The organism is Kitasatospora sp. NPDC093679 (assembly GCF_040683455.1).
In the GTDB taxonomy this organism is placed as follows: domain Bacteria; phylum Actinomycetota; class Actinomycetes; order Streptomycetales; family Streptomycetaceae; genus Kitasatospora; species Kitasatospora arboriphila.
Genome location: NZ_JBFBDW010000037.1, coordinates 1 through 57,671, shown reverse-complemented (window position 1 = coordinate 57,671; position 57,671 = coordinate 1). Strand labels below are relative to the sequence as shown.

39 protein-coding genes, 1 tRNA gene, 1 other RNA gene, 2 pseudogenes and 1 riboswitch (1 of these 44 running past the window's edge) are annotated in these 57,671 nt (G+C 73.9%); of the genes and pseudogenes, 36 read left to right on the top strand and 7 right to left on the bottom strand.

The annotated features are described in order from the left end of the window. Nucleotides 1-2,431, top strand: the 3' portion of a protein-coding gene (secA, locus tag AB0O09_RS26460) for a preprotein translocase subunit SecA (protein WP_363545241.1). Its footprint begins 323 nt before the window's first position; the window shows 2,431 of its 2,754 coding nt (coding positions 324-2,754); the start codon falls outside the window, past its left edge; it ends in the stop codon at nt 2,429-2,431. Nucleotides 2,432-2,509: 78 nt separating this feature from the next. On the opposite strand, the gene AB0O09_RS26455 is transcribed toward secA, so the two are convergent. Then, entirely contained in the window at nt 2,510-3,091 is a 582-nt protein-coding gene (locus AB0O09_RS26455) for an Rv3235 family protein (RefSeq protein WP_363545238.1), read from the bottom strand. 314 nt (nt 3,092-3,405) lie between these two features. On the opposite strand from AB0O09_RS26455, the gene AB0O09_RS26450 reads away from it, so the two are divergent. The 5 genes from AB0O09_RS26450 (at nt 3,406) to AB0O09_RS26430 (ending at nt 12,797) form a co-directional block, all read left to right on the top strand. Continuing rightward, nucleotides 3,406-4,467 (top strand): patatin-like phospholipase family protein, encoded by a 1,062-nt coding sequence (locus AB0O09_RS26450; RefSeq protein WP_363545235.1) that lies wholly within the window; start codon nt 3,406-3,408, stop codon nt 4,465-4,467. A 131-nt stretch (nt 4,468-4,598) separates the two neighbouring features. After that, entirely contained in the window at nt 4,599-5,108 is a 510-nt protein-coding gene (locus AB0O09_RS26445) for a hypothetical protein (RefSeq protein ID WP_363545232.1), read from the top strand. A gap of 30 nt (nt 5,109-5,138) precedes the next feature. Then, nucleotides 5,139-5,798: an HAD family hydrolase gene (locus AB0O09_RS26440; RefSeq protein WP_363545229.1), complete on the top strand. Its 660-nt coding sequence runs from the start codon at nt 5,139-5,141 to the stop codon at nt 5,796-5,798. Between the two features lie 161 nt (nt 5,799-5,959). Then, complete coding sequence (locus tag AB0O09_RS26435) at nt 5,960-7,540, top strand: aldehyde dehydrogenase family protein (RefSeq protein WP_363545262.1); 1,581 nt, start codon at nt 5,960-5,962, stop codon at nt 7,538-7,540. A 316-nt stretch (nt 7,541-7,856) separates the two neighbouring features. Next, nucleotides 7,857-12,797 carry an NAD-glutamate dehydrogenase gene (locus tag AB0O09_RS26430; protein WP_363545226.1) on the top strand — a complete coding sequence of 1,647 codons (4,941 nt, stop codon included), beginning with the start codon at nt 7,857-7,859 and terminating at the stop codon, nt 12,795-12,797. Between the two features lie 75 nt (nt 12,798-12,872). Here AB0O09_RS26430 and AB0O09_RS26425 read toward each other — a convergent pair whose 3' ends face one another. Continuing rightward, complete coding sequence (locus AB0O09_RS26425) at nt 12,873-13,424, bottom strand: Pycsar system effector family protein (protein WP_363545223.1); 552 nt, start codon at nt 13,422-13,424, stop codon at nt 12,873-12,875. 278 nt (nt 13,425-13,702) lie between these two features. Here AB0O09_RS26425 and AB0O09_RS26420 point away from each other — a divergent pair, with 278 nt between their 5' ends. From AB0O09_RS26420 to AB0O09_RS26400, 5 genes are all read left to right on the top strand, one after another. Continuing rightward, nucleotides 13,703-14,386: a Crp/Fnr family transcriptional regulator gene (locus tag AB0O09_RS26420; RefSeq protein WP_363545220.1), complete on the top strand. Its 684-nt coding sequence runs from the start codon at nt 13,703-13,705 to the stop codon at nt 14,384-14,386. A gap of 100 nt (nt 14,387-14,486) precedes the next feature. Next, complete coding sequence (locus tag AB0O09_RS26415; RefSeq protein WP_363545217.1) at nt 14,487-15,242, top strand: hypothetical protein; 756 nt, start codon at nt 14,487-14,489, stop codon at nt 15,240-15,242. Continuing rightward, on the top strand, nt 15,239-17,350 hold the full coding sequence (locus AB0O09_RS26410; protein ID WP_363545214.1) for a hypothetical protein: 2,112 nt from the start codon (nt 15,239-15,241) through the stop codon (nt 17,348-17,350). Before AB0O09_RS26415 ends, AB0O09_RS26410 begins: the two co-directional genes overlap by 4 nt. A gap of 21 nt (nt 17,351-17,371) precedes the next feature. After that, nucleotides 17,372-18,370, top strand: a complete 999-nt coding sequence (locus AB0O09_RS26405; RefSeq protein WP_359983882.1) for a hypothetical protein — start codon at nt 17,372-17,374, stop codon at nt 18,368-18,370. Beyond that, nucleotides 18,333-19,982: a DUF4407 domain-containing protein gene (locus AB0O09_RS26400; protein ID WP_363545211.1), complete on the top strand. Its 1,650-nt coding sequence runs from the start codon at nt 18,333-18,335 to the stop codon at nt 19,980-19,982. The genes AB0O09_RS26405 and AB0O09_RS26400 overlap by 38 nt, the downstream gene beginning before the upstream one ends. Before the next feature lie 52 nt (nt 19,983-20,034). Here the strand turns inward: AB0O09_RS26400 and AB0O09_RS26395 are convergent, their stop codons facing one another. Beyond that, a complete protein-coding gene (locus AB0O09_RS26395; RefSeq protein ID WP_363545208.1) occupies nt 20,035-22,779 on the bottom strand; it encodes an FHA domain-containing protein in 2,745 nt (914 codons plus the stop codon). 289 nt (nt 22,780-23,068) lie between these two features. Between AB0O09_RS26395 and AB0O09_RS26390 the strand changes: the two genes are divergently transcribed. The 3 genes from AB0O09_RS26390 (at nt 23,069) to prfB (ending at nt 27,455) form a co-directional block, all read left to right on the top strand. Continuing rightward, nucleotides 23,069-24,889, top strand: coding sequence for a serine/threonine-protein kinase (locus AB0O09_RS26390; protein WP_363545205.1), 1,821 nt, complete (start codon nt 23,069-23,071; stop codon nt 24,887-24,889). 162 nt (nt 24,890-25,051) lie between these two features. Next, nucleotides 25,052-26,311, top strand: a complete 1,260-nt coding sequence (locus AB0O09_RS26385) for a serine/threonine-protein kinase (protein WP_363545202.1) — start codon at nt 25,052-25,054, stop codon at nt 26,309-26,311. 34 nt (nt 26,312-26,345) lie between these two features. Beyond that, on the top strand, nt 26,346-27,455 hold the full coding sequence (prfB, locus tag AB0O09_RS26380) for a peptide chain release factor 2 (RefSeq protein ID WP_363545199.1): 1,110 nt from the start codon (nt 26,346-26,348) through the stop codon (nt 27,453-27,455). A gap of 150 nt (nt 27,456-27,605) precedes the next feature. Here prfB and AB0O09_RS26375 read toward each other — a convergent pair whose 3' ends face one another. Continuing rightward, complete coding sequence (locus AB0O09_RS26375; protein WP_263105151.1) at nt 27,606-27,800, bottom strand: hypothetical protein; 195 nt, start codon at nt 27,798-27,800, stop codon at nt 27,606-27,608. Between the two features lie 337 nt (nt 27,801-28,137). Here AB0O09_RS26375 and ftsE point away from each other — a divergent pair, with 337 nt between their 5' ends. The 10 genes from ftsE (at nt 28,138) to AB0O09_RS26325 (ending at nt 40,301) form a co-directional block, all read left to right on the top strand. Beyond that, nucleotides 28,138-28,827 (top strand): cell division ATP-binding protein FtsE, encoded by a 690-nt coding sequence (gene ftsE / locus AB0O09_RS26370; protein WP_344623412.1) that lies wholly within the window; start codon nt 28,138-28,140, stop codon nt 28,825-28,827. A 59-nt stretch (nt 28,828-28,886) separates the two neighbouring features. Then, nucleotides 28,887-29,798 (top strand): permease-like cell division protein FtsX, encoded by a 912-nt coding sequence (gene ftsX / locus AB0O09_RS26365; RefSeq protein ID WP_344623413.1) that lies wholly within the window; start codon nt 28,887-28,889, stop codon nt 29,796-29,798. Nucleotides 29,799-29,908: 110 nt separating this feature from the next. Further along, nucleotides 29,909-31,024, top strand: a complete 1,116-nt coding sequence (locus AB0O09_RS26360) for a S41 family peptidase (RefSeq protein WP_363545195.1) — start codon at nt 29,909-29,911, stop codon at nt 31,022-31,024. Nucleotides 31,025-31,143: 119 nt separating this feature from the next. Beyond that, the gene (gene smpB / locus AB0O09_RS26355) at nt 31,144-31,626 is read left to right on the top strand and encodes an SsrA-binding protein SmpB (RefSeq protein ID WP_363545192.1); all 483 of its coding nucleotides are present in this window, start codon (nt 31,144-31,146) and stop codon (nt 31,624-31,626) included. 146 nt (nt 31,627-31,772) lie between these two features. Further along, nucleotides 31,773-32,150, top strand: a transfer-messenger RNA (tmRNA) gene (ssrA, locus tag AB0O09_RS26350). A gap of 198 nt (nt 32,151-32,348) precedes the next feature. Next, on the top strand, nt 32,349-33,716 hold the full coding sequence (locus tag AB0O09_RS26345) for a nitrate/nitrite transporter (protein ID WP_363545189.1): 1,368 nt from the start codon (nt 32,349-32,351) through the stop codon (nt 33,714-33,716). 211 nt (nt 33,717-33,927) lie between these two features. After that, a complete protein-coding gene (locus AB0O09_RS26340; RefSeq protein ID WP_363545186.1) occupies nt 33,928-35,115 on the top strand; it encodes a uroporphyrinogen-III synthase in 1,188 nt (395 codons plus the stop codon). A gap of 259 nt (nt 35,116-35,374) precedes the next feature. Continuing rightward, nucleotides 35,375-37,663 carry a UvrD-helicase domain-containing protein gene (locus AB0O09_RS26335; protein WP_363545183.1) on the top strand — a complete coding sequence of 763 codons (2,289 nt, stop codon included), beginning with the start codon at nt 35,375-35,377 and terminating at the stop codon, nt 37,661-37,663. Between the two features lie 399 nt (nt 37,664-38,062). Further along, on the top strand, nt 38,063-39,538 hold the full coding sequence (locus tag AB0O09_RS26330) for an NAD-dependent malic enzyme (protein WP_363545180.1): 1,476 nt from the start codon (nt 38,063-38,065) through the stop codon (nt 39,536-39,538). A gap of 481 nt (nt 39,539-40,019) precedes the next feature. After that, a complete protein-coding gene (locus AB0O09_RS26325; RefSeq protein WP_030271959.1) occupies nt 40,020-40,301 on the top strand; it encodes an HU family DNA-binding protein in 282 nt (93 codons plus the stop codon). Nucleotides 40,302-40,387: 86 nt separating this feature from the next. Here the strand turns inward: AB0O09_RS26325 and murA are convergent, their stop codons facing one another. Then, nucleotides 40,388-41,728 (bottom strand): UDP-N-acetylglucosamine 1-carboxyvinyltransferase, encoded by a 1,341-nt coding sequence (gene murA, locus AB0O09_RS26320; protein ID WP_263105159.1) that lies wholly within the window; start codon nt 41,726-41,728, stop codon nt 40,388-40,390. Between the two features lie 305 nt (nt 41,729-42,033). On the opposite strand from murA, the gene AB0O09_RS26315 reads away from it, so the two are divergent. From AB0O09_RS26315 to AB0O09_RS26275, 9 genes and pseudogenes are all read left to right on the top strand, one after another. Further along, nucleotides 42,034-42,603 (top strand): YqgE/AlgH family protein, encoded by a 570-nt coding sequence (locus AB0O09_RS26315; RefSeq protein ID WP_363545177.1) that lies wholly within the window; start codon nt 42,034-42,036, stop codon nt 42,601-42,603. Nucleotides 42,604-42,676: 73 nt separating this feature from the next. Continuing rightward, nucleotides 42,677-42,952, top strand: a complete 276-nt coding sequence (locus AB0O09_RS26310) for a DUF3039 domain-containing protein (protein ID WP_363545174.1) — start codon at nt 42,677-42,679, stop codon at nt 42,950-42,952. A 60-nt stretch (nt 42,953-43,012) separates the two neighbouring features. Then, nucleotides 43,013-44,656 (top strand): beta-N-acetylhexosaminidase, encoded by a 1,644-nt coding sequence (locus AB0O09_RS26305; protein WP_363545172.1) that lies wholly within the window; start codon nt 43,013-43,015, stop codon nt 44,654-44,656. 327 nt (nt 44,657-44,983) lie between these two features. Further along, nucleotides 44,984-45,850 carry an FAD binding domain-containing protein gene (locus AB0O09_RS26300; RefSeq protein WP_344623461.1) on the top strand — a complete coding sequence of 289 codons (867 nt, stop codon included), beginning with the start codon at nt 44,984-44,986 and terminating at the stop codon, nt 45,848-45,850. Nucleotides 45,851-45,888: 38 nt separating this feature from the next. Continuing rightward, nucleotides 45,889-46,365, top strand: a pseudogene (locus AB0O09_RS26295) ((2Fe-2S)-binding protein); the annotation flags it as partial. A gap of 707 nt (nt 46,366-47,072) precedes the next feature. After that, nucleotides 47,073-49,343: a xanthine dehydrogenase family protein molybdopterin-binding subunit gene (locus AB0O09_RS26290; RefSeq protein ID WP_363545170.1), complete on the top strand. Its 2,271-nt coding sequence runs from the start codon at nt 47,073-47,075 to the stop codon at nt 49,341-49,343. 146 nt (nt 49,344-49,489) lie between these two features. Continuing rightward, on the top strand, nt 49,490-50,791 hold the full coding sequence (locus AB0O09_RS26285; protein ID WP_363545167.1) for a S8 family serine peptidase: 1,302 nt from the start codon (nt 49,490-49,492) through the stop codon (nt 50,789-50,791). Between the two features lie 119 nt (nt 50,792-50,910). Further along, a complete protein-coding gene (locus tag AB0O09_RS26280) occupies nt 50,911-51,240 on the top strand; it encodes a hypothetical protein (RefSeq protein WP_363545165.1) in 330 nt (109 codons plus the stop codon). Between the two features lies 1 nt (nt 51,241). Beyond that, entirely contained in the window at nt 51,242-52,699 is a 1,458-nt protein-coding gene (locus AB0O09_RS26275) for a WXG100 family type VII secretion target (RefSeq protein WP_363545162.1), read from the top strand. A 153-nt stretch (nt 52,700-52,852) separates the two neighbouring features. On the opposite strand, the gene AB0O09_RS26270 is transcribed toward AB0O09_RS26275, so the two are convergent. Continuing rightward, a tRNA-Cys gene (locus tag AB0O09_RS26270) sits at nt 52,853-52,927 on the bottom strand. 285 nt (nt 52,928-53,212) lie between these two features. Next, nucleotides 53,213-53,275, top strand: a riboswitch (guanidine-III (ykkC-III) riboswitch). A 50-nt stretch (nt 53,276-53,325) separates the two neighbouring features. Between AB0O09_RS26270 and AB0O09_RS26265 the strand changes: the two genes are divergently transcribed. Together AB0O09_RS26265 and AB0O09_RS26260 are read left to right on the top strand one after the other, a co-directional pair. Next, entirely contained in the window at nt 53,326-53,640 is a 315-nt protein-coding gene (locus tag AB0O09_RS26265) for an SMR family transporter (protein WP_363545159.1), read from the top strand. A 95-nt stretch (nt 53,641-53,735) separates the two neighbouring features. Then, on the top strand, nt 53,736-55,214 hold the full coding sequence (locus AB0O09_RS26260; RefSeq protein ID WP_363545157.1) for an MFS transporter: 1,479 nt from the start codon (nt 53,736-53,738) through the stop codon (nt 55,212-55,214). Nucleotides 55,215-55,272: 58 nt separating this feature from the next. Here AB0O09_RS26260 and AB0O09_RS26255 read toward each other — a convergent pair whose 3' ends face one another. Beyond that, on the bottom strand, nt 55,273-56,538 hold the full coding sequence (locus tag AB0O09_RS26255) for a hypothetical protein (RefSeq protein ID WP_363545154.1): 1,266 nt from the start codon (nt 56,536-56,538) through the stop codon (nt 55,273-55,275). Nucleotides 56,539-56,808: 270 nt separating this feature from the next. Between AB0O09_RS26255 and AB0O09_RS26250 the strand changes: the two are divergent. Continuing rightward, nucleotides 56,809-57,671, top strand: a pseudogene (locus AB0O09_RS26250) (hypothetical protein); the annotation flags it as partial.

Genomic DNA, 57,671 nt, shown 5'->3' with positions numbered 1-57,671 from the left:
CGTCGGCACCCTGCCCGCGTACCTCAACGCGCTCACCGGCAAGGGCGTCCACCTGATCACCGTCAACGACTACCTCGCCGAGCGCGACTCGGAGTGGATGGGCCGGGTGCACCGCTTCCTCGGCCTCGAGGTCGGCGTGATCCTGGCGAACATGTCGCCGGCCGAGCGCAAGCGCCAGTACGGGATGGACATCACGTACGGCACCAACAACGAGTTCGGCTTCGACTACCTCCGCGACAACATGGCCTGGGCGCAGGACGAGCTCGTCCAGCGCGGCCACAACTTCGCGATCGTCGACGAGGTCGACTCGATCCTGATCGACGAGGCCCGCACCCCGCTGATCATCTCCGGCCCGGCCGACCAGGCCACCAAGTGGTACAACGACTTCGCCAAGCTGGTGCAGCGCCTCAAGCGCGAGCGCGACTACGAGGTCGACGAGAAGAAGCGCACCGTCGGCATCCTGGAGGAGGGCGTCGGCCGGGTCGAGGACTACCTCGGCATCGACAACCTCTACGAGTCGGTGAACACCCCGCTGGTCGGCTTCCTCAACAACGCCATCAAGGCCAAGGAGCTCTACAAGGTCGACAAGGACTACGTCGTCATCAACGGCGAGGTCATGATCGTCGACGAGCACACCGGCCGCATCCTGGCCGGCCGCCGCTACAACGAGGGCATGCACCAGGCGATCGAGGCCAAGGAGGGGGTGGAGGTCCAGAACGAGAACCAGACGCTGGCCACCATCACCCTGCAGAACTTCTTCCGCCTCTACGACAAGCTCTCCGGCATGACCGGTACCGGCACCACCGAGGCCGCCGAGTTCCACCAGATCTACAAGCTCGGCGTGGTGCCGATCCCCACCAACAAGACGCCGCGCCGCATCGACCAGCCCGACCTGATCTACAAGTCGGAGCCGGCGAAGTTCGCCGCGGTGGTCGAGGACATCGCCGAGAAGCACGAGAAGGGCCAGCCCGTCCTGGTCGGCACCGTCTCGGTCGAGAAGTCCGAGTACCTCTCCCAGGAGCTGCGCAAGCGCGGCATCCCGCACGAGGTGCTGAACGCCAAGCACCACGAGCGCGAGGCGCAGATCGTCGCGCAGGCCGGCCGCAAGGGTGCCGTCACCGTCGCCACCAACATGGCCGGCCGCGGCACCGACATCATGCTCGGCGGCAACGCCGAGCACCTCGCCGCCGCCGAGCTCGCCCAGCGCGGCATCACCCCGGAGGACACCCCGGAGGAGTACGAGGCCGCCTTCCCGAGCGCCCTGGACAAGGCCAAGGAGGCCGTCAAGGCCGAGCAGGAGGAGGTCCAGGAACTCGGCGGCCTGTACGTGCTGGGCACCGAGCGCCACGAGTCCCGCCGGATCGACAACCAGCTGCGCGGCCGCTCCGGCCGCCAGGGCGACCCGGGCGAGTCCCGCTTCTACCTGTCGCTCGGCGACGACCTGATGCGCCTGTTCAAGGCCGGCATGGTCGAGCGCGTCCTGTCGATGGCGAATGTGCCCGAGGACGTGCCGATCGAGTCGAAGATGGTCACCCGCGCCATCGCCTCCGCGCAGACCCAGGTCGAGCAGCAGAACTTCGAGATCCGCAAGAACGTCCTCAAGTACGACGAGGTCCTCAACCGCCAGCGCGAGGTCATCTACGGCGAGCGCCGCCGCGTCCTGGAGGGCGAGGACCTGCAGGAGCAGGTCGGCCACTTCATGGACGACACCGTGGAGGCGTACGTCACCGCCGCCACCGGCGAGGGCTTCGAGGACGACTGGGACCTCGAGAAGCTCTGGACAGCCCTCAAGCAGCTGTACCCGGTCGGCCTCGACCTGGAGGAGCTGGAGGAGGAGGCCGGCGGCACCGCCGGGCTGACCCCCGAGTTCCTCACCCAGGCGATCCAGGAGGACATCCAGGGCGCCTACGGCCGCCGCGAGGACCAGCTCGGCGAGCAGATCATGCGCGAGCTGGAGCGCCGCGTGGTGCTGTCCGTGCTGGACCGCCGCTGGCGCGAGCACCTCTACGAGATGGACTACCTCCAGGAGGGCATCGCGCTGCGCGCCTACGCCCAGCGCGACCCGCTGGTCGAGTACCAGCGCGAGGGCTACGACATGTTCTCCGCCATGATGGAGGGCATCAAGGAGGAGTCCGTCGGCTACCTGTTCAACCTGGAGGTCCAGGTCGAGCAGCAGGTCGAGGAGGTCCCGGTCGCCGAGGACGCCGTCGTCCTGGAGAAGACCGACGCCCGCCCGGAGATCAAGGCCAAGGGCCTGGAGGCCCCGGCCCGCCAGCGGCTGCACTACACCGCGCCGACCGTCGACGGCGACGAGACCGTCATCGAGGGCGACTTCGACGACGCCGGCGCCGACGAGGGCGACGGGATGACCCGCGCCGAGCGCCGCCGGGCCGCCAAGGCCGCCGGCCGCGGCCGGCGCCGCAAGGGCTGACCCGCAGCGAGACCGCCCGCAGGGCGCCGCACCCCGAGCCGGGGGCGGCGCCCTGCGGCGTCCCCGGGCCGGCCGCGCTCAGCGGGCCTCCACCGCCGCGCACTGCCACTGCTCGGTCCGCCGGTGCCGCTCCAGCCGGAAGGCCACCACGTGGTGGCGCGGCCCGAACTCCACCCGGACGCAGACCTCCAGGGCGTCCGGCGCGGGCGCCGAGTCATGCACCCGGCCCAGCCGGGGCTGCGGGGCGCGCCCGCGCGGGCGCAGCGGTCCCGTCCGGACGAGCACGGCGAGCTGCTGGTAGCCCTGCAGCGTGGTGTGCCGCTGCAGCTGGCCCACCGGGCGGACCCCGGTCAGCACTTCGACCAGCCGGTGCGCGAAGCGGACCGCCAGATCGCCCTGCCCGGCACCGCGGGAGGGGGCGCACTGCGACCGCGGACGGCGCGGCGGGCGCGGTTCCCCGGCACCCGGGCGCGGGGCGGCGGCGTCCGGGGTGCCGGTGTGCCCGGCGGCCGCGTGCCGGCCCGGATGCGGGTGGCGGACGGGCCGGCGCGGCTGCACCCGTCCCGACCCGTGCACCAGCGGCCGGACCAGCGGCGGCGCCGCAGGGTCCGCGGCGTGCCGTGCGGCGTGGACGGGGGCGGTGGCGCGGTGCTCGGCCATCGGCCGGCCTCCTGTCGGTCTGGTTCCGGCGGGGTCTGCTGCTGTTGCTATCGACCGCCCGCGGCGCCGCTGAAGGACCCGCCGCCGGCGGCCGGGGGACCGCCGCGATGTCACCTATCCGGGTGAGGCGGCCCGTGCTGCCGGGCCGGTCGGAGCGGTCCGGCGTGCGGCCGGTTGACGTGCGGGAAGGCCCGGAGGTGCACGAAGGAGTACGGACGGGGCAGGTGAAAACCTCGGTGCACGGCGGCCGGGCGGCCGGACCTACCGGCCGGTAGGGCGGAGGATCGGCAGGCGGACGATCCCAGGGAGGCGGCATGGCGACCGAGGTGACCACCGGCGGCGGACCGGCCGCGGCGCAGCGGGCGGGCGGACCCCGGCGCGGGCTGGTGCTCGGCGGCGGCGGCATGCTCGGCGCCGCCTGGACGGTCGGGGCGCTGTGCGCGGTCGAGGAGGCCACCGGCTGGCGGCCCGGCTCGGCGGACGTCGTCCTCGGGACCTCGGCCGGGGCCATCCTCGGCGCCCTGCTCGCGGCCGGCGTCCAGCCGGGAGAGCTCCGCGACCACCAGCACGGGCTGCCGATCACCACCGGCCCGCTGGCCGGCGTCGCGTTCGACTACGACACGGCGGCCGGCGGCGCGCTGCCGCCGCGGCCCGCACCCGGCATCGGCTCGCCCGGCCTGCTCCGGGACGCCGTCCGGCACCCGCGCGAGTACCCCTTCCTCACCATGGTCTCCGCCGTCGTCCCGCCCGGACGCGGCTCGGTGGCACCGGTCGGCGAGCTGGTGCGCGCGCTGCCCGGCGGGGACGGCTGGCCGGACGGCTCCCCGCTGCGGGTGGTCGCGGTGGACTACCGCAGCGGCCGCCGGGTGGTCTTCGGCGACGCCGGGGCGCCGCCCGCACCGATGGCCGACGCGGTGATGGCGTCCTGTGCGATCCCCGGCTGGTTCGCGCCGGTCGAGGTGGCCGGCGGCCCCTACGTCGACGGCGGCTGCTGGTCGGCGACCAACGCGGACCTGATGGTCGGACGCGGCCTGGACGAGATCTACGTGCTCGCGCCGATGGCCCTGCGGCTGCACCCGGAGGGGCGTGCCGAGCCCGGCCGGGGCGCGGTCGCCGCACTGCGCGAGTGGCGGGCCCGGGACCGGCCGCGCGGCATGCTCGCCCAGCTGGTCAGCCGCTACCGACGCACCGTCACCCGGCAGATGATGCGCGAGGCGCGGCTGCTGCGCTCCTCCGGCACCCGGGTGCAGCTGCTCGCCCCGACCCTGGCCGACCTGGCCGTGATGGGCCCCAACATGATGGACCCGGCCCGCCGGCCCGAGGTGCTGGACTCGGCGCTGCGCACCACCCTGGGGGCGCTCGGCGCGCCGCGCTGACCCACCGGTGCGCACGGTCTCCGCCGTCCGGGCCGTGCGGTGATCACCGGGCCCGTATCCTTGGGGGCGCGGCGGTCGCGGCCCGACGGTCCGCACGACCCAGGACACCACCCAGGAGCGGAGTGCCAGCGATGCGCGTGTACGTGCCCACCACGTTGACCGGCCTGGCGGCCGCGTACCCCGGCGGCGTCCTGGAGCAGGTCGCGGCCTACGCCGTCACCCCCGCGCTGCGCGAGTGGTACGTCAGCGACGACATCGAGGAGCTGGAGTACGCGGCGCTGAACCGTGCCGCGCACGCCTCCGTGCGGCTGCTGGCGGCCGACCCGGCGGCGCCGCGCCGGCGGGTCGTCGTCGCGGTGGAGGTCGCGGACTCCGCGGTCGGCGCGTTCGCCGGCGACGAGTACCAGGACCAGGCCTCGCTCGGCCGGGTGGTGCTGCACGGTCCGGTGCCGCTGGCCAAGGCCGCCGCGGTCCACGCGGACGTCGCCGACGCGGACGTGGTCGCCGACGTGGCGGCCGCGGCCGGCGCGGTCGAGGCGGCCGACAAGGGCGACGAGGACGCCCAGTTCACCGTCGACGGCGCCGAGGACCACGAGCTGCTCTGGTTCGCCACCCAGGAGATCCCGGGCCTGCTGGCCTGACCGTCGGTGCCGGCAGGTAGCGTTCCTGGGATGCGCACGCACATCGTCTGGGACTGGAACGGCACGCTCTTCCACGACATGGAGGCCGTGCTGGGCGCCAGCAACGCCGCCTTCGCGACCGTCGGGCTGGACCCGCTCAGCCTGCAGGAGTACCGCGAGCTCTACGAGATCCCGATCCCGCGCTTCTACCAGCGGCTGCTCGGCCGGGTGCCCAGCCAGGCCGAGTGGGAGGCGCTGGACGACGCGTTCCACGACCGCTACCGCGAGCTCAGCCCGGACTGCGGCCTCACCACGGGCGTCCCGGACCTGCTGAACGGCTGGCTGGCCCGGCCCGGCCGCAGCCAGTCGCTGCTGTCGATGTACGAGCACGAGCGGCTGGTGCCCGTGGTGGACGCCTTCGGGCTGACCGACCGGTTCCTGCGGGTGGACGGCCGCACCGGCGCCTCCGGCGGCCGCAAGGCCGGCTTCCTGGCCGCCCACCTCACGGCGCTCGGCCCGGACCTGGAGCCCGCCCGTACGGTGCTGATCGGCGACGCCGTGGACGACGCGCAGGCCGCCCTGGAGTCGGGGATCCACGCCGTGCTGTACACCGGCGGCTCGCACACCCGGGAGAAGCTGGAGGTCGTCGGCGTGCCGGTGGTGGACTCCCTCGCCGAGGCCGTCGCGGTGGCCGAGGAACTGACCGGCTGACCGGTCGACCCGGCCGGCCCGGGTCGGCCGGGTCGGTGATCGCGGTCGGCCGGCTCGGCGGGTGCGGCCGGGGGCAGGCGTGTCGGCGGGCCCGGATCCGGGCGGTGACGGTCAACCTGGTGGGGCAGCCGTCACCGGAACGAGCGGAGCCCCGCATGCCCCTGGACGCCGTCACCCGGGTCCCCGTCCCCCTCGGCGAGCCGGTACGCGGCCACGCCCCCGGCAGCGCCGAGCGGGAGCGGCTGGAACGCCGGCTGGACGAGCTCGCTGCCGAACCCGTGCCGCTGCCGATGACGATCGCCGGCGAGCAGCGGTTCGGCGGCGGCGAGCGGATCGACGTCGTCCAGCCGCACCACCGCGCCGCCCGGCTCGGCGTGCTCGGCAGCGCCACCCACGAGGACGCCCGGCTCGCCGTGGACGCCGCGCTCGCCGCGGCCCCGGACTGGCGGGCCCTGCCCTTCGACGAGCGGGCCGCCGTCCTCCTGCGCGCCGCCGACCTGCTGGCCGGCCCCTGGCGGGAGACCCTCGCCGCGGCCACCGTGCTCGGCCAGTCCAAGACCGCCCTGCAGGCCGAACTCGACGCCGTCTGCGCCCTCGCCGACCTCTGGCGGTCCGGGGTGCACACCGCCCGGCGGATCCTCGCCGAACAGCCCGCCTCGCCGCCCGGGACGTGGCGGCGCGCCGACCACCGGCCGCTGGACGGCTTCGCCTACGTGCTCACCAGGTTCGACTCCACGGCCGCCGCCGGGTACGCGGCCACCGCCCCCGCACTGATGGGCAACACCGTGGTCTGGAAGCCCGCGCCCGCCCAGACCTTCGCCGCCCACCACCTCATGCGGCTGCTGGAGGCGGCCGGACTGCCGCCCGGCGTGGTCAACCTGGTCACCGGCGACGGCCGGGCGGCCTCGCAGGTCGCCCTCGCCAGCCCCGCCCTCGCCGGACTGCACTTCACCGGCACCGCCGCGGCCTTCCACGGCCTGTGGACGGAGATCGCCGCGCACCTCGACCGCTACCGCAACCGGCCGAGGATCACCGGCGAGACCGGCGGCAAGGGCTTCCTGCTCGCCCACCCGTCGGCCGACCCGGACCTGCTGCGCACCGCGCTGGTCCACGGCGCCTTCGCCCACCAGGGGCAGGGCCGCTCCGCGCTCGGCCGCGCCCACCTGCCGCGCACCCTCTGGCGGCGGATCCGCGCCGACCTGCTCGCCGAGGTCGACGCGCTGGCCGTCGGCGACGTCACCGACCTCGGCACCGCCATGGGCGCGCTGATCGACGGACCGGCCTACGAGCGGACCCGCGCCGCGATCGAGCGGGCCGGACGCGACCCGGGCACGGAGCTCGCGGCCGGCGGCCAGTACGACGACGCCATCGGCTGGTTCGTCCGCCCGACCGTGCTGGACTGCGCCGACGGCCGCGGCGAGGTCTTCCGGACGGACTGCCCCGGCCCGGTCCTGGCCGTCCGGGTGTACGAGGACGCGGACTGGGAAGCCGCCTTGCACCGGGTGTGCACCGACGCCCCGCAGGCACCGACCGGCTCGGTGCTCGCCCGGGACCGGTACGCGACCGCGCAGGCCGTCGACCGGCTGCGGTTCGCCGCCGCCGGCCTCCGCGTCAACGGCGGGCCGGGCGGCACCGGCGACCGCGTCGGCGCCGCCGCCGACCTGCTCCGATGGACGTCGGTCCGCGCGGTCGAGGAGGCCTTCGGGGCGCCCGCCGGTGACAGCCGGACGCACCCGGGGTGACGGGACGGAAACAGCTGACAGGGGCTGACATGAAGTGACCCGCCGGTTTGGACAAGGTGTCCAGTAGGGCGTCGGCATCCTGCAGGATTGCTCCTCCGTGTCCCCTGACACCTTCGTTTCATCAGGTTAGGCTGACTGGCGTCGCCGGGCCTTCCCCCGCTGGCCAAACGAGCTGTCGTACCCAGGTGCAGGGCTTCTCATGCGTGGCACGAGCGGTTTTCGCCCCCGGGATGCGGGAGCATTGCGGACAGACCCGGCGGTGCACACCCAGCCATCACCGAGTCACGCAACGGCGCGCGACAGGAGCCAAACAGTCATGCAGACCAAGCTGGACGCAGCCAAGGCCGAACTGCTCACCAAGGCAGCAGCAGCCGCTGAGAACAGCCAGGTGGGGGGAGCGGCGCCAGGGGAGGGTCTGAGCAACGGTGCTCTGGCCGCGTACCTGCACCACTACTACCTCCACACCGCGCCCGAGGACCTGGTCGACCGCGACCCGGTCGACGTCTACGGCGCGGCCGCCTCCCACTACCGGCTGGGCCTCAAGCGCCCGCAGGGGACGGCGGAGGTCCGGGTGCACACCCCGACCGTCGAGGAGAACGGCTGGAGCTGCGGCCACACCGTGGTCGAGGTCGTCACCGACGACATGCCCTTCCTCGTGGACTCGGTCACCAACGAGCTGACCCGCCTCGACCGCGGCATCCACCTCGTCGTCCACCCCCAGCTCGCCGTCCGCCGCGACATCACCGGCAAGCTGCTGGAGATCCTCGACATCGACGCCTGCTCGCGCAGCCAGGCCGCCGGCACCGAGTGGCCCGCCGACGCCGTCGTCGAGTCCTGGATGCACATCGAGATCGACCGCGAGACCGACCGCGCCGACCTCCGCTCCATCGAGACCAACCTGCGCCGCATCCTCGGCGACGTCCGCGAGGTCGTCGAGGACTGGTCCAAGATGCGCGACTCCGCGCTGCGCCTCGCCGACGAGCTCGCCGAGCAGCCCCCGGCCCACCTGCCCGAGCAGGAGGTCGGCGAGGCCTGGGAGCTCATGCGCTGGCTGGCCGACGACCACTTCACCTTCCTCGGCTACCGCGAGTACGACCTCGTCGAGCACGAGGGCGAAGAGGTCCTCAAGGCCGTCGCCGGCACCGGCCTGGGCATCCTGCGCGCCGACCCGCTGAGCCACGACAGCGACCACCACCCGGTCAGCGAGGCCTTCGGCCGGCTCTCCGCCCCCGTCCGCGCCAAGGCGCACGAGAAGAAGCTCCTCGTGCTCACCAAGGCCAACAGCCGTGCCACCGTGCACCGCCCCGCCTACCTCGACTACGTCGGCGTCAAGCGGTTCGACGCCAACGGCGAGGTCGTCGGCGAGCGCCGCTTCCTCGGCCTGTTCTCCTCCGCCGCGTACACCGAGTCGGTCACCCGCATCCCGGTCGTCCGCCGCAAGGTCCAGGAGGTCATCACCACCTCGGGCTTCTCCGGCGACAGCCACGACGGCCGCGACCTGCTGCAGATCCTGGAGACCTTCCCCCGGGACGAGATGTTCCAGACCCCGGCGGCGGAGCTCCAGGCCATCGCCACCAACGTCCTCTACCTGCAGGAGCGCCGCCGGCTGCGGCTGTTCCTCCGCCAGGACGAGTACGGGCGCTACTTCTCCGCGCTGGTCTACCTGCCGCGCGACCGCTACACCACCCGCATCCGGCTGCGCCTGACCGAGATCCTCAAGGAGGAGCTCAGCGGCGACGCGATCGACTACACGGTGTACGCCACCGAGTCGGTCCTCACCCGCCTGCACTTCGTCGTCCGGGTCGCCCCCGGCGCCGAGCTGCCGCAGCTCACCGACGCCGAGGTCGAGCGGATCGAGGCCAAGCTCGCCGAGGCCGCCCGCTTCTGGATGGACGGCTTCAACGACCAGCTCCACATCGAGCTGGGCGAGGAGCGCGCCGCCGAGCTCGCCCACAAGTACGCCAACGCCTTCCCCGACGGGTACCGCGCCGACTTCACCGCGCGCACCGCCGTCGCCGACCTCAAGCAGATCGAGGCGCTGCACGGCGAGGGCGACTTCCGGCTCAACCTGTACCAGCCGGTCGGCGCCGGCGACGACGAGCGCCGCTTCAAGATCTACCGGGTCGGCGGCCCGATCTCGCTCACCGAGGTCCTGCCCGTGCTGCAGCGCCTGGGCGTCGAGGTCCTCGACGAGCACCCGTACGCGCTGCGCCGCTCCGACGGCACCACCGCGTGGGTGTACGACTTCGGCCTGCGGCTGCGCGAGGCCACCGAGCTGACCGACGAGGCCCGCGAGCGCGTCCAGGAGGCCTTCTCGGCCACCTGGACGGGACGCGCAGAGAACGACGGCTTCAACGGCCTCGTCCTCACCGCCGGCCTGACGTGGCGCCAGGCCATGATGCTGCGCGCCTACGCCAAGTACCTCCGCCAGGCCGGGAGCACCTTCTCCCAGGACTACATGGAGGACGCGCTCCGCAACAACGCGCACACCACCCGCCTGTTGGTGAACCTCTTCGAGGCCCGGCTCAGCCCCAGCCACCGGCTGGGCGCCGACGAGCTCACCGAGGGCCTCATGGAGGAGCTCGACGGCGCGCTCGACGAGGTCGCCTCGCTCGACGAGGACCGCATCCTGCGCTCCTTCCTGCACCTCATCAAGGCCACCCTGCGGACGAACTTCTTCCAGCACGCCGACGACGGCGACTGGCACTCCTACGTGTCGATGAAGTTCGACCCGAAGGCGATCCCGGACCTGCCGGCGCCCCGCCCGGCCTTCGAGATCTGGGTGTACTCCCCGCGCGTCGAGGGCGTCCACCTGCGCTTCGGCAAGGTCGCCCGAGGCGGCCTGCGCTGGTCCGACCGCCGCGAGGACTTCCGCACCGAGATCCTCGGCCTGGTCAAGGCCCAGATGGTCAAGAACACCGTCATCGTGCCGGTCGGCGCCAAGGGCGGCTTCGTCGCCAAGCAGCTGCCGGACCCGTCGGTGGACCGCGACGCCTGGCTGGCCGAGGGCATCGCCTCGTACAAGACCTTCATCTCGGCGCTGCTCGACATCACCGACAACCTCAGGGGCGGCGAGGTCGTCCACCCGGTCGACGTCGTCCGCCACGACGAGGACGACACCTACCTGGTCGTCGCCGCGGACAAGGGCACCGCGACCTTCTCGGACATCGCCAACGGCGTCGCCGAGTCGTACGGCTTCTGGCTGGGCGACGCCTTCGCCTCCGGCGGCTCGGCCGGCTACGACCACAAGGGCATGGGCATCACCGCCCGCGGCGCCTGGGAGTCCGTCAAGCGGAACTTCCGCGAGATCGGCGTCGACACCCAGACCGAGGACTTCTCCGTCGTCGGCATCGGCGACATGTCCGGCGACGTCTTCGGCAACGGCATGCTGCTCAGCGAGCACATCCGACTGGTCGCCGCCTTCGACCACCGGCACATCTTCCTCGACCCGAACCCGGACGCCGCGGTCTCCTACGCCGAGCGCCGCCGGCTGTTCGACCTGCCCCGCAGCTCCTGGGACGACTACGACAAGTCGCTGATCTCCGCCGGCGGCGGCGTCTTCCCGCGCACCGCGAAGGCCATCCAGCTCTCCCCGCAGGTCCGCGAGCGGCTCGGCGTGCAGGCGGCCAAGATCACGCCGGCCGAGCTGATGAAGGCGATCCTGCAGGCGCCCGTCGACCTGTTCTGGAACGGCGGCATCGGCACCTACGTCAAGGCCTCCACCGAGACCAACGCCGAGGTCGGCGACAAGGCCAACGACGCGATCCGGGTCAACGGCAACCAGGTCCGCGCCCGGGTCATCGGCGAGGGCGGCAACCTCGGCTGCACCCAGCTCGGCCGCATCGAGTTCGCCGCGAGCGGCGGCCCCGAGGGCACCGGCGGCTGGATCAACACCGACGCCATCGACAACTCGGCCGGCGTCGACACCTCGGACCACGAGGTGAACATCAAGATCCTGCTCAACCAGGTCGTCGCCGACGGCGACATGACGGTCAAGCAGCGCAACGCGCTGCTCGCCGAGATGACCGACGAGGTCGGCCGCCTGGTGCTGCGCAACAACTACGCGCAGAACGTGGTGCTCGCCAACGCCGTCGCCCAGGCCGCCAGCATGGTCAACGTGCACGCCCGCATGATCAACCGGCTGGAGGCCGACGGGCAGCTCGACCGGGCCCTGGAGTTCCTGCCCGTCGAGAAGCAGATCCGCGAGCGCCAGCAGGCCGGCCGCGGGCTCTCCCAGCCCGAGCTGTCCGTCCTGCTCGCCTACACCAAGATCACGCTGGCCGACGAGCTGCTCGCCACCGACCTGCCCGACGACCCGTACTTCCGCGACGCGCTGCACCTGTACTTCCCCAGCGCGCTGCGGGCCCGGTTCGCCGACGCGATCGACAACCACCCGCTGCGCCGGGAGATCATCACCACCCTGATCGTCAACGACACGATCAACCGCGGCGGCTGCACCTTCGCCTTCCGGCTCCGCGAGGAGACCGGCGCGACGATGGAGGAGATCGCCCGCACCCACGCGGCCGCCCGCGCCGTCTTCGGCCTGGAGCAGCTCTGGGACCAGATCGAGGGCCTGGACAACAAGGTCGCGGCCCGGGTGCAGATCAAGATGCGCCTGCACGTCCGCCGGCTCGTCGAGCGCGCCACCCGCTGGATGCTCAACAACCGGCGCCAGCCGCTGGACATCGCCGGCACCATCGAGTTCTTCCACGACCGGGTCAACCAGGTCTGGGAGAGCCTGCCCAAGCCGCTCCGCGGCGAGGACCTCGGCTGGTTCGAGGCGGTCTACGAGGAGCTCGCCGCCGCCGGCGTGCCGGACGAACTGGCCAACCGGATCGCCGGACTCTCCTCGGCCTTCCCGACGCTCGACATCGTCGGCGTCGCGGACCGCTCCGACTCCGACGTGATGGAGGTCGCCGAGCTCTACTACGACCTCGCCGACCGCCTGCAGATCACCCACCTGCTGGACCGCATCATCGAGCTCCCGCGGACCGACCGCTGGTCCTCGATGGCCCGCGCCGCCATCCGCGAGGACCTCTTCGCGGCGCACTCCGCGCTCACCGCGGACGTGCTGGCCTGCGGCCCCGCCGGCTCCTCGCCGGAGGACCGCTACAAGGCCTGGGCGGACCTCAACGGCACCCTGCTCAGCCGCGCGAAGACCACGCTCGACGACATAAGGGGTTCGGACAACTACGAGCTGTCCAGCCTCTCGGTCGCGATGCGGGTCATCCGCACCCTGCTGCGCACCGGCCGCTGACCCGGCAGCTCCCGCGGGGGCGGACCGTCCGGTTCGGACGGTCCGCCCCCGCGGCGTTCCGGCGGCCGACCGGCCTCAGACCTTCAGGGCCGCGGCCACCGCCGCGCCGCCCACTGCGACGAAGGCCGCCAGCAGCAGCCGCACCGCCCGGTCGACCCAGTCGAACTTGGTGCCCGCGATCCGGGCGTTCGCCCACACCTGCCCGGCGATCTGCGCGGTCAGCGCGGCAGGGTCCGCGAGCAGTCCAGCCAGCGGCTGCGCCAGGCCGTCGGCCGTCGCACCGCTGCGGACGATGTGGTCGAAGTAGATCAGGCTCGACGCGGCGCCCTCCCCGCGTCGGCGCGGATACAGCGCCGCCCCCGCGCAGCCGGCCGCGGCCAGGACCAGCACGGCGGCGACCACCGTCGCGGACACCGCCCACGCTCCCGGTCCCCTCCCGCCGCCGACCAGGTTGAACAGCACGCCGCCCAGCACACCGGCCGCCGCCAAGACGACGCCGGCCTTGGTGTCGGCCTGGTTGATGGACGCGGTGACGCCGTCCAGAACCCGCCACGCGTGTCCCACGCTGCCGGAGTCGGCGGCGGACGGCGCCGCGACCGGACCTTCGGCGGGTGCACCTGCTTGCATGTCGATCCCCTTCCCCCTCGTGCCGGGCACGACGTGCGCATCGGCCGGCCCGCCGTCCCCCTCCCGGTCGGCGCGACACGGTGCACCGTACCTGCCCGGCAGCGGTCGCGGCGGAACCTCCGAGGAGGCGCCGCAGGTGCCCCGCGGCCCGGTCGGGGCGACTTCGCCGGAGTCGCCCCGAAGTCGTCCGAAAGTGTGTCAGAGTTGTTCCCCGGCAAGCCACTTGATGGCGGCATGGGCCCTGTGATGGGTCCCGTGCGTGCCGGGTGGGAGGGGTTGTGCCGGAGGACCGACCCGTCTGGCCCGACCGGAGCTTCCTGGGCTCGCTCGAGCGGACCGCGGAGCAGGACCTCCTGCGAGCGGGCCGGGAGCGCGTCTTTCGGCGAGGAGAGACCATCCTGGACCACGGTGACGACAGCAGGCACCTCGTGCTCCTGCTGTCCGGCCTTGCCAAGGTCGTCGGATCCGCGGCGCCGGGGTACGAAAGCGTGCTGGCGCTGCGGGCGGGCGGGGACCTGCTGGGCGAGATGGCCTTCCTGACCGGGATGCCGCGCTCGGCGAGGGTCGCGGCCGCCACGGCGGTGCGGGCCCGGGTCGTCCCGGCCGACGCCTTCACCCGCTTCCTGGCCGCGCACCCCACGGCCGCGACGGCCGTGGCCGAGACGGTGACCCACCGGCTCAGGGCCGCCAACGAGCGGCGGGCCGAGTTCGGGGCGCTGACCGCGCCGGCCCGGATCGCGCACACCCTCGCCGACGTGGCCGACGTCTACGGGCCGACCCCCGGCACGGGCTGGGTCGTCGGCCCGGAATGCACCCAGGCCGACCTGGCGTCGCTCGCCTCCGTCTCGGTCCGCACGGTCGAGAAGGTGCTGCGCGTCCTGGAGGAACGCGGCCTCGTCGAGCGCCGGCGACGGGCGCTCGTGGTCAAGGACCCGCGGTCGCTCCGCGGGGCGCAGGGCTGAATCCGTCTTTCCCGCCTGGGCGGGAAACGTGCCTCCGCCTGCGTGGAAACGTGTTGCCGCGCCCTGGCGGCCCGATCGCGGGCGCGGTGGAAGGAGAACAGTGAACGACAAGGACCGCTTCGCGCGGCATCTGGTCCTCGGCGTGGACGCCAAGGGCTACAGCGGCCACGACGCGGTCGGCCAGGACGAGCTGCAGAAGACCCTGCTCGGACTGCTCGACCGCGCGGCGCTGGCCGCAGGGCTCGACCGCAGCCGCTGGACGTGCCAGTACCAGGGGGACTGCGAGTTCTCCCTCGTTCCCCAGGACCAGCCGGAGCCGCGGATCGTCGACGACTTCATGCGCGAGCTCGACGCCGCCCTCGACCGCCACAACCACAGCCGGCTCCCCGAGTTCCGGCTCCGGCTCCGGGCCGCCGCGCACTTCGGCGTGGCGTACCCCTCGGACACCGGCTTCGCGGGCCAGGCGGCGGTCGTCGCGGCGCGCCTGCTCAACAGCGACGAGCTGAAGGCCGCACTGGAGGAGACGCCCGACGCGGACCTCGCCCTGGTGCTGTCCGACCGGGTCTTCACGGACATCGTGGCCAACCGGCACGTCTCCACCCGGCCGTCCGACTTCCTCCGGGTCGGGCTCGAGCTGAGGGACTACACCGGTGCGGCGTGGATCCGCCTCTTCCGGCGGAGCCGGCCGTCCGCGCCGGACCCGGCAGCCCCGCAGGCCCAGGACGGCGGCGCACCGCGGAGCGCGGCCGACGCGCCGGCCGCCGAACCCCCGCGGGCCCAGGTGCAGAACACCTTCCACGGCCCGGTCGAGGCCGGCGTGATCGGGATCAACCTGGGCGGCGGGAACCTCCGGTGAGCGGCACGGACCGGCCCGCCGAGCCGGCGTCCGACCCAGGGCCGGACCGCCCGGACGGCTCGCCGGAGGCCGCGCGGACACCCGCGGCGCAGGAGCCGGCGCCGGAGGAGACCGACACCGACCCGTCGGAACCGGACGAGGCGCAGGTACTTCAGAACATCAACAACTTCTACGGCCAGGTCGTCGTCGAGGGAACCGTCGGCATCACCACGGCCGCCCGGTCCGGCCGCCGCAGCGGCAAGGTCGCGACCCTGGAGATCGCCAGGGTCGAGCGGTGCTACCTGCCGCCGGACGCCCACCCGGTCGCGGCCGGCGTCCTGCGCGACCGCCACCTGGTGATCCTCACCGGGGTGGAGGGGACCGGTCGGGCCGCCGGCTCGACCATGCTGGCGCACCAGTTCCGGGCGGCCGACGGCGAGATCCTGCGCCTGCCGCCGACCCGCACGCTGGAGGAACTCGCCGACACCGGCTTCAAGGCCGGCACGGTCTACGTGGTGCAGGACTGGTCGCCGGCCGGCGGCGAGGGCGCCTCGGCCACGCTGTTCGACGCCGAGCAACTGTCCGGACGCCTGCGGGCCGCGCGCTCCCGCCTGGTCATCACGGCGGCACGCGGCAGCGCCGCCGTCCGCCACCTGCCGCAGTTCACCGTGCCGTGGACGACCGTGGACCCGGAACGCCTGCTCGCGCACTGCCTGGACCGGCTGGCCTGCCCGCGGCTGGACGCCGACGACCTGGCCAGGCTCACCGACCGGGCACGCCAACTCGCCCGGCCCGCCCGCATCGTGGAGCTCGCCGAAGGCCTGATCGACGGCGTCGACGCCGCGCTCGCCGCGGTCGCCGACAACGACGCCGCCCGGGTGCAGGCCTGGTTCGACGGCGCGGCGCCCACCCGCCGGACCCTCGCCGCCGTGGCGACCCTGGCGTTCTTCTCCGGCGTCGGGCTGCACGGCTTCGAGCGGCTCTCCGACGAACTGGACCGCCTGATCACCACTCACCTGGGCGCCGAAGCACCGGCCCCGTCGGAGCCGGCGGAGGCGGTGCCGTTCCCGCAGACCAGGGCCACCCTGATCGCCGAGTCGGGGCTGGGCGAGTTCTTCGCGGAGGAGGCGTCCGACCGCCCGTTCGGCTCGGAGCACCGGCCCGCCTTCCGCACCGGGCACCAGCAGCAGCTGTTCATGGCCGAGCTGTTCCGTCGGTACGGCACCGAACTGTGGGACCCCGTCCGCGCCTGGCTGGCCGGCGTGGTGCAGCGGCCCCTCGGCCCGGAGCACTTCGCCGTCGCCCGGGGTCTCGCGGCGCTGTGCCGCTGCAACCCGGCCGAGGTGACCGGCCTCCACCTCGACGGCTGGGCCGCCGGCCGGCTCCCGCAGCGCTTCACCGCCGTCGGCGTGCTGTGGGCGATGGCGCAGGACGACCTGCTCGCGCCGCTCGCCCTGCAGACCGCGGTCGGCTGGGCCCGGAACAGGGGACAGCAGCGCGCCATGACGGCGGCCGTGGCCCTCGGCGGCGTCCTCGGCCAGCGCTACCTGTCCGAAGCGCTGCGCTGGCTGTGGGTGCTCTCGCTGCGTGGGGACAGGATCCGGCCTTTCGCCCAACGGGCGCTCGGGCACCTGCTCGGCGTGGAGGCGGACGCCGCCTCCGGGTCGAGCGCCGTGCCGCGGTTCCTGCTGAGCAAGGTGCGGCCGCTGCTGCGCCCCGGCGCCGACGCCACGGACCGGCGGACGGCCCTCACCACCGTGCTGTCGGTGTTCGCCATGCCGCTGCCCGACTCGGACGTCCCGGTGGTCGCCCGGGTCGTCCAGGAACGGCCGGTCGACATCGCGCCGATCGCCGAGGTGTGGGCCACGGCGATCCACAGCGGCCCGCACCGGCTGGAAGCCGTCACCGTGCTGCGCCGCACCCTGCAGTCCCTCGAACAGCGCGGCGGTCCGTCCTCGGCCGCCGCCCGCCTGGGCGCCGAACTGCTGCCCAGGCTCCCCCCGGACGCCTACCAGGTCGTCGCCCGGGCGCTCACCCAGCCGCGGTGGGACCCCGAGGTGTCGCACAGCGTCCTCAAGGCCTTTCTCGACAGCCGTGCCGACAGGCCGGCCCACCCGTCCCTCCGTTGACCGAACACCGGGAATCACGCCGTGGAACGACCATACCCAGTCATTCAGGAGAGGCTTCTCGAAGCCGTTCCGAAGAGGTTTCTGACCGCCCGCCGTCGTCCGCTCTCCGACCTGCCCGAACGCAAGCCCGGCACCGCCCTCGTCCTGCACGTCGGAGGGCGGTGCGTCGAGATGGACGTCGGCCACCGGCTCACGGGGGCCGAGGAGGAACTGCTCGAAGCGACCTCGGTGAGCGTGGTCGACCTGCGCCCGAGGACGATCGTCGTCGAGCTCAACGTCCCGTCCGCCGACCCGGCGGACAGCTTCGACATCCACGTGGTCTTCCAGGCCACCGTGGTCCGCGCCGACATCGCGGCCCAGAACGGCGCCGTGGACCTCGCCGGCGAACTCCGCCGCTACGTCCGCCGGGACGGGAAGCTGCTGAACATCGGCAGCAGCTACCGGGTCTCCCAGATCACCGAAGTCCGGGAGCTGGTGGAGGCCCGGGTCGAGGCGTACTGCCAGCTGCTCCCGTACGAGGACGCGCCCGGCCTGTCGGTCACCTTCCGGCTGGCCGAGGTCGACACCCCGACGGACCTGCGCACCCAGGCGGTGGCCGTGCGGAACGAGACCTGGGAGCAGCAGATCGCCGCGCTGCGCAGCCGCGGCGAGGACGCGGAGATCGGCCGGATGACGTCCCTCGTCCGGCAGGGCCCCGACGCGCTGACGGCGCTCGGCCTGGTGCGCGGCGAGTACGGGCTCGGGGAGGCCATCCGGGCGTCGCGCGAGGACGAGGCCACCGCCCGCGACCACATCATGCAGGCGCTGCAGATCCTCAACGAGAACAAGCAGCTCGACTTCGTGGACGCCCAGCGGCTGGTGGACAGCCTGGTCGACCAGATCACCCGTCCGGTCGGCGGCCCGTCCGCCGCCGACCGACGGATCACCCGGGGCGGCCAGGAGGTCTCCGCCCTCGCCGGCGCGCGGCCCAGGAAGGAGAACGATGAGAATCCTCCCGACGAGAACGACCTCTTCGACTGATCCGGGCCCCGGGTCCGCCGGCCGCCGGCTGCGGGTGCTGACCGGCGTGGACGAGGAGCTGCTCGCCCGCGTCCGCACCGAGCGGGCCCGGTACAGCGCGCTGGGCGCCGTCATGGTGTGCACCGCGGCCATCGGCGGGTTCTCGATGTTCTTCGCGCTCGAGGAGATCATCGGCGGGGTCCGGCCGTGGTTCGTCCTCGCGGCACTCGGCTGGGCCGTGTTCGTGCTGTGCCTGGACCGCTGGCTGGTGTCGAGCTCCGGCGGTTCCCGCTGGCGCACCCGCGCCTCGGTCCTGGCACCCCGGCTCGTCATCGCCTGCTTCTTCGGCTTCCTCATCGCGGAGCCGATCGTGCTGCGGATCTTCGAGCCGTCGGTGCTGTCCGTGGTGGCCCAGGACCGGCAGCAACACCTGGACCACCTGCGCCAGGAGCTGCTGGCGTGCAACCGCCCGCCTGGCGCCGCCGATGCGTCGCAGCCCGCCGGCGCCGACTGCACCGACCGGGACCTCGGCCTCTCCGGGGAGCTCGGCGCCGTCTCCAGGAAGCTGGACCAGCTGCGGTCGCAGGCCGACCAGCTGCGGACCGGGATCGCCGAGGACCAGAAGACCCTCGCCGGGCTGCGGCGGACGGTCAACGAGGAGTGCAACGGCACCGAGGGCCGGGGCCTCACCGGCCGGGCCGGGAACGGTCCGGCGTGCCAGTACGACCAGGAGGCCGTGCGGAACTTCGAGGCCGCGCACCCGGTCGGGGACCAGCAGCGGCAGCTCGCCGAGCTCGACCGCGCGATCACCGAGGCCTCGAAGGGCCGGGCCGGGACGGAGTCGGACTTCCAGAACCTGCTCGTCCGGCGGATCGACGAGCGGTTGAAGCAGGAGGACCAGCCGGGCGCCCCGGTCGGCCTCGGCGACCGGTTCGACGCGCTGTTCGCGCTGGCCGGCCGGAGCGGCTTCATCGGCGCGGCGAGCTGGCTCGTCCGGGTCTTCTTCGTCCTGATCGACTGCATGCCGGTCCTGGTGAAGTTCTTCAGCGGAGCGACCGCCTACGACCGTCTCGTGGAGAACGAGACCGTGTCGGCGGAGCGGATCCACACGGACGAGATGCGGGTCCGTGAGGAGGCGGCCTCCGAGCGGCTCAAGACCGAGCTGCACGAGATCCGGGCGCACGCCGCACGGCGCCGCATGGAGATCGACCTGCAGACCCGACGGCACGCCAACGAGCAGGAGACCCGCCAGCAGCAGGCCGTCGACGAGCTGTGGGAGCGCAAGCTCGGTGAACGCCGGAGGGCGTCGTCCGACGGCGGGGGCGTCCGGCCGGCCGCCGCCGAGCGCCGTGCCGCGGAGGCGCCGGCGCCGGTGCAGCCTGCGGCCGAGGCGCCGACGGTCGACTCCGACGCCCTGGAGCGGCTCGTCGCGCAGAAGCTCGCGGAGAAGCGGGCCGCTCGGGGGCAGGCCGCGCCCGCCGGGGGACCGGTGGCCGACACCGTGGTGCCCGTGGCCGCCCCGGCCGCCGAGCGGCCGGGCGGGCGGGGACCGGTGGTCCCCGTGCCCTGGTCGCTCCTCAAGCCGTCCGCGGAGCCGCAGCGGCACGCCGGTGTGAACGGCCACCAGGCCTGAACCCCGATCGAACGGCCGCCCCGACCACGTGGTCGGGGCGGCCGTTGCGCGTTCAGCCCTGGGCGGCGGCGCGCTGGAGGGCGCTGGCGAGCAGGGCGAGGTCGGTCGGGCCGTTGCCGAGTTCGCGGACGGGGCGGCGGGTCGGCGGCAGGCCGAGCTGCATCAGGTCCACCGCCACGACCGTCGGCCGCAGCGTGGACGTCCGAGGGATCCGGCCGCTGACCCGCGCGGTCTGGAAGGCCGTCACCCCGCCGTCCGGGCGCCGCAGGTAGCCGCGGCCCGGCGTCTCCTCCGGCAGCGCCGCGGCGTCCGGCAGGTGGATCAGCTGGTCGGACTCGGCCGGGTGGTCGGTGCGCAGCGCGATCCGCACCTGGGCGGCCTCGTCGATCTCGGTGCCCGCCGTCCGCTCCGGCGCGCCGGTGGCGGCGACCAGGTGCATGCCGAGCCGGCCGCCGCGCTCGGCGACCGCGGCCAGGGCCCGGGAGAGCGGCCGGCCGGCCGGCGAGGTCGGCGCGTACAGCGCGTCCAGGTCGTCGACCACCACGACCATCCGGGCGGGCACCTGCGGGGCGGCGGCAGCGTCCGGCGCGGTGCGCTGCTCGACCATCCGGGCCGCCGCCGCGGCCGCGGTCGGACCTCCGGCGGTCACCAGGGCGGGCGCCTTGCGGAGTATCCGGGCGGTGTGCCAGGCGGTGAAGTCCCGCTCGCCGAGCAGGGTCTCACGGCGCGCCAGCTCGTCCAGCAGGGCCTCGGCGGTGAGCAGGGCCTGCCGCGGGTCCGCGGCGGCGTCCAGGTGGGCGGTGACGTGCGGCAGGTCGGTGCAGGCACGCAGACCCGCCGACTGGTCCCGGTCGCCGGGGGAGCGGGACTCCACCACGGTGATCTCCAGCCGCTCCGGGCGTTCGGCGACGGCCAGCGAGGCGATCAGGGTGCGCAGCAGCTCGGTCTTGCCGGAGCCGGCCGCGCCGCCGATCAGCAGGTGCGGGCCGCCCTCGGCGCCGTGGCCGTCGGCGGCCTCGGCGTCGGCGAGGTCGACGGTGCACAGGCCGTCCCGGGCGGTGCCGATCAGGGCGGTGGCCGCGCCGGCGCCGTCCGGCAGTCCGGCCCAGCGGTCCGAGAGCTTGGCCGGGGTGACGGCCTCCAGCCGGAGCAGGTCGAGCAGGCGCAGGGCGTCCGGCAGCGGTCCGCGGGCGGCCGGGGCGGCCTCCCGCAGCGGGGCGAGGGCGCGGGCGAGCCGTTCGGCCCAGGCGGCCGGGACGGCGTCCAGGGCGACGTCCTCGATCCGCTCGCGGGCGCCGCCGGCGGGCAGGTCGACGGTGAGCCGGGTGGCGACCTCGCCGGTCACCGCGGCGCGGGCGCCGATCCCGGAGGGCAGCTCCTCCTCGGACTCCGCGAGGCAGACCGTGAAGACGCCGACGGCGGGGCCCTGGCGGAGCAGCAGGTCGAGGCCCTCGCGGGCCTCCGGGGTGCCCGGGTCGCCGTCGACGAGCAGGACGGTGGCCTCAGGGCCGCCCGAGGCGGCGGCCAGCTCGGCGAGCCGGGCCCGGGCCTGCTCGGGGCCGAAGCCGACCAGCAGCCGGCAGTCCTGCCCCTGGCCGGGGCGCAGGTGGGGCAGCCACATCGTCCAGTCCCAGTCGGCGGCGCGCTGCTCGTCGGCGGCGACCACCACCAGGGCGAGGCCGCTCGGCGGGTGCAGCACGGCGAGCTGGGCGAGCACGGCGCGGGCGAGCCCGGTGAGCCGCGGCCGCGGCCCGGCGAGGCCGAGGCTGCCCGCGGTCTGCAGGTCGGCGGTGACCGGGACGGCGGGCAGCAGCGTGCCCGGGGCGGTGCCGGGGCCGCCCGGCCGGTCGGCGGTGCCGAGCCGGACGGCGAGCGCGTCGGGGTGGGTCGGGGTGCGCTCCCACAGCCTCGGGCCGGGGCCGAGCGCGGTGAGCAGCAGGGCGGCCGGGTCGGGCCAGCGCTCGCGCTGCGCGGCGGCCTGCCGGGCGCGGGCCGCGGCGTGCTGGGCGGCGGCCTCGGGGGTGGGCTGCTGGGGCGCGGTGCGGGAGCGGCGCAGCGAGAGCAGGCCGCGGGCGCGGCCGCCGGGGACCTGCGGGGGCTGCGAGGGCGGCGGGGGCACGGCGGCGGCCGTGCGGGCGCCGGGCCGGTCGGGCAGCTGGAGGTGGCCGTCGCCGTCCGGCACGGCGGACCGCGACCCGGAATTCCCCCCGATCTCCGTGCGGGCGATCTGCAGGGTCGACTCGCCGAGCCGCAGCAGTCCGCCCTCGGGCAGCTCCGAGGAGTCGCCGCGCAGCCAGCGGCCGTCGAGCAGGGTGCCGTTGGTGGAGTCCAGGTCGCGGACGGTGACCGTGCCGTCGGCGAGGTGGAGGGCGAGGTGCAGCCGGGAGACGTCCGGGTCGTCGAGCGGCACGTCGGCCTCGCTGGAGCGGCCGACGCTGATCTCCTCGCCGTGCAGCCGGTGCACGCCGCCCGCGTCGGGGCCGCCGACGACCCGCAGTTCGGCGGCGGCGGGCAGCTCGTCGGGCCCGGTGTCCGGGTCCGGTTCGCCGAGCGAGAGGACCGCGCCGTCGATCAGCGGCGGCCGGCCGAGCAGCGCCTGGTCGTCCACCCGTTCCGCCCCGGCGTACAGCTGCACGTGCGTGGCGGACCGCGGGCCGCGCACGCCCGCCGCGCCCGCGAGCGCGCCGGCGACTGCGCCGAGCGCCGTGCCGGAGGGTGCCGTGACCAGCACGTCCGTGGACGATCCGGCGCCGGCCGGGCCGCTGCGCGGTCGGAGGACGGTGAGCCGGATCTGCATCTCGCCCGGGTCCCTTCTGCACACGTGTGGTGCCTGCCATCCTGCCACCCTGGAGCGACAGTCCGGGCACGGTACCGGATTTGACGATCTTGCGATCATCGCCGGGGCCGGACCGACGGCACGTCAGCCCGGGCGTCCCCTAGGGGGTGCCCCCGAGACTTCCGTGCAGCTCGCGGTGCGCTCGCCTCGGCAAGCCGCCCGGGCACCGTTAGAGTTTGCGAAAACCGCGGAATCGTGGCCACCTGTCCGACCTCCGGGCAGCGAGGACGAGCGACCACAGGAGTCACAGGTGCGGCCGGTCGGCAGCAAGTATCTGATCGAGGAGAGCCTCGGGCGAGGGGCCACCGGTACGGTCTTCCGCGGCCGGGTCCGCGACGACGCCGCCGTTCCGGGCCTGGAGCCGGGCCGCGCGGTCGCCGTCAAGGTGCTGCGCGAGGAGCTGGCCACCGACCCCGACGTGGTGATGCGCTTCCTGCGGGAGCGCTCGGTGCTGCTGCGGCTCACCCACCCCAACATCGTCCGGGTCCGCGACCTGGTGGTGGAGGGCGAGCTGCTCGCCCTGGTGATGGACCTCGTCGAGGGGCCGGACCTCTTCCGCTACCTGCGCTCCAACGGCCCGCTCAGCCCGATCGCCGGCGCCCTGCTGATGGCGCAGATCGCCGACGCGCTGGCGGTCAGCCACGCCGACGGCGTCGTCCACCGCGACCTGAAGCCGGCCAACGTGCTGCTGGCGACCACGGCCGGCCCGGACGGCTCCGAGCAGATGCACCCGATGCTCACCGACTTCGGCATCGCCCGGCTCGCCGACTCCCCGGGCATCACCCGCACCCACGAGTTCGTCGGCACCCCGGCGTACGTCGCCCCGGAGTCCGCCGAGGGCCGACCGCAGACCGCCGCGGTCGACGTGTACGGCGCCGGCATCATGCTGTACGAGCTGGTCACCGGCCGTCCGCCGTTCCAGGGCGACGGCCCGATCGCGGTGCTTCAGGCCCACCTCGCCCAGGAGCCGGAGCGCCCGCGCTCGCTGCCCGAGCCGCTGTGGACGGTGATCGAGCGCTGCCTGCGCAAGAGCCCGGCCGAGCGGCCGACCTCGGTCGCGCTGGCCGAGGCGCTGCGGGTGGTCGCGGCCGGGATCGGCGTGCACTCCTCGCCCGCCGCGGTCGAGGCCGCGCTGGCCGTCGGCGACCTGCTGGTGACCGACCCGGCGCTGGCCGCCGCCGCGCCGACCGCGGTGAACCCGCTGCCGGCCGGTTCCGCCGACGCCACCCAGGTGCTGCCCTCCCGCGGGTTCGACCCGGGCGCCGCGACCCAGGTGGTCGCCGCCGCCCCGGGCGCCGAGGACCGCACGCAGGTGATGGCCCCGCCGCCGGCCGCCTCCGGCGACCGGACCCGGGTGATGCCGCCGGTGCCCCCGGGCCCGCCCGCCGCCGAGCCGGAGGCGCCGCACCCGTGGCAGACCCAGCTGCGCGCCGCCCGCGACCGCAACCAGCAGACCCAGATCGGCTACTTCGACCCGGAGGAGCTGGACCGCCCGCAGGTCGCCCCGCAGCCGTACCAGGCCCAGCAGCCGTACCAGGCGCCCCCGCCCCACCAGGCCCCGCCGCCGTACCAGGCGCCGCAGGGCCGGCCGCCGCAGCCGCCCCGGAACGGCCGCGGGTCGGGCGGCTACTCGCAGCGCCCGCCGGTGGCCCCGCAGCCGTACCAGGCCCGGCAGAACCCGCCGCAGCCCCCGCAGGGCTACCGCCAGCCCCCGCAGGCGCAGCCGCAGCCCTACCAGGCCGCGCCGGCCCCGCAGGCGTACCCGCCGCCGCAGCCGCCCGCGCCGGCCCCGCAGCGCCGGCAGGAGCCCGCCCCGCAGCGGCGCCCCGAGCCGGCCCCGGCGCCCCGCCGCGAGCCGGCCCCGCGCCGGGAGCCGCGGCCGCGCAGCCGCAACCGGATGTACATCCCGGGCCTCGGCTGCCTCAAGGGCTGCCTGATGGTGCTGCTGATCCTGGCGATCGCCGCGGTGGCGCTGTGGAACTTCACCGACCTGCCGGTGTACTGGGAGAACGTCAAGAGCTGGTTCGCCAGCGCGAGCGACTGGATCAGCGGGTTGAACGGCGGTCGGTGAGCAGCCGACGGTCCGTCAGGGCGGTGATTTTGGCACTTTGTCGACAATTCACGAACTTTCCGTGAAACGACCGTCCCCGACGGCCCTCCAGCGCCCCCCGGAGGGCCGTCGGGCGCGTAGGTTGGTCGTCGAGCACCGACCTACCGAGCCCACGGAGCAGCATTGGCACGCAAGATCGGCAGCCGCTACACCGTCCACCAGGTGATCGGCCGGGGTTCCGCCGGCACGGTCTGGCTGGGCGAGGGCCCGGACGGGCCGGTGGCCGTCAAGTTGCTGCGCGAGGACCTGGCCTCCGACCAGGTCCTGGTCGGCCGCTTCGTCCAGGAGCGCGCCGCCCTCACCAGCCTCGACCATCCCCGGGTGGTCGGCGTGCACGACATGGTCGTGGACGGCAGCGACCTCGCCCTGGTCATGGACCTCGTCCAGGGCACCGACCTGCGCACCCGGCTGGAGCGCGAGGGCGTGCTCCCCCCGCTCGCCGCCGCCTCGGTGATCGCCGACGTCGCCGACGGCCTGGCCGCCGCGCACGCCGCCGGCATCGTCCACCGCGACGTCAAGCCCGAGAACGTGCTGCTCGACCTCGCCGCCCCGCCCGGACCCGGCGGCGCCCCCCGGGCCAAGCTCACCGACTTCGGCATCGCCCGCCTCGTCGACGCCCCCCGCCGCACCCGGGCCACCCGGATCATCGGCACCCCCGACTACCTCGCCCCCGAGATCATCGAGGGCCTGGAGCCGCGCGCCGCCGTCGACATCTACGCCCTCGCCACCGTGCTCTACGAGCTGCTGGCCGGCTTCACGCCCTTCGGCGGCGGCCACACCGGCGCCGTGCTGCGCCGGCACGTTACCGAGAGCGTCCCGCCCGTCCCCGGCATGCCGGACGGCCTGTGGCGGATCATCTCCGAGTGCCTGGCCAAGGCCCCCGCCTCCCGGCTGCGGGCCGCCGAGCTGGCCTCCCGGCTGCGCGAGCAGCTGCCGGTCCTCGCCGGACTGCCGCCGCTCGCCGTCCCCGCCCAGCGCGGCCCGGTCGAGGACGTGCTCACCCCCGGCGAGGCGGTGTACGCCGAGGTCGACGCCGGCACGGGCACCCACCGCCGCCGGCGCGGCCCGGCCGTGCCGCTCGTCCCCGCCCCCTCGCCGGACTCCACCCGCGACACCCACACCAGCCTGCGCCGCCCCTCCCCGCAGGAGCTCGCCTCCTACGCCGCCGAGTCCCGCGCGCAGCGCTCCGCCGCCCCGGTCACCAGCCACCGGCGCCGCCGGCTGGTGCGCCGCCGCCGGATGCTCGCCGTGCTGATCGCCACCGTGCTGCTGCTGGCCGGCGCCGCCGCCGCGTACAGCGCCTTCGCCGCCGAACCGCCCGCCGCCGGGCCCGCCCACGCGGCCGCGGGCGGGCCCGCGGCGGCCCTCGGACCCCCGGTGTAGCCGAACGGTCTCCGCGAACCATTACGCTTGAGGCGTGGCAGCCGTCGATCCTTCCGAAGAGCTCAAGAACCTCGAGACGACCATGGGGTCGATCGAGGCCGTCCTCGACCTGGACAAGATCCGGGCCGACATCGCGACCCTGGAGGAGGAGGCAGCCGCCCCGACCCTCTGGGACGACGTCGCCAACGCGCAGAAGGTCACCAGCCGGCTCTCGTTCCTCCAGGGCGAACTGCGCAAGTTCGAGACCCTGCGCGGCCGGGTCGACGACCTGGGCGTCCTGTTCGAGCTGGCCGAGGCCGAGGACGACGCGGACACCCGCGCCGAGGCCGAGGTCGAGCTGGAGTCGGTCAAGAAGGCCGTCGAGGAGCTCGAGGTCCGCACCCTCCTGTCGGGCGAGTACGACGCCCGCGAGGCCCTGGTCAACATCCGTGCCGAGGCGGGCGGCGTCGACGCCGCCGACTTCGCCGAGCAGCTGATGCGCATGTACCTGCGCTGGGCCGAGCGGCACGGCTACCCGACTGAGGTCTACGACACCTCGTACGCCGAAGAGGCCGGCATCAAGTCCGCGACCTTCACCGTCAAGGCGCCGTACGCCTACGGCACCCTCTCCGTCGAGCAGGGCACCCACCGCCTGGTGCGCATCTCCCCGTTCGACAACCAGGGCCGCCGGCAGACCTCCTTCGCCGGCGTCGAGGTCCTCCCGGTCGTCGAGCAGTCCGACCACGTCGACATCGACGAGGGCGACCTGCGCATCGACGTGTACCGCGCCTCCGGCCCCGGCGGCCAGGGCGTCAACACCACCGACTCCGCGGTGCGCATCACCCACCTGCCGACCGGCATCGTGGTCTCCTGCCAGAACGAGCGCTCGCAGATCCAGAACAAGGCCTCGGCGATGAACGTCCTCCAGGCCAAGCTGCTGGAGCGGCGCCGCCAGGAGGAGAAGGCCGCGATGGACGCCCTCAAGGACAGCGGCAGCTCCTGGGGCAACCAGATGCGTTCCTACGTCCTGCACCCGTACCAGATGGTCAAGGACCTGCGCACCGAGCACGAGGTCGGCAACCCGCAGGCCGTCCTGGACGGCGACATCGACGGCTTCATCGAGGCCGGCATCCGCTGGCGCAAGCAGCGGGAGACCGCCAGCTGATCGGGTGCGGATGCCGGGCGAGGTGAACGTTCGGCACAGCATCGAGGCCGGCATCCGCCGGCGCGAGCAGCGGGAGACCGCCAGCTGATTCCTGACACACGAAGAAGGCCCCCGGAGCTCGGCTCCGGGGGCCTTCGGGCGTTCCTGGTCTCAGGCCAGCGCCTGCCGGGCGATGAGGGCCACCGCGAACAGTGCCGCGATCAGGGCCAGCAGGGTCGCCGGGGTCAGTGCGGCGAACGGGCCCTGCTGCTCCTGCATGCGGGCCCGGTTGGCGCGGCACACCGGGCACCGGCCCTCGCTCACGCGGCCGTTGCAGTTGGCGCACACCAGATGGTCGCAGGTCATGCGATCTCCTCCTTGCTGTCACTGCAAACGCACCGGACGGGCCGATGGTTCCGTCCGTCTCTCCACTGTGCCAGGTTCGCGGACGCCCGGCCCCTGCAGAGGGGGTGTTCTCCGGTGCGATTGTGAGATAGCGCGCACAAATCCCGCCTTCCAATTCCGGACAGACAGGAACAATCCCCGACGAATCATCGGTCGGTACCCGACCCGGGACTGCGGGTCGGGCCGTGGTTCGCGTATGGTCCCAGACCTGGAGCGGTCGGGGAGGATGCCGCTTCGACCGCCGCTCCCGGTCCGGGGCGCGGACGGGCCCACCTAGGATGGCCTCCGTGATGCAGCCGTGATCAGATTCGACAACGTCTCCAAGACCTATCCCAAGCAGAACCGTCCTGCCCTGGACAACGTCTCGCTGGAGATCGAGAAGGGCGAGTTCGTCTTCCTGGTCGGCTCGTCCGGCTCGGGGAAGTCGACCTTCCTCCGGCTCTGCCTGCGCGAGGAGCGCCCCAGTACCGGGGCCGTGCACGTGATGGGCAAGGACCTCGGCAAGCTGTCCAACTGGAAGGTGCCGCACATGCGCCGCCAGCTGGGCACGATCTTCCAGGACTTCCGCCTGCTGCCGAACAAGACGGTCGCGCAGAACGTCGGCTTCGCCCTGGAGGTCATCGGCAAGCCGCGCAGCGCCATCGCCAAGGTGGTGCCCGAGGTGCTCGACCTGGTCGGCCTCGGCGGCAAGGAGGACCGCATGCCCGGCGAGCTCTCCGGTGGTGAGCAGCAGCGCGTGGCGATCGCCCGTGCCTTCGTCAACCGCCCGATGCTGCTGATCGCGGACGAGCCCACGGGAAACCTCGACCCGCAGAACTCGGTCGGCATCATGAAGCTCCTCGACCGGATCAACCGCACCGGCACCACGGTGCTGATGGCCACGCACGACCAGGCCATCGTCGACCAGATGCGCAAGCGCGTGATCGAACTCGACAAGGGGCTGCTGGTCCGCGACCAGGCCCGCGGCGTGTACGGCTACCAGAACTAGCCGCCACCCGTCGTCACGCCTGACCGCCCAGCCTGCACCGACCCTGGATTGAGAGAAGCATGCGCATCCGGTTCGTCCTCTCGGAGATCGGCATCGGCCTCCGCCGCAACCTGACGATGACCATCGCGGTCATCGTCAGTGTCGCGCTGTCCCTCGCCCTCGCCGGTGGCAGCCTCCTGGTCCGCGACCAGGTCAACTCGATGAAGGGCTACTGGTACGACAAGGTCGAGGTCAGCATCTCGTTCTGCACCAAGTTCGACATGGCGGCCTCGGCGCAGTGCGCCAGCGGTGCGGCCACCGACGACCAGGTGACCGCGGTCAAGGCGCAGCTCGACAAGATGACCCCGCTGGTGCAGAAGGCCACCCTGGAGACCGCCCCCGAGGCGTACAAGCACTGGAAGGAGTCGAACCCGGACAACCCGCTGCTCGCGGCGGTCGGTCCGGAGGCGATGCCGCAGTCGTGGCGGGTCAAGCTCAGCGACCCGACGAAGTACGACGTCATCCAGAGCGCCTTCGCCGGCAAGCCCGGCGTGAAGTCGGTGGACGACCAGCGCCGGATCCTGGAGAACCTCTTCGGCCTGCTGAACGGTCTGCAGACCGCCGCCTTCGTCATCATGGTGCTGATGCTCTTCGTGGCGCTGCTGCTGATCGTCAACACCGTCCGGGTGTCGGCCTTCAGCCGACGGCGCGAGACCGGCATCATGCGCCTCGTCGGTGCCTCGAACTTCTACGTGCAGATGCCGTTCATCGCGGAGGCCGCGTTCTCCGCCCTGCTCGGCGCGGTGATGGCCTCCGGCCTGCTGCTGCTCGGCCACTTCTTCGTCCAGCACTGGCTGGCGAAGCGGGTGCTGTTCATCCAGTTCATCGGCCTGTCCTCGGTCCTGACGGTGATTCCGCTGCTGGTCGTGGTCGGCATGGCGATGGCCGGCATCGCGGCCTTCTTCACCCTGCGCAAGTACCTCAAGGTCTGACCTGCGAGGTCCCGGGCGGCCCCGGACGGCATTGCGCCGTCCGGGGCCGCCCTCGTCGTACCCGGGCGTTCCGTCGCCCCGGCGGGGCCGTGCCGCCTAGACTCCGTCGCATGCCGGGAAGCCACCGTCGGGTACGCCAGGGAGCCGCGCTCACCCTGGTGTTCGGCGTCGTCCTGATGGCGGGTGCCGCGAGCGGCGCCTGGGGCGAGCCGCTGACGGTGCCGCTGCCGCCCTCGACGGACGCCGCCGCACGGCTCGCCGCCGGACGGGACGTCACCGGAGCCGACCTCAGCCCGCAGCAGGCCGAGGCCCTGGTCGACGCGAGCGGCGACCGCTGGGCCGCCTACCTGAGCCCGGACCAGTACGCGGACCTGATCCGCGGCCGCTACCTCGGCGTGGGGCTCTCGGTGGACCGCAGCGGGGACGGATCGACCGCCGTCTCCGCCGTGCAGCCCGGCGGCCCGGCCGCCCGGGCCGGCATCGCGGCCGGGGACCGGCTGGTCGCGGTCGACGGCGCCCGGGCCGACGGCCTGCCGGTGACGGAGGTGGTGGCCCGGCTGCGCGGCAGCGCCGGTGCCCCGACCGACCGCACGGTGGCGCTCACCGTCTCGCGCGGCTCGGCGGCCCCGCGCGAGGTCGTGCTGGGGCGGGCCTTACTGGCCGCCCAGGAGGTCGGTGTCGAGCGGCTGCCCGACGGCGTGACGCGGATCGCCGTGCGGGCCTTCACCAGCGGCGTGGCCGAACAGGTCCGGATCGCGGCCCAGGGGGCCCGGGCGGTCGTGCTGGACCTGCGCGGCAGCTCCGGCGGCCTGGTCGACGAGGCGGTCGGCACCGCCTCGGTCTTCCTGGACGGCGGGCCGGTCGCCTCCTACGAGTCCCGCGGGGTGCGGCGCGAGCTGGCGGCCGCGTCCGGCGGGGACACCGCCACCCCGCTGGTGGTGCTGGTGGACGGCGGGACGATGAGCGCCGCCGAACTGCTCGCCGGCGCCCTGCAGGACCGCTGCCGGGCCGTCCTGGTGGGCGCCAGGACCTTCGGCAAGGGCACCGTGCAGCAGCCCAGCCGGCTGGCGGACGGCGGCGTGGTGGAGCTCACCGTGGGCCGCTACTACACCCCCGAGGGCCGTTCGCCCGACGGCACCGGCCTGCAGCCCGACGTCTCGGCCGCCCCGGAGGGCGCCGCCGACCTCGCCCTGCACGTCCTCGCGGGCCTGGGCGCGCGCCGCTGATCCGCCGGGCCGCCACGGCCCCGCAGCGGCGTGCCGGCGGCCCGCCGGCCCGGCGCGCCCGCCGCCCGCGCGCAAAAGGACTGCCCCCGACGTCGCCGAGGTGCGAGAATGTCGGCGCTATGGCAAAGGAAAAGGGCAACAAGGTCATCGCGCAGAACAAGCGGGCGCGGCACGAGTACACCATCCTCGACACCTACGAGTGCGGCATGGTGCTGACCGGTACCGAGGTGAAGTCCCTCCGCGAGGGCCGGGCGAACATCGTCGACGGGTACGCCTACATCCAGGGGCACGAGGCCTGGGTCGACAACCTGTTCATCCCGGAGTACACCCAGGGCACCTGGACGAACCACTCGGCGAAGCGCAAGCGCAAGCTCCTGCTGCACAAGCTGGAGATCCGCAAGCTGGAGTCGAAGGTGAAGGAGACGGGCCACACGCTCGTCCCGCTCTCCCTGTACTTCAAGGACGGCCGGGTCAAGCTGGAGATCGCCCTGGCGGTTGGCAAGAAGCTGTACGACAAGCGCCAGACGCTGCGCGAGCAGCAGGACCGGCGTGAGTCGGACCGCGCGATCGCCGCGGCCCGCCGCAGGCAGCGCGCGGTCTGACCCCGGCCCGGCCTCCGGCCGGCCCGTCGGAGGGGCCCCGCCCCGCCGCCCGGTAATGCGCTGGACCCTCCGGGGGCCGACCGCGTACCATGGCACTCGCACCGCCGGAGGGCCCCGCCCACCGGAGCTGTTTGTCAAATCAACATGGGGATGATCGGTTTCGACGGTGGTAGTCGAAACAGGAGAAGCGAGCCGAGGAACGCGGCAATGATCTCGTTAACCACGTGTCGCAAAAAAATAATCGCCAACACCAAGCGCGATACCCCGCAGTTCGCTCTCGCTGCCTGATCAGCGAGCGAATAGGGTGTCAGACCGGGGAGTTCCCGACCCGGACCCTGGCATAATCTAGGGAACTCAACCAACCGCCCCGGCTACGGGGGCGGGAGGGAAACCAAACAGTAGCTGGGCCCGTCGGCGGCTTGTCCGCGTGACTGCCGGGGCCGAGAAAAGCACAGCGGACTGCGCTCGGAGAAGTCCTGAATCCACTCCATCGGACCCGGGTTCGATTCCCGGCATCTCCACCATCCCATGTGCACCCAGGCCGTCCTCCACTCCCGGAGGGCGGCCTTCGTGTGTCTCCGGAGCCTCACACCGGCGGACGGCGGCGGGTGAGAGGACGGTTCCGCAGGCTTCACAGACCACAACGATCCCGAAACCATGGGCTCCTAGCGTCATCGATGACAGCACGGGCAGGGCAGGCACCGGCACGCAAGGGGAGACCGATGAGCGACACAGCCCAGCGCAGAACAGGCGGCCGCTGGATCCAGGAATGGCGGCCCGAGGACACCGAATTCTGGGAGCGCACCGGCCGCAAGGTGGCCAACCGGAACCTGATCTTCTCGGTCTTCTCCGAGCACATCGGCTTCTCGATCTGGAGCCTGTGGTCGGTCATGGTCCTCTTCATGGGCAAGGGCTACGGCATCGACCCGGCCGGCAAATTCTTCCTGGTGGCCATGCCCACCCTGGTCGGCTCCTTCGTCCGGATCCCCTACACCTTCGCCGTCGCCCGCTTCGGCGGCCGGAACTGGACGATCGTCTCCGCGCTGCTGCTCCTCGTCCCGAGCATCGCCGCGGCGTACGTGATGCACCCCGGCACCTCCTACACCACCTTCATGGTGGTCGCGGCCCTCACCGGTGTCGGCGGCGGCAACTTCGCCTCCTCCATGACCAACATCAACGCCTTCTTCCCGCTCCGGAAGAAGGGCTGGGCGCTCGGCCTCAACGCGGGCGGCGGCAACATCGGCGTCCCCGTCATCCAGCTGATCGGCCTCGGCGTGATCACCTGGGCCGGCGCCACCTCGCCCCGCCTGGTGCTCGGCATCTACATCCCGCTGATCGCCGTCGCCGCGCTCTGCTCGGCCCTGTTCATGGACAACCTGGCCCAGCTCAGCAACGACACCGGCACCTTCAAGGCCATCCTCAAGGAGAGGCACACCTGGCTGATGTCGGTGCTCTACATCGGCACCTTCGGCTCCTTCATCGGCTTCTCCTTCGCCTTCGGCCTCGTCCTGCAGAACCAGTTCGGCCGGACCCCGCTGCAGGCCGCCCAGCTCACCTTCATCGGCCCGCTGCTCGGCTCGGTCATCCGCCCGGTCGGCGGCTGGCTGGCCGACCGCTGGGGCGGCTCCCGGATCACCTTCTGGAACTTCGTCGCGATGGCCGCCGCCGCCTCGGTGGTGACCTACGCCTCCTCGATCAAGTCGCTGCCGGTCTTCCTCGTCGGCTTCATCGCGCTCTTCGTCTTCGCCGGCATCGGCAACGGCTCCACCTACAAGATGATCCCCGGCATCTTCGAGGCCAAGGCCCAGGACCGGATCGCCGCCGGCGACACCGCGGACGACGCGGCCGCCTGGTCCCGCCGGATGTCCGGCGCCGCGATCGGCGTGATCGGTGCGGTCGGCGCCCTCGGCGGCCTGTTCATCAACCTCGCCTTCCGCCAGTCCTTCCTCACCACCAAGAGCGGCACCCCCGCCTTCGTCTCCTTCCTCGCCGCCTACGCCGTCTGCTTCGCCCTCACCTGGGCGGTCTACCTGCGCCGCCCGAGCGCCGCCCCCACCGGCACCCAGGCCCCGGCACTCGCCCGGGTCTGATCGCCACCGAGGGCCGGTCCGCACCGCGGACCGGCCCTCACCTGCGAAACAAGCCGGAAATCGGACCGACCCGGCGGTGACACCCCGGCACGGGACGATGACTGTCCACCCACCCACCCGCCGCCCGCCACGGCCCGCAGGGACCGGAGCGAGCGGCACGCCCCCGAGGCACGCCGACGGCCCCGGGGCGCTCCACGAAGGACGTCAGCCCATGGCCGACCGCACCGCCGTCGCGACCGCCGCCCTCGTACCGTCGCAGGACACCGCCCCGCCGCTGGCCGGCTACACCATCGGCATCACCGCCGCCCGCCGCGCCGACGAGCTCGCCGCCCTCCTCCAGCGCCGCGGCGCCACCGTGCTGCGCGCACCCGCCCTGCGGATCGTCCCGCTCGCGGACGACACCGAACTCCTCGCCGCCACCCGCGCCCTGATCGCCGACCCGCCGGACATCGCCGTCGCCACCACCGGCATCGGCTTCCGCGGCTGGATCGAGGCCGCCGAGGGCTGGAACCTGTTCGACGACCTCGTCGGCAGTCTCGCCAAGGCCGAGACGCTGGCCCGCGGTCCCAAGGCCAAGGGCGCCATCCGCGCCGCCGGACTGCGCGAAGCCTGGTCCGCCGAGTCGGAGTCCTCCGTCGAGGTGCTCGAACGGCTCCTCGACCAGGGCGTCGACGGCCGCCGGATCGCCGTCCAGCTGCACGGCGCCCCGCTGCGCGACTTCGTCGACTCGCTCACGACCGCCGGCGCCGAGGTCGTCGAGGTCCCCGTCTACCGCTGGCTGCCGCCGCTCGACCTCGGACCCGTCGACCGGCTCCTCGACGCCACCTGCAGCGGCTCCCTCGACGCCGTCACCTTCACCTCCGCCCCCGCCGCCCTCGGCCTCCTCGACCGTGCCGCCGAACGCGGCCAGACCGCCGAGCTGCTGCACGCGCTGCGACGCGACGTCCTGCCGGTCTGCGTCGGACCGGTCACCGCCGCCCCGCTCGAAGAACTCGACATCGCCACCGTCTGGCCCGAACGCATGCGGCTCGGGGCCATGGTGCAGACCCTCACCGCCCGGCTCCCCGACCGCGCCCGCCGGCTCGCCGTCGCCGGACACACCCTCGAACTGCGCGGCCAGGCCGCCCTCGTCGACGGCGACCTGCGGCCGGTGCCGCCCGCCGGAATGGCCCTGCTGCGGGCGCTCGCACGGCGGCCGGGATGGGTGGTGCCGCGGAGCGAACTGCTGCGGGCGCTGCCGGGCAGCGGGGACGACGAGCACGCGGTGGAGACGGCGATGGCGCGGCTGCGGGCCGCCCTCGGCACGCCCCGCCTGATCGCCACCGTCGTCAAACGCGGCTACCGCCTCGCCGTCGACCCCGTCCCGGCCCCGGACACCAAGTACGGCGACGAGGGATAGCTCCGCAGGGCCAGACCAGGGGAGCGGAACCTCGCACATCGGGGGAGTCGAGATCAGGGGCGCGGGGAACTGCGCAATGCGGGAGCGGGTCGCCATACGGATCAGGGGCGGGCCCTGGTGCGTCAGGATGCCCGGCCCCGGACTGCGCGGTTCCCCGCGCCCCTGGTCGGGCTCGCCCGGGCCTGTGCGGGTTCCCCGGGCGGCAAGGAGTAGGATCTTCCGTCCGCCGCTCCCGCCCGCGCCGTACCCCCCGAGGCCCATGCACACCACACCAGAGACCACCGACTCCGTCCGCGACCGCGAGATCGCCGAGGAGCAGAGCCACCTCGACACCGTCTACCGGCGTCTGGAGGAGAAGCTCGCCGAGGCCGAGTACATCCTCGAGGACGCCGCCAAGCGCGTGCAGGTCGGCACCCCCGGCGCGCTCGCCGAGCGCGACGCCCAGGTCTACCGGGCCGGTGCGCACCTGCAGCGGCTGAACAGCGAGTTCGAGGACTTCCTGTTCGGCCGGATCGACCTCCAGCAGGCGGACGCGCCCGAGGAGCACGGCATCCCCTCGCAGACCCCGATGGACCCGGCCGACCCGGCCGTCGCGGAGACCCTGCACATCGGCCGCCTCGGCGTGCTCGACGCCGAGTACGGCCCGTTGGTGATCGACTGGCGGGCGCCGGCCGCGGCGCCGTTCTACCGGTCCACCCCGCTGGAGCCGGGCCGGGTGATCCGCCGCCGGGTGATCCGTTCCCGCGGCCGCAAGGTGATCGGCGTCGAGGACGACCTGCTGCGCCCCGACCTGACCCCCACCCTGGACGGCCGGGAGCTGGCGGTGGTCGGCGACGGCGCCCTGATGGCCTCGTTGGGCCGGGCCCGCAGCCACACCATGCGCGACATCGTCTCCTCGATCCAGAAGGAGCAGGACGAGGTCATCCGGGCGGCCGCGGCCGGCGCCACCCTGGTGACCGGCGGTCCGGGCACCGGCAAGACCGCGGTCGCCCTGCACCGGGCCGCGTTCCTGCTCTACCAGGACCGCCGCCGGTACGCGGGCGGCATCCTCGTGGTCAGCCCCACCCCGCTGCTGGTCTCGTACACCGAGGGCGTGCTGCCCTCGCTGGGCGAGGAGGGGCAGGTGGCGATCCGGGCGGTCGGCAGCCTGGTCGACGGCATCGAGGCGGAGCGCTACGACACCCCGGAGACGGCCCGGATCAAGGGGTCGGGCCGGATGGTCCAGCTGCTGCGCCGGGCGGCCCGGGCGGCCCTGGAGCTGGACGCGCCGACCGAGCTGCGGGTCTTCGCCCGCGGTGAGTCGCTGCGGCTGGACGCCGGCCGGCTGAAGGCGCTGCGCGCGACCGTCGTCGGCGGTGGCGGCACCCCGCTGAACCTGCTGCGCCCGAGGGCCCGCCGGCTGCTGCTGGACGCCCTGTGGCAGGACCTCACCCGGCACCTGCCGAAGCCGACCACCCACTCGGAGCGGGAGCAGCGCCAGGACGAGCGGGAGGCCTTCGACGAGTACGTCTCGGACGAGTCGGCGTTCTTGGACTTCCTGGACGCCTGGTGGGCGCCGGTGACCCCGCGCCGGGTGCTGGCGACCCTGCGCCACCCGCGGCACACCAACCGGATCGCCCGGCGTGCGGTGACCCCGGAGGAGGCCCGGCTGCTGGCCGCTTCCTGGCGGCACCTGGACGCCCGCGGCGGGGGCGCCCTGTCGGCGCACGACGTGGCGCTGGTGGACGAGCTGCAGGTGCTGCTCGGCGAGCCGGCCCGGCCGAAGGTGCGCGAGGTGGACGCCGTCGACATGCTGTCCGGGCTGGACGAGCTCACCACGTACGCGGAGCGCTCCTACGGCCGGCGCGAGCGCGTCCCGGTGGAGCGCACCGAGTACGCGCACGTGATCGTGGACGAGGCGCAGGACCTCACCCCGATGCAGTGGCGGATGATCGGCCGCCGGGCGCGGATGGCGACCTGGACGATCGTCGGCGACCCGGCGCAGTCCTCCTGGCCGTTCCCGCAGGAGGCGCAGTCCGCGATGGACGAGGTGCTCGCCGGCAAGCCGCGCCGCCGTCACACGCTGACCGTGAACTACCGGAACCCCGCCGAGATCGCCGAGGTGGCGGCGAAGGTGCTGGCGCTGGCGGCGCCGGGCACGCCCTCGCCGAGCGCGGTGCGGTCGACGGGCGTCGTGCCGCGGTTCGCGGCCGTCCGGGAGGCCGGGGCGGAGGCCTTCGGCCGGGCCGCCCGGGTCGAGCTGGAGCGGCTGCTGGGCGAGGTCGACGGCACCGTGGCGGTGGTCGTGCCGATGGACCGCCGGGCGGAGGCGGCCGGCTGGGCGGAGGGCCTGGGCGACCGCGTGGTGGCGCTGGGCAGCCTGGAGGCCAAGGGCCTGGAGTACGACGCGACGGTGGTCGCCGACCCGACCGGCATCGCGGGGGAGTCGGAGGCGGGCCTGCGGGTGCTGTACGTGGCGCTCACCCGGGCCACCCAGCGGCTCACGGTGCTCTCCGGCCCGGACGACCTGCCGGACGCGGACGGCGTGCCCGCCCTGCTGCACGGCTGACGCGGGCGCCGGCCGGGCCGCCCGCCCGGCCGGCGCACCGCGGCACGGCGGTGCCCGGCGCCGCGGTACGACGAAGGCCCCCACCCGGAGGTGGGGGCCTTCTCACGTCAATGACACCGACCCGCCATGCTCGCCTCGCGGCAAGTGGTCGCTCGAAGCGACGAAGGTTGGGCCCGGGGGCTTGGATCGAGCCGGTGTCCCGTCCAATGTAACGCATCGGCTCGGGACGCCAAGGCCGCGTCGGGAGATTTTCGGCGGAGCACACGACCGGCCCAGTGCGGCGGCCCGTGCCGTTTGTGGGTTCTGCACACTCAATGAACTTTATTTCTGGCTACCGACCGGTAAGTGCGACGATCGAGACCGGAACGACCCTCAAGAGCGGACGGAAGAAGGACGTCGATGGCGACGGTGCCCAGTGTCTCCAACTCGATCACGGTGCGGCTGGAGGTCCCGGCCCGGGGCAACGCCGTCAGCGCGATCACCACGGCCGTCGAGTCCTCCGGGGGTTCGGTCACCGGTCTCGACGTCACCGCCTCCGGCCTGGAGTCGCTGCGCATCGACGTGACCGTCGCCGCGTCGTCGGTGGCCCACGGCGAGGAGATCGTCGAGAAGCTGCGGACGATCGACGGCGTCAGCATCGGCAAGGTCTCGGACCGCACCTTCCTGATGCACCTCGGCGGCAAGATCGAGATGTCCTCGAAGCTGCCGATCCGCAACCGCGACGACCTCTCGATGATCTACACCCCGGGCGTCGCCCGGGTCTGCATGGCGATCGCCGAGAATCCCGAGGACGCCCGCCGCCTCACCATCAAGCGCAACAGCGTCGCGGTGGTCACCGACGGCTCCGCGGTGCTGGGCCTGGGCAACATCGGCCCGAAGGCCGCGCTGCCGGTCATGGAGGGCAAGGCGGCCCTCTTCAAGCGCTTCGCGGGCATCGACGCCTGGCCGATCTGCCTGGACACCCAGGACGCCGACGAGATCGTCGCGATCGTGAAGGCGATCGCCCCCGGCTTCGCCGGCATCAACCTGGAGGACATCTCCGCGCCGCGCTGCTTCGAGATCGAGGCCCGGCTGCGCGAGGCCCTGGACATCCCGGTCTTCCACGACGACCAGCACGGCACCGCCATCGTCGTCCTCGCGGCGCTGACCAACGCGCTCAAGGTGGTCGGCAAGGACATCGCCGACATCCGGGTGGTGATGTCGGGCGCCGGCGCCGCGGGCACCGCGATCCTCAAGCTGCTGCTGGCCGCCGGCGTGGAGCACGCCACCGTGGCCGACGTGCACGGCGTCGTCCACAGCGGCCGCGAGGACCTCAACGACAGCCTGCGCTGGATCGCCGAGCACACCAACCGCTCCGGCCGCACCGGCAGCCTCAAGGAGGCGGTGGCCGGCGCCGACGTGTTCATCGGCGTCTCGGCCCCGAACGTGCTGGACGGCGACGACCTGGCCACCATGGCCGAGGACGCGGTCGTCTTCGCGCTGGCCAACCCGGACCCGGAGGTCGACCCGGCGGTGGCCCGGCAGACCGCCGCGGTGGTCGCCACCGGCCGCAGCGACTTCCCGAACCAGATCAACAACGTGCTGGTCTTCCCGGGCGTCTTCCGCGGCCTGCTGGACGCGCAGAGCCGGACGGTCGACACCGCGATGATGATCGCCGCGGCCCGGGCGCTGGCCACCACGGTCGCGGACGACCAGCTCAACGCCAACTACATCATCCCGAGCGTCTTCCACCCGGACGTCGCGAAGACCGTGGCGGCGGCCGTGCGCGAGGTCGCGCTGGCCGCACGGGAGGGTCAGGAGCCCGTTCCGGTGCGCCCGACCGCGGGCATCGTGGGCACCCTCGACACCTCCTCCTTCCCGGTCGTCGGCATCTGACCGGAGTGTCGTTCTTGATCGCTCAGGTGTGCGAACGACGCGCCGGGCGCCGGATCGCCCCTTCCCCTTGCGACACAAGGGGAAGGGGCGTGTTTGGGCTTGTCGGTGCCAGGGCGTACGGTAGCCCTGCACGGGGGTGGCGTGTCCGACAAGTACGGAACGTCCCTCCGGGCTTTCCGGCGTGTCGTCCCGACCGCCGCCCGGTCCGGCCCTCCGGGGCCGACGGAGCGTCACACCTCCGCCGGGCGGGATCTGTTCGGGTCAACACCGCCGGTGGCCGATTGGCTTTCTCAGTGCCGGTCGGGGCAGGATTCGTACCCGGGCGGGCGGTTTGCGGCGCTTCGGGGCCGGAGCCCGGCCTCTGACCACCCCTCGCCTGAACGAGCACCAGTGTGCGGACCAGCGGCCCATCCGGGTTCCCCCGGAGGGGGCGACCGATGGGGCCCCCGTACACCGCAAGCAACAGACCACAGGAGTACACATGAACCGCAGTGAGCTGGTGGCCGCGCTGGCCGAGCGCGCCGAGGTGACCCGCAAGGACGCCGACGCCGTGCTGGCCGCCTTCGCCGAGGTCGTCGGCGAGGTCGTCGCCAAGGGTGACGAGAAGGTCACCATCCCCGGCTTCCTGACCTTCGAGCGGACCCACCGCGCCGCGCGCACCGCCCGCAACCCGCAGACCGGTGACCCGATCCAGATCCCGGCCGGCTACAGCGCCAAGGTCAGCGCCGGTTCCAAGCTGAAGGAAGCCGCCAAGGGCGCCTGAGCCCCGGCAGCAGCCCGGACGACGCCGATGGCCGGCCTCCCCGAGGGGAGGCCGGCCATCGGCGTTCAGGTGCCCGCGCGGGCCCGTCAGACGGTCACGGGCTGCTCGGCGGGCAGCTCGACGTGCGCGCCGAGGTCCCGCAGCTTGGACATGAAGTTCTCGTAGCCGCGGTTGATCAGGTCGATGCCGTGCACGGTCGAGGTGCCCTCGGCCGCCAGCGCCGCGATCAGGTACGAGAAGCCGCCGCGCAGGTCCGGGATGACCAGCTCGGAGCCGATCAGCTTGGACGGGCCGGAGACCACCGCGGAGTGCCGGAAGTTGCGGGCGCCGAAGCGGCAGGGGGTGCCGCCGAGGCACTCGCGGTAGAGCTGGATGTGCGCGCCCATCTGGTTGAGCGCGCCGGTGAAGCCGAGCCGCGACTCGTACACCGTCTCGTGGACGATGGACAGGCCGTTGGCCTGGGTCAGCGCGACGACCAGCGGCTGCTGCCAGTCGGTCTGGAAGCCGGGGTGCACGTCGGTCTCCAGGGCGATCGCCTTGAGCTCGCCGCCCGGGTGCCAGAAGCGGATGCCCTCGTCGTCGACCTCGAAGGCGCCGCCGACCTTCCGGAAGGTGTTCAGGAAGGTCATCATCTCGATCTGGCGGGCGCCGCGGACGTAGATGTCGCCCTTGGTGGCCAGCGCGGCGCACGCCCAGGACGCCGCCTCCAGGCGGTCCGGCAGCGCCTTGTGGTTGTAGCCGCCCAGCTCGTCCACACCGGTGATCAGGATGGTGCGGTCGGTGCCCATCGAGATGATCGCGCCCATCTTCTGCAGCACGCAGATGAGGTCGACGATCTCCGGCTCGACGGCCGCGTTGCGCAGCTCGGTGACGCCCTCGGCGAGCACCGCCGTCAGCAGCACCTGCTCGGTCGCGCCGACCGACGGGTAGGGCAGCTCGATCTTGGTGCCGTGCAGGCGCTGCGGGGCGACCAGGTAGGTCCCCTGCGGGTGCTTCTCGATGGTGGCGCCGAACTGGCGCAGCACCTCGAAGTGGAAGTCGACCGGCCGGCCGCCGATGTCGCAGCCGCCCAGGCCCGGGATGAACGCGTGGCCGAGCCGGTGCAGCAGCGGGCCGCAGAACAGGATCGGGATGCGCGAGGAGCCGGCGTGCGCGTCGATGTCCGCCACGTTGGCGCTCTCGACGTGCGAGGGGTCGAGGATCAGCTCGCCGTCCTCGTCGCCGGTGCGGACGGTCACGCCGTGCAGTTGCAGGAGGCCCCGCACGACCTTGACGTCGCGGATGTCCGGCACGTTGCGCAGCCGGCTGGGGCCCTGGCCGAGCAGTGCGGCGACCATGGCCTTGGGCACCAGGTTCTTGGCACCGCGGATCTGGATCTCGCCTTCGAGCGGGTTACCGCCGTGGACCAGCAGGAGGTCGTCGGTCATCGTTCTCGCAATCCGGGGTGCGCAGGGGGTTCTTACGGCTGCGGGGCAGGGGGAGACGCGAGTGGAAGGTCCTTCCACCGTCGGCGAAAGCCCTTCCACCATCCATAGATGGTAGAGGGTGGGCGATTGGTTCCCGTGTGCCCCTTTGGTGATCATGCTCCGCGGGGGCTGCGGAGGCCCCCCGGCGCCCGGTGGGCAGGGCCGTCCGGGTGGTGCGGGTGCGTCCCGGCGGGCCTGCGGGGACGGAGCGAGGAGGTTTCGTGTTGGGGCGCCCCTCCCGGGCCGTCCTGCGGGATCATGTGGGCATGACCGCGGCCCCCTCCCACACCGGCCGACTGCTCGTCGCGACGCCCGTGCTCACCGATCCGAACTTCGCGCGAGCGGTGGTGCTGCTGCTCGACCACGACGACCAGGGGGCCCTCGGGGTGGTGCTGAACCGGCCGACCCCGGTGGAGGTGTCGACCGTCCTGGACGGCTGGGCCGACCTGACCGGTCGGCCCGCGGTCGTCTTCCAGGGCGGCCCGGTGGCGCTGGACTCGGCGCTCGCCCTCGCGGTGGTGCCCGGCGAGCCCGGCCACGGCGAGCCGATCGGCTGGCGGCGGGTGCACGGCGCGATCGGCCTGGTCGACCTGGAGGCGCCGCCCGAGGTGCTGGCCGGGGAGCTCGGCGCGATGCGGGTCTTCGCCGGCTACTCCGGCTGGTCGCCCGGGCAGCTGGAGGCGGAGATCGCCGAGGGCGCCTGGTACCTGGTCGACTGCGAGCCCGGCGACGTCTCCAGCCCCGAGCCCGAACGGCTCTGGCGGTCGGTGCTGCGCCGCCAGCGCGGCCCGCTGGCGATGCTCGCCACCTACCCGGACGACCCCACCATGAACTGAGCCCGGCGGCCGCGGCCGGTCGTCCGGTGCGCTACTGGCCCGCTTCGGAGCGGCGCCCATAGACTTGGCACCCATGAGCACTCTTGAGCCCGAGCGCGGACTCGGCACCGGCACCCTGGTCGAGCCCGTTCCCCAGGTGTCCCACGGGGACGGCGACCACGAGCGCTTCGCGCACTACGTCCAGAAGGACAAGATCATGGAGAGCGCCCTCTCCGGGTCCCCCGTGGTGGCGCTGTGCGGCAAGGTCTGGGTCCCGGGCCGCGACCCGAAGAAGTACCCGGTCTGCCCGATGTGCAAGGAGATCTTCGACGGTCTCGGCCAGGGCGGCGACGGCGGCGGCGACAAGTAGCACCGAGTCGGTCCGGCAGTGGTCTGTACCACTGCCGGGCGACGGGGCAGGATGGCCCGCATGGACCTCATCCCCGCCCCCCGGCACCTGAAGGCCGACGACGGGGCGCCCGGCCCCTGGAGCTTCCGGCTGCACCCCGGGACCAGGATCGCCGCCGACGACCCGGCGGCGCAGGCCGTCGCCCGCCGGCTGCGCGCCGAGCTCTCCGCCGCGACCGGCTTCGCCCTCGACGCGTGCACCGAGGAGCAGGGCCGCCTGCTGCGGCAGACGATCACCCTGCGGACGGACCCGGAGCTGCTGGCCGCGGGCGGTCCCGAGGCGTACGCGCTGGCGGTGCACGAGTACGGCGCCGTGCTGCGCGGCGGCGCCGGCCCCGGCCTGTCCCACGCCGCGCAGACGCTGCGCCAGCTGTTCGACCCGCGGATCTACCGCCGCGCCCCGCTGCCCGGCACCGACTGGGTGCTGCCCCCGGTGCGGATCGAGGACGCGCCCCGCTTCGGCTGGCGCGGCGTGCTGCTGGACGTCGCCCGGCACTTCCTGCCCAAGGCCGACGTCCTGCGCTTCCTCGACCTGATGGCGGCGCACAAGCTGAACGTCCTGCACCTGCACCTCACCGACGACCAGGGCTGGCGGATCGAGATCCGGCGCCACCCGCGGCTCACCTCGGTCGGCGCCTGGCGGGAGCGGTCCATGGTCGGCTACCGCTCCGCGGACCGCCGCGACGACCGCCCGCACGGCGGCCACTACACCCAGGACGACCTGCGCGAGATCGTCGCGTACGCCGCCGACCGGCACATCACCGTCGTCCCGGAGATCGACCTGCCCGGACACTCCCAGGCGGCGATCGCCGCGTACCCCGAGCTCGGCAACACCGACGCGGTGGACACCTCGGCGCTCGGCGTCTGGACGGACTGGGGGATCAACCCCAACGTGCTGAACGTCACCGACGGCACCCTGCGGTTCTTCGAGGAGGTGCTGGAGGAGGTCCTGGAGGTCTTCCCGTCCGAGTTCGTCCACCTCGGCGGCGACGAGTGCCCCAAGGACCAGTGGCGGGCCAGCCCCGCCGCGCAGGCCCGGATCGCCGAACTCGGCGTCGACGGCGAGGACGGGCTGCAGAGCTGGTTCATCCGCCACTTCGACCGCTGGCTGGCCGACCGCGGCCGCCGCCTGATCGGCTGGGACGAGATCCTGGAGGGCGGCCTCGCCCCGGGCGCCGCCGTCTCCTCCTGGCGCGGCTACGAGGGCGGCATCGCCGCCGCCCGGGCCGGCCACGACGTGGTGATGTGCCCGGAGCAGCACGTCTACCTCGACCACCGGCAGGCCCCGGGCGGGGACGAGCCGATCCCGGTCGGCTACGTCCGCACCCTGGAGGACGTCTACCGCTTCGAGCCCGTGCCGCCGGAGCTGGACGGCGCCGCGGCCGCCCGGGTGATCGGCACCCAGGCCAACCTGTGGACCGAGTTCATGACGAGCGCCCGCGACGTCGACTACCGGGCCTTCCCGCGGCTCGCCGCGTTCGCCGAGGTCGCCTGGTCCGACCTGCCGCGCGACCCGGCCGAGCGGGACTGGGCCGGGTTCGAGCGCCGGATGGCCGGCCACTACCCGCGCCTGGACGCCCTCGGGGTCGAGTACCGGCCGCCCGGTGGCCCGCACCCCTGGCAGCGCCGCCCCGGGGTCGCCGGGCGGCCCGCGGAGGGCCCCTGAGGCCGCCGCGCCCCCGCGCGCGTCAACCGCGTGCGCGGGGGCGTCCGCACCTGGCGGACCCCGCCGGACCTGCTGCCGCGTCAGGTCAATATCCGATGAACATCCGGGCGGAGCCCTTCCGGTTCGCTCGGTTTTGTGGCCTGATTCGTCCGGTATTGCCCTCACCGCCGGACCGCCCGGCAAGTGATCATCCGGCATTGTGTGCCAGAGTTGCCCAACCCGGCCCGATCGCCCGTACCCTACGGGCCAGGCCGCACTGCCGGTGGGGAGGGCAGGGCAGTTGATGAGCAAGTGGAGCACGGTGGAATCCTGGTGAACCGGACGATCATGCTGCCGGCCTCGGTCGACGAGGCCGTCGACGCGCTGGCCGCGACCCCGGGAGCCGTCCCGGTGGCCGGCGCGACCGACCTCATGGAGGCGGTCAACGCGGGCCGGCTGCGCCCCGCCGCACTGATCGGCCTCGGCCGGATCACCGAGCTGCGCGGCTGGCGCTACGAGGACGGCGGCACCGCCGTGCTCGGCGCCGGACTCACCCACGCCCGGATGGACCGCCCCGACTTCGCCGCCCTCATCCCCGCCCTCGCCGACGCCGCCCGCACCGCGGGCCCCCCGCAGGTCCGCAACGTCGGCACCCTCGGCGGCAACATCGCCACCGCCGCGGCCGCCGGCGACACCCTGCCGGTGCTCGCCGCGCTGGAGGCCACCGCCACCCTCGCCCGGTCCGGCGCCACCCGCGACGTCCCGGTCACCCACCTGCTCACCGGCCTCGACCCGCTGCGCCCCGGCGAGCTCCTCACCTGGGTGCGCGTCCCGCTGCTGCACGCCCCGCAGGTCTTCCTCAAGGCCGGCGGCCGCAGCGGCCCCGCCCGCGCCGCCGCCTCCGTGGCCCTCGTCCTCGACCCCGCCCGGCGCGCCGTGCGCTGCGCCGTCGGCGCCGTCGCCCCCGTGCCGCTGCGCCCGCACGAGGCCGAGGCCTGGGTGGCCGGCTGCATCGACTGGGACGTCCGCGGCGAGGACGGCGCCCAGCCCATCGACCCCGCCGCGCTCGCCGCCTTCGGCGAGTACGTCGCCGCCGCCTGCATCCCCGACGCCGCCCTGGAGGGCGCCGGCGAGGGGGCGGCGGCCACCCTCGTCCGCCAGCGGCGTACCGTGGCGGTGCTGGCCCGCCGGGCACTGGGAAGGGCGCTGAAGTGACGGACGAACTCAACGGCCTCGGCGACGTGCGCCCCTGCGCCTCGTACACGCTGCGGGTCAACGGCTTCGAACGGCCAGTCAACGACGCCTGGATCGGCGAGAGCCTGCTCTACGTGCTCCGCGAGCGGCTCGGCCTGGCCGGCGCCAAGGACGGCTGCGAGCAGGGCGAGTGCGGTGCCTGCACCGTCCAGGTCGACGGCCAGCTGGTCGCCGGCTGCCTGGTGCCCGCCGCGCTCGCCGCCGACAGCGAGATCGCCACCGTCGAGGGCCTCTCCGGCGCCGGCACCGCCAGCGACGTCCAGCAGGCGCTCGCCGAGTCCGGCGCCGTCCAGTGCGGCTACTGCACCCCCGGCCTCGCCATGGCCGTCCACGACCTGCTCCAGCGCAACCACCGCCCCACCGACGTCGAGGCCCGCCAGGCCCTGTGCGGCAACCTCTGCCGCTGCACCGGCTACCGCGGCGTCCTCGCCGCCGTGCAGACCGTCGCCCAGGCCCGCGAGGCCGAACTGGAGGCCGAGCTGGAGGCCGCCGAGGCCGCCGCCGAACAGGCCGACGCCGACGCGGCCGCACCCGCCGACGGCGCCACCGCCGCGCCGCCCGCGGCGGCCGGCCAGCAGTCCGCCGCCGACCTCCCGCTCACCGGCGAACTCCCGCTCTACGCCGACTCCGAACTCTGGGTCGAGGCCGACCAGTACGCCGCCGCCCACCGGCCCCAGGCCCCCGAGCAGCCCGCCGCCGTCCCGGGCCCCGAGGGGTACTACCAGCCGCCGCAGCCCGCCGAGGGCTACCTCGGCTACGTCCCGGCACCCGCCCAGGTCCCCGGACACGAGGCGGCCCCGTACGACACCGGGCTCTACGAGGCCACCCCCGCCCACGGCACCGCCCACGACGGCCCGGCCCACGACACCACGCCCGCGCACGGCACCCCGTACATCCCCACGCCCGCGCACGGCACCTCCTACGAGGCCGCCCCCTACGGCGCCACCCCGCCGCACGGCATCCCGCTGCCGGACCAGGCCCACTACGACGGCGCCCCCGTCTACGAAGGCGGCTACGACACCGGCCAGGTGTACGTCACCCCGGCCGGCTACGACAGCCCGGTCTACGAGACCGGCTACGACACCGCAACCGGCCACCACGGCCACCCGGGCCACACCGGCCCGGCCGGCTACGACGGCACCACCCCCGCCCACGGCATCAGGCTCCCCGAGGACGAGAACGCATGACCGCGCCCACCGAGCAGGACACCCCGGCGCCCGAACCGTTCGGCCTCGGCAGCTCCCCGCTGCGCACCGACGCCCTCCCCAAGGCGCTCGGCATCTACCCCTACGCCGCCGACCTCTGGGCCGAGGGCCTGCTCTGGGGCGCCGTGCTGCGCTCGCCGCACGCCCACGCCCGGATCGTCTCCGTCGACACCTCCGCCGCGCTCGCCCTGCCCGGCGTGCACGCCGTCGTCACCGCCGCCGACCTGGCCTCCTGCCCCGTCCCCGGCGACCGGCCGGTCCTCGCCTCCGAGGTCGTCCGCCACCACGGCGAGCCGATCGCCGCCGTCGCCGCCGAGACCCCGGACACCGCCCGGCTGGCCGCCTCCCTCGTCGCCGTCGAGTACGAGGTGCTGGAGGCCGTCACCGACCCCGAGGCCGCCTTCAACGCCGCGCCGCTGCACCCCGACGGCAACCTCTTCCGTCACCTCCCGCTGCGCACCGGCGACCCGGAGGCGGTCGGCGAGTTCGTCGTCGAGGGCCTCTACCAGGTCGGCCGGCAGGACCCGGCCCCCATCGGCGCCGAGGCCGGCCTCGCCGTGCCCCGCCCCGACGGCGGCGTCGAACTCCACCTCTCCACCACCGACCCGCACGGCGACCGCGACCGCACCGCCGCCTGCCTCGGCCTCGACCCCGACCGGGTGCGCACCGTCGTCACCGGCGTCCCCGGCGCCGCCACCGACCGCGAGGCGCTCTCCTTCCAGGTGCTCCTCGCCCTGCTGGCCCTGCGCACCGGCCGCCCGGTGAAGATGACCCTCACCCGCGAGGAGTCCTTCCACACCCACACCTCCCGGCACCCCGCCCTGCTGCGCTACCGCCACCACGCCGACGCCGAGGGCAAGCTGGTCAAGGTCGAGGCGCAGATCCTGCTCGACGGCGGCGCCTACGCGGACGTCTCCGCCGAGGCGCTCGCCGCCGCCACCGCCTTCTCCGTCGGCCCGTACACCTGCCCCAACGTCTTCGTCGACGCCTGGGCGGTGCGCACCAACAACCCGCCGGCCGGCCGGATGCGCGGCGAGGGCGCCCTGCAGACCTGCTTCGCCCACGAGTCCCAGCTCGACCAGCTGGCCAAGCAGGTCGGCATCGACCCGCTGGAGATCCGCCGCCGCAACGCCATGGCCACCGGCGACCCGCTGCCCACCGGCCAGGCCGTCACCTGCCCGGCCCCGGTCGAGGCGCTGCTCGACGCGGTCACCGAACTCCCGCTGCCCGCCCTCCCGGTCGACGACCCCGAGGCCGACTGGCTGCTCCCCGGCGGGCCCGGCGGCGCCGGCGACCCGGCGGCCGTCCGCCGCGGCATCGGCTACGCCGTCGGCATGGTGCACATGCTCGGCGCCGAGGGCGAGGACGAGGTCTCCACCGCCACCGTGCGGGTCAGCGGCGACCACGCCACCGTCATCTGCGCCGCCGTCGACGCCGGCCAGGGCTTCGCCACCCTCGCCCGGCAGATCGTGCAGACCACCCTCGGCGTCTCCGAGGTGTACGTCGCCCCCGTCGACAGCGACCAGCCCGCGGCCGGCCCCTCCGCCCGCGGCCGGCACACCTGGGTGTCCGGCGGCGCCGTCGAGAAGGCCGCGCTGATGGTCCGCCACCAGCTGCTGCAGCCGATCGCGGCCAACTTCGGCATGTCCGTCGAACTGCTCTCGATCGCCGACGGCAAGATCACCTCCTACGACGGCGTGCTCGGCATGCCGGTCGCCGAGGCACTGGAGGGCAAGGAGCTCTGGGCCACCGCCCAGTGCCGTCCGCACCCCACCGAGCCGCTGGACGAGAACGCGCAGGGCGACGCCTTCGTCTCCATCGCCTTCTGCGCCATGCGGGCGGTCGTCGACGTCGACATCGAACTCGGCGCCGTCCGGGTGGTGGACGTCACCGTCGCCCAGGACGTCGGCCGCGCCCTGAACCCCCGCCAGATCGAGGACCGCATCGAGGGCGCCGTCGCCCAGGGCGTCGGCCTCGCCCTGATGGAGAACCTGCGCACCGAGGGCGGCCGTCCGGTCAACGCCTCGCTCACCGGCTACCGGCTGCCGACCGCCCTCGACACCCCCGACATCCGGATCGCCGCCCTGCTCGAGGAGCGCGACGTGGTCGCCACCTTCGGCGCCAAGGCGGTCAGCGCGGTGCCCGCGGTCGTCGCGCCCGCGGCGGTCGCCGCCGCCGTCCGCGCCGCCACCGGCATGCCGGTCGGCCGCCTGCCGATCCTCCCCGAGGACGCCATCGCCGCCGTCTGACACGCCGTCCGGGTGACGTTCCGGCAGACCGGCCGGCCGATGCCGCGTCAGTCCGCGCCCGGACAGACGATACGATCGAAGCGCCCTGTGCACGCGGGGGCGTTGCGACAACGTACGGGCAGCAGCAGACGACTGACGGGGTAGTGATGACGCTGACCAGGGCCATGCGGGTGCTCGGCGCCACGACATTGGCAGGTGCACTCCTGCTGGCGGCCGCCCCCGGGGCGTCCGCGGACCAGGTCCGGGACGGGCAGTGGGCCAACCAGTACTTCAAGCTCGACAAGGTCTGGTCCGTCAGCAAGGGCGACAACGTGATCGTCGCCGTCATCGACAGCGGCGTCGACGCCACCCACCCCGACCTCACCGGCCAGGTCCTGCCCGGCTACGACCAGAGCGGGAAGAACCTCAACACCAGGCCGACGGACTCGCACGGCACGGGGATGGCGGCGGAGATCGCGGGCCGCGGCCACGGCAGCAACGCCGGAGTGGTCGGCCTGGCCCCGGGCGCCAAGATCCTCCCCGTCTACAAGGCCGACGCGCAGGACTCGGACGCCATCCCGCAGGGCGTCAAGTGGGCCGTGGACCACGGCGCCAAGGTGATCAACATCTCGCAGGGCTCGTCCTTCGCGAACCCCGACATGCCGGCCGCGATCGCGTACGCCTACCAGCACGACGTCCTGGTGGTCGCCGCCGCGGGCAACAACGGCTCGGCGGTCGATAACCCGGCCAACCTGCCGGGCGTGCTCGCGGTCGCGGCCGCGGGCAAGGACGGCGAGGTGTGGGCCGACTCCAGCTTCGGACCGGAGGTCCGGCTCGCCGCGCCCGGCGTGGACGTCGTCACCGCGGGCAAGTGCGGCTCCAGCCAGTACTGCATCGGCAGCGGCAGCTCGGACGCGGCCGCCTACGTGTCCGGTGCCGCGGCGCTCGTCCGCGCCAAGTACCCGCAGCTCACCGCCGGTCAGGTGGCGAACCGCCTGGCCAAGTCGGCTGCCGTCCCGGCGTCGGCCAGTGGCGCCAAGCTGCCCGACCCGCACTTCGGGTACGGCGTGATCCGGCCCTACGAGGCGCTGACCATGGACATCCCGGCGGGCAGCAAGGACGGCCCGCTGACCGCGCCGGGGGGTGCGGCCGCACCGAATGCCGCCTCGGACACCCCGGTGTCGCAGCCCGTGACCAAGACCTCCGTCTTCGGCGGCATCACGCCGCTGATGGTGCTCGGCGCCCTCGCCGTCGTGGTGGTGCTGCTCGTCGTGGTGATCGCCGCGGCGACCCGAAACCGCCGCCGGCCGCAGGCCGCCCCGGTGCCCCCGCAGGGCCAGGCCCCGTACGGCGCGGCCCCCGGCTGGCCGCCCGCGCAGCAGCCCTACGGCACCCAGCCGCCGCCTCCCGGGTACCCCCAGCAGCAGCCGTACCAGAACCCCTACCAGGGCGGTAACCCGCCGCGATGACGGTGTGTCAGTACACGGCCTAGAGGCGATACGATCGAACGCCCTGTCAGGGCGTCATGCCCGTTGCGCACGGGGTGCAGCAACAACGGGGAAGTACGGACTCCAGGGGGAGGAGTGAGATGGCCGACGGATACCGCGTCAACACGGACGAGCTGGAAGCGGTCGTGAAGCGACTGCGGGCCCTCCAGCAGGGCCTCAGCGAGTGCGGCAACAAGGCGAAGTACAACACCGTCCTCGTCAGCGACGACTTCGGTGCCAACTTCGCGGAGGCGAAGCAGCTCTTCGCCGCACACGCGCAGATGCAGCAGTTCCTGAGTCAGCACATCCAGGAACTCGACTCGCTGATCAACGACTTCGGCGACAAGACGCACGCGGTCAACACCGCCTACCGGACGCGCGAGGACGAGTTCGTCGCCTCGACGAAGGCCATGCAGACCGGAAGGGCGTGAGATGAGCCAGTTCGAACACGAGGACCTGATCCCGCTCAAGCGGATGCTGGAGCACTCGCGGCCCGAGCGACTCCACGAGGTCAGCCAGCACTGGACCAACGTCCACCAGGAGCTGGAGCAGGCCGTCGCGGACCTGCAGCGGGCGGTGCAGCACGCCACCGCCAACTGGGAGGGTGCGGCCGCCGACGGCTTCACCAAGCGGGCGGCGACCCTGCAGACCAGCATGACCAACACGGCCGCCCACGCGCAGAACACCTCCTCGGCGATGAAGTTCGCCGGGGACGCCCTGCAGCAGAGCAAGGCCACCATGGCGCAGATCCAGGTGCCCAGCACCTTCGACCGTGGTGTGAAGCTGCTCGGTGACGGTTTCGACCGCTCCGACGCCCAGTTCAAGGCCGACGTGGCCGGCGGCATGGACCGGATCAGCGCGGTCAACAAGAACTACAGCGAGCTCTCGGCGACCGAGATCTCCCACCAGTACGCCATCGGCGTCATGGAGCACCTCGCACCGCAGTACGACCAGGCCGCCGGGTACCTGAAGCCGCCGGCGAAGGAGAACCGGCACGACCCGTCCAAGGCGTTCCCGCCGGAGCCCGAGAACCCCGTTCCGCCCGCGACCGTCGCCCCGCCGCCGCCCTCGCCGAAGTACCCGAACGGCGTGCCGGACGACCCGTCGGGCAAGCCGGGGCAGACGGACCCGCAGGGGCCGAAGCAGACGATCCCGGGTTCGCCGCACGTGCCGACCCCGCTGCCGGGCGACGTCCCGCCGGGGTCGATGCCGACCCCGGGCCACCCGGTCGTTCCGCCGAGCACGGGGATCGACAGCCTGCCGCCGATCGGGACGCACCCGACCCCCGGCGGCGGTGGCACCGGCACGCTGCCGACCGGCCCCGGTGGGGGCGGCGGTCTCGGTGGTGGCGGTGGCCTGGGCGGTGGCGGTGGCCTCGGTGGGGGCGGCGGGTACATCCCCGGTGGTCTCGGCGGCGGTTCGCTGCCCGGCCGCGGCGGGACGTCCGGCGCGGGCCGCGGCGGGGCCACCGGGCCCGGCGGCGGTGCCGGCGGTCGTACCGGGGGCAGCGGCGCCGGCGGTACGGGTGCCGGTGGCGCCGGCCGCCAGGGGACGCCCGGCACGGGCGGCATGCCCGGCCTGGGCGGTGCGGGCGGCAAGGGTGCCGGGGCCGGTGGCAAGGGCGGCAGCGGCCTGGTCCGCCGCGGTGGCGGGGTGATCGGCGGTGCCAAGGGCGGTACCGGCGGCCGGTCGTTCACCGAGGGCGGTTCCGGGATCGGCAAGGGCCGGGCCGGGCAGAACGGTGCCCCCGGTGGCGGCGGCATGCACGGCGGCCCCGGTGCGGCGGGCAAGAAGAAGGACAAGAACAACAACGGCCAGCGTCCCGACTACCTGGTCGAGGACGAGGAGACCTGGCGCGGAGGCTCCGCCAACCCGCCGGTGATCGACTGACCGTCCCGCATCCCGAACGGCGCGGACCACCCCGGACGACGGGGCGGTCCGCGCCGTTCCGCATGTGCGGAGAAAATCGGGGAAATCCCCGCCGGATGGAAAGGAAATGCCGCGCCACCGGGTGGCGGAATTCGCCGTCCGGTGGCGCGGAAATGGAGGCCGTGGCGGGAATTGAACCCACGTAAACCGCTTTGCAGGCGGCTCCCTGAACCACTCGGGCACACGGCCGGGGACGACGGAGACGCCCGTGCGGGCCCGTCGTGAGGGGGTGGAGCGTGGCGCGCGTCAGGCGCGGCGGGAACAGCGACAGCCGGGACAACAGGCGGCACAGGTGCGGGGCGCTGCGACCGCCGCCGTCTTCCTGTTCATGGCCGACCCCTGTCGTCACTGTCGTGGGCGGCGGACCCGGTATTCGGTCTCCGCCGTGCTGGTGAATTCATCTTAGGGGGAGCGGGGAGGGGTGCGTCAATATCCGATTATGAATTCCGCGTGTCGTCGTGTGTTACGTTCGAGGGGTGGCGTGATCGAGCGCCCCGGACGAGGTGCGTCGTACCCGGCAGGACAAGACGGCGCGGTACTGCGGCGGCAGCGACGGAGCTGCCGCCCTCTACTGCGGAGGTGCCGTCGTGGCGTGGCTGGTGTTGATCGTGGCGGGCGTGCTGGAGACCGTCTGGGCGGTGTCGCTGGAGGCGGCCAAGGGGTTCTCGCGCCCGCTGCCGAGCGCGGTGTTCGCGGTGGCGCTGGTGCTGTCGACGGGCGGGCTGGCGTACGCGCTGCGGAGCATCCCGCTGGGCACCGGCTACGTGGTCTGGGTGGGCATCGGCGCGGTCGGGACGGCGCTGTACGGGATGGCGGCGCTGGGCGACGCGCTGACCGCGGCCCGGGTGAGCTGCCTGTTGCTGATCCTCGGCGGTGTGATCGGACTCAAGGTGCTGCACTGAGCCGTAGGTCACCGGAGGCCCGGGTCGGAGGTCCCGGGCGATCACCGACCGATGGTCAGGAGTCACCGGCGCCCGAGCGCCTTACGATGGCAGGCATGGCCACCACCTCCTCCTCGACCCCGGTCGACCGCGCCGAGCCCGTGCCCGACACCGCACCCGACACCGGGGGAGTGATGAGCGGGCCGTACCGGGCGCTGACGCTGGGGATCGTCTCGGTGGTGCTGCTGCTCGCCTTCGAGGCGACGGCGGTGAACACGGCGATGCCGGTCGCCGCCAGGCAGCTCGACGGGCTCGGCCTGTACGCCTTCGCCTTCTCCGGCTACTTCACGACGACGCTGTTCGCCCTGGTGGTCTCCGGCCAGTGGTGCGACCGGCGGGGCCCGCTGGCACCGCTGTTCACCGGCATCGCGGTGTTCGGGGCGGGCCTGGTGGTGGCCGGCACGGCGGTCGGCATGTGGCCCTTCGTGGCCGGCCGGGCGATCCAGGGGCTCGGCGGCGGACTGGTGATCGTCGCGCTGTACGTCGTGGTGGGCCGGGCCTTCCCGGAGCGGCTGCGGCCGTCGGTGTTCGCGGCGTTCTCGGCGGCCTGGGTGCTGCCGTCGATCGTCGGGCCGCTGGTCTCCGGCGCGGTGACCCAGCACCTCGGCTGGCGCTGGGTGTTCCTGGCCGTGCCGGTGCTGATCCTGCTGCCGCTCGCCGTGATGGGCCCGGCGCTGCGCCGGGCCGAGCGGGCGCAGCCGCCGCTGCGGCCCACGCCGTTCGACCGGCGCCGCACCTGGTGCGCGGCGCTGGCGGCGCTGGGCGCAGGGCTGCTGCAGTACGCGGGCCAGCGCCTGGACCTGCTGGGTCTGCTGCCGGCCGCGCTGGGCGCGGCGCTGCTGGTGCCGGCCGTGGTGCGGCTGCTGCCGCCGGGCACGCTGCGGGCGGCCCGCGGGCTGCCGACGGTGATCCTGCTGCGCGGCGTCGCGGCGGGTGCGTTCTTCGCGGCGGAGGCCTTCGTCCCGCTGATGATGGTGACCCAGCGGGACCTGTCGCCGACCCTGGCGGGCCTGACGCTGACCAGCGGCGGCCTGTCGTGGGCGCTCGGCTCCTGGCTGCAGGGGCGGCCGTGGGCGGACCGGCACCGGGAGGCGCTGATCCGGGCGGGCTTCGTGCTGACCGCGGTGGCGATCGCCGGGGCCGCGCTGGTGCTGGTGCCCGCGGTGCCGGCCTGGGCGGCGGCGGTGTTCTGGGCGGTCGGCGGTGTCGGGATGGGCCTGGCGGTGGCCAGCATCAGCGTCCTGATGATGAAGCTGTCGGCGCCGGAGGACACCGGCGCCAACTCGGCGGCGATCCAGCTGAGCGACGCGCTCGGCAACGTGCTGCTGATCGGTCTGGCGGGTGTGCTGTTCGCCGGGCTCGGCGGCGGTTCGGTGGCGGCCGCCGAGGAGGCGACGGCGCCGGCCGGCCCGTTCGCGGTGATCTTCCTGGTGATGACCGGGGTGGCCCTGCTGGGCGCCCTGGTGTCGGGCCGCACCGGTGCGGGGCGCGAGCCGGTGGCGGTGGCCGAGACTCCGGCACTCGCGGAGGGCTGACGGCGGCGGGGCCGGTGCGGACCCTCCGCGCCGGCCCCGGCCGCAACCGCCCCGCCCCTCAGGTCGAGGGCGCCGCCTGGGCGGCCCCGCCGAGGAAGGACTTCCAGCCGCCGGCCGGGGACTCGCCGGGCGCCAGCGACTGCAGCTTGCGCAGCACCGCCGGGTCCTGCACCTCCAGCCACTCGACCAGCTGCCGGAAGGACACCAGCCGGACCTCCGGGCGGCCGGCGATGCCCTTGAGGGCCTCCTCGACGGCGTTCATGTAGATGCCGCCGTTCCACTGCTCGAAGTGGTTGCCGATGATCATCGGTGCCCGGTTGGTGTTGTACGCGCGCTCGAAGCCCGCCAGGTAGGAGTCGCGGGCCTGGGTCTGCCAGGCGCCGTACCGCGCGGTGTCGCCCTTGGTGCTGTTGCCGGACTGGTTGTACATGATGTTGTAGTCCATCGAGAGCACCTGGAAGCTGTGCCCCGGGAAGGGGATGGACTGCAGCGGCATGTCCCACAGCGCCCCGCCCTGGAACTTCTGCGGCCACACCTGGAGCCCGCCGGGGCCGCTGCTGTCGTACTTCCAGCCCCGCTTCGCGGCGGTCGGCAGCAGGCCGCGCTGGCCCTCCAGGCAGGGGGTGCGGCCGCCGATCAGCTCCTTGCGGTAGTCGAAGGGCAGCGGCGGGAGGTCGGTGAGGCCGGTGTTGGTCCGCCAGTTCATGACGAAGTCCATGGCCTGCTGGATCTCGCTGTCCCAGTCCTCGGGGGACCACCGGCCGCCGCCGGTGGGGCCGCAGAAGTGCCCGTTGAAGTGGGTGCCGATCTCGTGGCCCTCCAGCCAGGCGTCGCCGACCTGGCGGATGGTCTCGCGGATGTGCTCGTCGCTCAGGTAGCCGATGTCGGAGGCGCCGACCGGGTGCTGCGGCGGCCGGTACAGGTCCCGCTTGGACTCGGGCAGCGTGTAGATGCCGCTGAGGAAGAACGTCATCTTGGCGTCGTGGTCCTTGGCGAGCTGCCGGAACCGCGAGAACAGCCCGTTGTCGAGTTCGCCGGCGCCGTCCCAGGAGAACACCACGAACTGCGGGGGGCGCTCGCCCAGCTCCAGCGGCACCGCCTCGGGCTGGTGCGGCTGCGGCCCGGAGTCGGAGGTCGACCCGTCGCCGATCAGCGAGGCGGGCGGCTTGGGGATGCCCGAGCCGCCGCCGGCCGCTCCCGAGGCCCGGACGGGCGGGCCGGCCTGCTCGCCGCCCCGGCCGCCGCTGCTCGCGCAGCCGGCGGCGAGCGCGGCCGCGGTGGCGGCGCCGCCGGCCAGCAAGGTCCTGCGGGAGAGAGCGTCCATGGTCGTCTCCGTTCGGGTGGGGTCTGTTCGCAGCGGGACCGCACGGGCTGACAGTCCGACAGTCGGATGGACGGTCCGGGGTGGGTGCGGCCCACAGCATGGCACGCCGGAGGGCCCCCGCCGGGGAACGCGGAGTGAACCCGGCTGGGTCGCCCGAAACGCTCGCCCGTTCGGACCATCGCACGCGTCATCGAGTGGCGGAGCCCGGCTGAGCCGTCGTCAGATGGTGGGAACCGTCCCCCGCGCCGCCTCCCGGAGGTCCCGTACGCCATGTGGCAGTCGCTGCTCGACGCGTACCGGGAGCGGATCGTCGACACCGGACGCGAGCCGCTGTTCCTGCTGCTGGTGGGACTGCTGGCCTCCTTCCTCTTCATCCGCTTCAGCGTCCGGATGATCCGGCGCGGCACCAGCTGGTGGCCCGGCAACGTCACCCCCGGCGGCCTGCACATCCACCACGTGGTGTTCGGCCAGGCCCTGGTGCTGATCTGCGGCGTGGGGGCCTTCACCGTCCGCGGCAACGGCGGCCAGCTGTGGAACGTCCTCGCATTCGGCTTCGGCATCGGCGCCGGCCTGGTGCTCGACGAGTTCGCGCTCGTCCTGCACCTCCAGGACGTCTACTGGAGCGAGCAGGGCCGCAAGTCCGTGGACGCGGTGATCCTGGCGGTCGCCTTCATCGCCCTGCTGCTGGTCGGCGAGCTGCCGCTCGGCGGCTTCAGCTCCCGGCTGACGGCCGGACAGTTCGTCGGCGCAGGAATCCTGCTGCTGCTGGTCGGGATCAGTCTCTTCAAGGGCAAGATCTGGACGGGCCTGCTCGGGGTGATGCTGCCGCCGCTGGCCATGGTCGGCGCCGTCCGGCTGGCCCGGCCGCAGAGCCCCTGGGCGCGCTGGCGCTACCGCACCCGGCCCAAGCGGATGGCCCGCGCCGAACGCCGGGACGCCCGGATCCACGAACGGATCGTCGCCGCCAAGACCTCCTTCTACAACGTGCTGGCCGGCGCCCCCGACGCCGAGGCCGCACCCGCCGGCGCCCTGCCCGCCGGCGCCGCACCGGCTGACGGCGCCGCACCGGCTGACGGCCCGCCCGCCCCGCCGGCCCCCCGCCCGGAGCCGGCCCGGGCACCGGCCCCGGAGCC

What these genes read in the sequence shown, in the direction of transcription:
- AB0O09_RS26455 (WP_363545238.1), bottom strand. Translation starts at nt 3,091, where the DNA reads ATGGCCGAGCACCGCGCCACCGCCCCCGTCCACGCCGCACGGCACGCC.
- AB0O09_RS26450 (WP_363545235.1), top strand. Translation starts at nt 3,406, where the DNA reads ATGGCGACCGAGGTGACCACCGGCGGCGGACCGGCCGCGGCGCAGCGG.
- AB0O09_RS26445 (WP_363545232.1), top strand. Translation starts at nt 4,599, where the DNA reads ATGCGCGTGTACGTGCCCACCACGTTGACCGGCCTGGCGGCCGCGTAC.
- AB0O09_RS26440 (WP_363545229.1), top strand. Translation starts at nt 5,139, where the DNA reads ATGCGCACGCACATCGTCTGGGACTGGAACGGCACGCTCTTCCACGAC.
- AB0O09_RS26430 (WP_363545226.1), top strand. Translation starts at nt 7,857, where the DNA reads ATGCAGACCAAGCTGGACGCAGCCAAGGCCGAACTGCTCACCAAGGCA.
- AB0O09_RS26425 (WP_363545223.1), bottom strand. Translation starts at nt 13,424, where the DNA reads ATGCAAGCAGGTGCACCCGCCGAAGGTCCGGTCGCGGCGCCGTCCGCC.
- AB0O09_RS26400 (WP_363545211.1), top strand. Translation starts at nt 18,333, where the DNA reads ATGAGAATCCTCCCGACGAGAACGACCTCTTCGACTGATCCGGGCCCC.
- AB0O09_RS26395 (WP_363545208.1), bottom strand. Translation starts at nt 22,779, where the DNA reads ATGCAGATCCGGCTCACCGTCCTCCGACCGCGCAGCGGCCCGGCCGGC.
- AB0O09_RS26375 (WP_263105151.1), bottom strand. Translation starts at nt 27,800, where the DNA reads ATGACCTGCGACCATCTGGTGTGCGCCAACTGCAACGGCCGCGTGAGC.
- ftsX (WP_344623413.1), top strand. Translation starts at nt 28,887, where the DNA reads ATGCGCATCCGGTTCGTCCTCTCGGAGATCGGCATCGGCCTCCGCCGC.
- AB0O09_RS26360 (WP_363545195.1), top strand. Translation starts at nt 29,909, where the DNA reads ATGCCGGGAAGCCACCGTCGGGTACGCCAGGGAGCCGCGCTCACCCTG.
- smpB (WP_363545192.1), top strand. Translation starts at nt 31,144, where the DNA reads ATGGCAAAGGAAAAGGGCAACAAGGTCATCGCGCAGAACAAGCGGGCG.
- AB0O09_RS26345 (WP_363545189.1), top strand. Translation starts at nt 32,349, where the DNA reads ATGAGCGACACAGCCCAGCGCAGAACAGGCGGCCGCTGGATCCAGGAA.
- AB0O09_RS26340 (WP_363545186.1), top strand. Translation starts at nt 33,928, where the DNA reads ATGGCCGACCGCACCGCCGTCGCGACCGCCGCCCTCGTACCGTCGCAG.
- AB0O09_RS26335 (WP_363545183.1), top strand. Translation starts at nt 35,375, where the DNA reads ATGCACACCACACCAGAGACCACCGACTCCGTCCGCGACCGCGAGATC.
- AB0O09_RS26330 (WP_363545180.1), top strand. Translation starts at nt 38,063, where the DNA reads ATGGCGACGGTGCCCAGTGTCTCCAACTCGATCACGGTGCGGCTGGAG.
- AB0O09_RS26325 (WP_030271959.1), top strand. Translation starts at nt 40,020, where the DNA reads ATGAACCGCAGTGAGCTGGTGGCCGCGCTGGCCGAGCGCGCCGAGGTG.
- murA (WP_263105159.1), bottom strand. Translation starts at nt 41,728, where the DNA reads ATGACCGACGACCTCCTGCTGGTCCACGGCGGTAACCCGCTCGAAGGC.
- AB0O09_RS26315 (WP_363545177.1), top strand. Translation starts at nt 42,034, where the DNA reads ATGACCGCGGCCCCCTCCCACACCGGCCGACTGCTCGTCGCGACGCCC.
- AB0O09_RS26310 (WP_363545174.1), top strand. Translation starts at nt 42,677, where the DNA reads ATGAGCACTCTTGAGCCCGAGCGCGGACTCGGCACCGGCACCCTGGTC.
- AB0O09_RS26305 (WP_363545172.1), top strand. Translation starts at nt 43,013, where the DNA reads ATGGACCTCATCCCCGCCCCCCGGCACCTGAAGGCCGACGACGGGGCG.
- AB0O09_RS26300 (WP_344623461.1), top strand. Translation starts at nt 44,984, where the DNA reads ATGCTGCCGGCCTCGGTCGACGAGGCCGTCGACGCGCTGGCCGCGACC.
- AB0O09_RS26290 (WP_363545170.1), top strand. Translation starts at nt 47,073, where the DNA reads ATGACCGCGCCCACCGAGCAGGACACCCCGGCGCCCGAACCGTTCGGC.
- AB0O09_RS26285 (WP_363545167.1), top strand. Translation starts at nt 49,490, where the DNA reads ATGACGCTGACCAGGGCCATGCGGGTGCTCGGCGCCACGACATTGGCA.
- AB0O09_RS26280 (WP_363545165.1), top strand. Translation starts at nt 50,911, where the DNA reads ATGGCCGACGGATACCGCGTCAACACGGACGAGCTGGAAGCGGTCGTG.
- AB0O09_RS26275 (WP_363545162.1), top strand. Translation starts at nt 51,242, where the DNA reads ATGAGCCAGTTCGAACACGAGGACCTGATCCCGCTCAAGCGGATGCTG.
- AB0O09_RS26260 (WP_363545157.1), top strand. Translation starts at nt 53,736, where the DNA reads ATGGCCACCACCTCCTCCTCGACCCCGGTCGACCGCGCCGAGCCCGTG.
- AB0O09_RS26255 (WP_363545154.1), bottom strand. Translation starts at nt 56,538, where the DNA reads ATGGACGCTCTCTCCCGCAGGACCTTGCTGGCCGGCGGCGCCGCCACC.